Here is a 56,137-nt window from a genome sequence, read left to right on the forward strand (position 1 = left end):
ACGGAGGCACAGAAAGCGCTTGCTCGGGCACATGATGTACTCAAAGGCATTGCCGACTTTGATGCTCCATCGGTACGCACTGCACTTGAAAGTGTCGCGAGTGAATTTGGTGGCCGCGGACCGATTTTCTGGCCAGTGCGCGTTGCGCTATCGGGCGCGGAGCGATCGCCTGACCCTGCGGATATCGCGGGCGTGATTGGTCGTGAAGCAACGTTGCGACGCATTGATCACGCACTGTCCCTATGCACGCTATGATGTTTATCCGCCTTACGATTGCACATATGCTCGTCGCTAGCTCCATCGTTCTTTTGATGGCGCCCGCGGCATTTGCTGCAGAAGATCCCCGTGTTACTGAGCTGCGTCAGCAGATCCAGCAGCTTGAGCAACAAGCGAGCCAGTTTAAATCAAACATTGCTGAGGAACGCGCGAAAGCCGATTCATTGCGTAAAGAAATAAACTTACTTAACACGCAGATTCAGAGCATAGAAAATCAGTTAGCGCTGACCAGTAAAAAAATAGAGCGCACCACTTTTGAGATTAGGGGTGTAGAGGGCACTATCGGAGAGAAGGAGACTTCAATTTCGCGAAAGAAAGAATCAATTGGGAGACTCGTGTTTGCTCTCGACCAATATGATCAAGAAAATATCCTCGAACTTCTCATGAAGAGCTCGAGCATGTCTGACTTTCTACGCCAAGAGCAGTACGCAGAAAGCGTCGCGCAGGAATTATTAGAAGTCATTGAAGACCTAAAGCATGAGAAGGCGGTGCTCGAGGGTAGCCGCCAAGAACTGAAGGCAAAAGAGCGCGAGCTTGAACAGTTGAGCACTGAACAGATGAACACGAAGCTTTCTCTGGGGTCGGCAAAATCAGGAAAGAACACGCTCCTAACCCGCACGAAGGGACAGGAGGCAGAATACCAGAAGATGCTCAAAGAGATTGAGAAGCGGCAAGCAGAATTCTTTGCCGAACTCATCGAGCTGGAGCAAAAAGTTATTGCAGGAGGATTTTATAATGTGCGCGTCCAAGCAAAGAATCTTCCACCAAAAGGAACGAAGATCTTCCAGCCGCCATATCCAAAGGGGGAGTATGTCATTACGCAGGGTTTCGGCATGACTTCGTATGCTCGCCGTGGTGCATATGGTGGAAAGCCACATAGTGGCGTTGATATGGTTGCGGGACACGGAACGCCAGTGCGATCCATTGGCGACGGCGTGATTATTGCGAGCGGCGTAAACAACCCAGGGTGGGGGAATTGGATCGCGGTAAAGCACCCCAATGATTTAGTGAGCGTATACGGGCACTTGAGCTCCATTGTTCCATTTGGGCAGGGGGCCGCTGTGCAGGTTGGTACGGTCGTTGGGTTTGAGGGTTCAACGGGTAACTCAACGGGGTCGCACCTTCACCTCAGTTTGTATAAGGAATTCTTTACATACACCAACGAGAGTAACGGCATGCTCTACTTTAACTATTTGCAGGGGACAATTAACGCGCTTGACTACATGTAATCATGAGAACAGGTACCATTCTTATTTTGGGTGGAGGATTCGCAGGGGTGCGTGCGGCGCTTGATCTCGAAAAAACACTCGGCGCTCGTGCAAATATTATTCTTGTAGATAAAAATCCATATCATTTATTTTTGCCGGCGCTTTACGAAGTCGCTGCAGCATATGGCGCACCTCGCGACCCGTACACTATTATGTTGCGTCGCACTGTTGCAATTCCATTTAAAGAAATCTTTGAAGGAAAAAGAATCACTCACATACAAGCATCAGTCTTAGACGGGGATATAGAAAAGCGCATTATTCGTACCGATACAGGAGTAGAAATCCCCTATGATTTTCTCATCGTTGGGCTCGGAAGCGAGGCTGCTGACTTCGGCGTCCCTGGTGTGACAGACTACGCGTATGGGTTCAAGACGTTGGATGATGCAATCGCTATTAACACTCGCCTCGCCGACCTATTCCAAGAAGCCGAGCGTGGCGAACGGCGACTTCCCATTCGTGTGCTCGTGTGTGGTGCCGGCTTTACGGGTATTGAGACCGCAACGGAGATAGGCTCATGTGTGAGAAAATTTGCGCGTGAGTGTAAGCTGCGTGGCCAACCGACCCATATCATGCTATTCGATGCGAACCCCGATCTTCTCCCACATGTTTCTGACGGTGAGCGCGAGCGTATTAAAGCTCGTCTTACCGCACGTGGCGTGGCGCTCGTTTCTGGTGCACGCGTTGCTTCCATCGAGCCTTCTCGAATTCATCTCGCTGATGGTCGCAGTTTTGATGGAGACATTATTATTTGGACTACCGGCGTTCGTGCGCCACGAGTTCTCGATCGCATTCACGGGCTCGATCTTACTCCTCAAGGTAAAATGATTGTTGGTGAGCAGCTCAACATGCGACGTCACCCCACCGTGTTTGGCGTTGGCGACGCAATCCACTTCATAGATCATGCGACACAGAAACCAATCCCAGCGATGGCATACCTTGCCATGGACCACGGAAAGGTTGCTGCGCAGAACATTCTCCGCATGATCGAAGGCAAGGAGCTTCGCACGCACAAGCCGTCGTACAGCATTTGGGTTGCTCCTGTTGGAGGCAAGTATGCCGTGGCACGTCTTCCGGGAGGGATTATTTTTGGAGGATTCGCTGCATGGCTCTTCCGTGAGTTCATTGATCTCAATTATTTTATTTCCATCTTGCCATTTAAGAAGGCGCTCGCGTTATTCTGGAGAGAGATAAAAGTTTTTACTACAAATGACCTCTAGGGACGCACTAGGGGAGAGGAGCCTGTTTTTTAAAGGGGGTCTCCCCCGATATCCGGTGGGGAAGGGGTGCGTGAACGATATACAAAAAGAAGTGCGCGTGAGAAAGAGAAGCGTGTGATGCACGAGCCACACTGATGAGATCGCATCCAAAAAAGACGTTAGGGGAAAGATCTGAGAAATTTCAAAAACCCATTTTTTCAAGGCTTTCAGAGTAGTGGTACGTCGCATAACCTATATTGTGCGACTTCCTCTCCTACGCGTGATATGGCGTTCTCTTATAAAAATCAAAGCGGCCCGAGTGTGGGCCGCTCTTCTCTTTTTGATCCTCAGTACATCTTTTGAGAAGCCTCCTACCTCTCTTTGACGCCCCGGCACTCCTTGGCACCGATTCTGACCTTCAGGCACCCTGCGCCCTTGTTCATGTCGTGCGGGTGCATGCGGATCAAGAACCTGCCTCCCAGAGTCTCCAGGCGCGTCACTGTGGGTGCGCCGACCTTCGTAGCGCCATCTTCGATGACGCACACGCGGTCAACGGGAACCGTCCCAAACGCTTCAGCGCCCTGTGGGTTCAGTTCGATGTACATGACTCCGGTCATCTCGTGCACATCGGCGAACTTACCGCACGTTGCGCGCTCATGTACCGGCAAAAGCGTTTTCGTTTCGCCAACGAGAAACGTTTGTGCCGCGAACGCTAGGATCAAAATCATCTCCGCCTCCAAGACATATTATACAATAATATCGTAAATAATCAAATATACGTCCTGCGATGCTCTTGATACACTCATAGCATGTCTCGCCTCATATTCGATATTGAAACCGTAGGAGCCGATTTTGAGAGCTTCGACTCCACCACGCAAGAGTACCTGCTCTCAAGCGCGAAGACGCCCGAAGAGCAGGATCTGGTTCGTGATCGCATGGGGTTCTCTCCGCTCACGGGAGAAATTGTTGCTATCTCCATCCTGAATCCCGACACCCATAAAGGAGCTACGTTCTTTCAAGCACCAGAAGCTTCGCTGGAGCCGTATACGAAAGATGAGGTGCAATATATCCCCAGCACTGAAAAAGAAATTCTCCAGCGCTTTTGGGATGCCGCCCGCTACTATGATCAGTTCATCACCTTCAACGGGCGTGCATTTGATGCGCCCTTTGTCATTGTGCGTTCTGCGGTCCACAGCATTCGTCCTACACGTGATCTCATGCCCAACCGATACAGCGGCGAAGGCCACGTCGATCTCTTTGACCGCCTCTCCTTTTTTGGCGCCGTGCGCAAAACCATGAGCCTCCACATGTGGTGCCAAGCATTTGGTATCGCTAGCTCAAAGGCTGATGGCGTAACCGGCGATGACGTAGCTCGCCTGTTTACGGAGAAGAAGTATACCGATATCGCTGAATACTGCTTCCGTGATGTGGTTGCTACCGCAGAACTCTTTAAAATTTGGGAGACCTATATGCAGCCCCCTCGAAGATAATGAACGAATACTCAAGCATTGCAGACTTTCGCGCAAAAGCGGGTTACGAGCACGGTGGTGTGTGGTATCCCCGTGTCACCTCTATCCTCTCTATTAAGGCAAAGCCCGCACTGTATGCATTCTATGGTCGCATGCCTAGCTTTGCTGCCGGCAAAGCAATGACTGAACGTTCTGCCCAAGAAGGCACTGCGGTGCATGAAGCAGTAGAGAACATCCTTCGCGGCAAGGCAGAGGAGCACTCCCCTGCCGTTTTACCAAGTGTGCGCGCCTTTCGGGCATTTCTCATGGCACACGACGTAAAGCCGCTCAGTATTGAAGAGCCCGTCATTAGCAACGAGCACCACTACATTGGCACCCTTGATGTACTCGCTGAAATTGATGGTCGCGTGGGCGTATTAGACATCAAGACCTCAAAAGGCATTTATCGTGAATATGGCATGCAAACGGCGGCGTATATTGGAGCTCTGAAAGAGCGTGGCACACTCCCCGACCTCACCAGCTGGGTCATCCGGCTTGATCAGTTTAAAGAATGTGAACTATGCAATGCGCGCATGCGTTCTAAGGGTGGCATGCCTACGGTGCGCGGTGGTGTCTACACGTGCCGTCATGAGTGGTCTCCCGAACGTGGTGAGTATGAATTTAGCGAACTCCCCGACACGCAACACAACTTCGAAGCATTCCTCGCCGCAAAGAAGCTCTGGGAATGGGAGCACGCTATCTTTCTGAAAGAGTTAGGATTATAAAAGAAACCACCCGTCTTTGCGTGACGCAACGACGGGTGTTGGGCTGTACGTTTTTTCTAGACGGCAACGCATGCAAAGCGATAGCCATCAGGGGGCCAATGGCTCCACTTGTAGAGGTGCACCTCACGCTGTGCGCCTTGAGAAAAAGAAATGAGCTCCAGCACGTTGCGAGGACTGTCGAGAGGCGAGAATGCGCTGTTACCGAGAGCAACAATTCTCAAGTGACGTTGCAAATCGGGGTAGGTTGCGCCTAGCGTAAGGATCTCGAACGGGTCTGCTGGACGCACGCTCCTGGACGCAAAGTCGCCGATCACCTCATCAGATTCTATGGCTCGGCCATAGTCGACAAGTATGATTTCGACTTCTCGTTTTCCTGAGCCAGCGATCGGAAACCATGCGCCCTGTAGCTGAACTTCGCGCCAAAACTTGGAATCTATTTCCTGATAGACCATGTCGTACCCACCGTCTGCGAGTAGCTGCTCGGGCGGTCGATCATAGTCGACAACGACGCGAAGCGTTTGGAAGGATTTCCACTCCCTTCGTTTCTTTTGCATCGAGACGAAGCGAGCCACAAGCGCCAGTAGTGCTGACGCCACACCAGCAAGCAACAATACATTCATTTGCCACCTCCTCGTAGCTTATAAAGTAAAACACCATTTTAGTAAAAGGTCAAATATCTTTATTTGCAGTTATCGGCAAGTGAATACCCTGCAGATTGGGCGGCGAGTTCGTTATCAAACCAGAGTTTGTTTTCTTCTTTAATGCGCGAAGCGCCAGAGCACCACGTGTAGTGGTACTTTTTGCTTGAAGAGCTCTTTGAGGCTACGACGCGAGCGTCTCTGGGTGCCTGTGGCGCTGAGGTTTTGTTGCCCTCAATCCCCACCTGGCTTGCGAGCTGTGCTGTGAATATCTGCGCGCCGTCTTCTACGGTAATGGGCTCTAGAGCGCCGTTTTGCTGGGCTTTTAGGCCTAATTGGTAGCTAATGAAGGCAATGGCGACCATGCAGAGCACCACAAAGATCTCGTGGAATGAGTGCTTGACGAATGTAGCTGTTTTTGCTAGGATTTCCCTCACGTTTATTAGTTTACACGATCTGCTATGGCACATACAAAAGCGATAGGCTCAACACAACTTGGACGCGACTCACAGCCAAAATATCGTGGCGTGAAGTTGCATGACGGACAGAAGGCAGCAGCTGGGAATGTTATCGTCCGCCAAACGGGCAGCACATACCTTGCTGGTGACGGTGTCCGTGTTGGGAAAGACTACACCCTCTATGCTGCACATGATGGCGTTGTCCGCTTCACCACTACTCGTAAAATGAACTATGATGGCTCGCGCCGCGTAGCAAAAGTGGTTCACGTTATCCCTGCAAAGAACTAGCGCCCTCGGAAAGAAAACACCGCCCATGGGGCGGTGTTTTTGTTACTCGTCGGTGCCGGTGACACTGACAGTGAGGGGCGCTTCTACTCCTTCAAACAACTTGAGGGTGACCGTGTGGTCGCCTACTGTTTTTATAGCATGTTCGACGATATGTACGGCCTCCGCCTCTACAGATGCCCCTAATTGCTTCAAAATGGCCTCTGCAAGCTCTTTTCGGCCCACTGCGGCAAAGAGGGTGCCTGAAGCGTTTGCCTTCTCCTGGAGCGAAATATGGGCTCCGGCAAGCTTATCGCGCAGGGCGAGGGCTGCGTCATGCTCTTCTGCCATGAGTAGGTTTCGCTTCTCCTGAAGGGCAAGAGCTTCTTTCTCAGCGTTCTCGGTTGCGAACTTCGCAATCCCACGAGGGATTAAGAAGTTGCGTGCATAGCCATCGGTTACGGTTTTAATGTCCCCGATCTTGGCTACACCGCGGACGTTGTGCAAGAAAATTACTTTCATAGAGGGGTATTATCTCAGGAGTTCGAGTGCTTTGTCAAGCTGAGGGTCTTTGCCTGGAGTACCGAATTCTACAGCGCCTGACGTGATCGCTTCTTCGGGGAGTGTCACTTTTACATCCGGCTCAATCCCCTTTTCTGAGATCGAGATCCCGTTTGGCGTGAGCCAGCGGGCAACAGTAACTTTCAGGGCAGAGCCGCCAGGGAATTCAATGACCTCTTGCACGGAACCTTTACCAAAAGTCTTTTCTCCTACAATGCGGATACTGCGGACGTCATGGAGTGCGCCAGCGAGAATTTCCGATGCTGAAGCCGAGCCGCCATTAGTGAGAATAATGACGTTATAGTCGCGAAGCTCTGGTTCGCCAGTCGTGCGGAACACGTTCTCGCTTCCATCGCCAAAGCGTTCAATAGTAACTGTGCTGCCTGGATCGAGGAACCACCCTGCGATATAGACCGAAGAATCAAGGAGGCCTCCCGGGTTACTGCGGAGATCAAGAATGATATTCTTTGCGCTGGTTTTTTGAATCTCGCGTGCGGCTTTGCGGAATTCGCCATCCACATTTTGATTAAATGTGGAGAGCTCAAGATAGGCGGTGTCCGCATTGAGGAGGGACCATTCCACCGCCGGGATGCGGATATTCTCGCGCACGATAGGAATCTCGGTGTCAGAGTTACCGTTGCGACGAATGGAGAGCGTCACTGTACTCCCACGAGGACCGCGGATGAGTGTCACCGCTTCTTCAACGGTCATGTCGGCGGTTGTTTTTTTATCAATGGCGAGAATAATATCTCCGGTGCGAATGCCGGCACGAAACGCTGGTGTGTTTTTAATAGGAGAAATGACAGTGAGAAGATCGTTACGTTTGCCGATCTCAATGCCTACACCAGAGAATGTGCCGGAGATTTCGTCACGGAATTTCTTATTGGTGACTGGCTCAAAGAAGACAGTATATTGATCCCCTGCTGCTTGGATCATGCCTGCGACAGCGCCGTAGATGAGATCTTGCGTGTTGAGTTTTTCGGAATCGACGAAGCGCTCATGGAGTGCGTCCCACGCGTTCCAGAAGAGGGTAAAATCAACATCGGCCGGTTGCCCAGCATATTCACGCACCAATGTTGTAGCGTCCTGCAATGAAGTGCCAAATGTGCCCTCATCAGCAACCGATCCTAATACAAAACCAGCAGCGAGTGCTGCAAAGATACATCCAATCAGCGTGAGTCGAGTATTACGTTCCATGTATTAGGTAGATAATCTTCGCGGGAATAATCCGTAGGCGCGCAGGTAGCGCATCCCATCAAGAATATGCCAGCGAGTTGTTTGTTTCATGAGCGCATCCCACAGCCAGAAGCGCCCTTTTGATTCGCGGCGCAAATAATGATACATGCGAGCGCGCGATGTGCGTACGACAGTGAGTCCATTGTCCCAAATACGCCGTGCCCAGTCAACGTCACTGAGGTAGTGAAAGAAGGTTGGGTTCAAAAAGCCGACGTGCTGTAGTGTCTCGCGGCGCGTCATAAGAGCGGCACCGAGCGCCCAGTCAACTTCTTGAAGCTCTTCTGCCGGTGCATCAGTGTAGAGATACGCGTTGAGCGCTTTTGCGCGTCCTGGGATCCACATGCGGCGAGCAACGATGCTCGCAAGTGTCGGCATATGGAATGTAGATTCTTGTGGCGTTCCATCAAAGTTTAGGAGCGTAGGTGCAATAAGGCCAATGCGTGGATGTGCCTGGAGTAGTGTCGCAAGGGCTTCAAGTGAGCCGCGTTCCGGCACAATGTCAGGGTTTAAAACGCATATGAAGTCGCCCGTTGCACGCTCAGCACCCATGATGTTGCCTTTTGTATATCCAGTGTTCTCTGCAGAAGGTACGAGTATGATGTTTTTAAAAAGTGCAGCACCTTCATCGCGTACGACGGCACGCGTCTCTGGTGTAGAAGCGCTGTCCACGACGATAACTTCTATATCAGTGTCTGGAAGTACGGCACGCGAAAGTGATTGCAGCGCTAAGCGAAGAAGCGCTGGGCGTTGGTAATTCACAATAATGCAGGAGATGCGCATAGAACTATTGCATGGTAGCCCCGACAAAATCGCGCACGAGCTGCCAGTCGCCGTCACGTGGCAATAACACATAGGCACCAGCGGAGCTTCGGGTCTCCTGGAGCACGTTCTCTGGCGTGAGAACAACGCGCTTTTGTGTAGTAGAGCCGCTCAGAGATTTTCCGAGAGACAAAAGACTCGTCATGTCTAAGAGATTAATGTCCGTTACTATCTGTGAACGGATCGTTTGCATGAGCGCAATAATACGCTCCGGCTCTGAGAGAATCTGGAGAGAGAGCGCCTTGTCTTTAATGGCACTAATCACCTGCTGCTGGCGACGTGCGCGATCAAAATCGCTGGAGGAATAGCGTGACCGTACATAGTAGAGCGCTTGCTCGCCATTCAGGTGATTCTCTCCTGCAGGCAGAGAGAACGAGTACCCCCACTGCTGTTTTTCTTCAAACGGTGTCGCAAGCGTAATGGTAATGCCGCCGAGATCATCAACGATCTTTTGGAATGCCGTAAAGTTGAAAATTACTGCGTGATCTATGTATACTCCGGTGATTTGTGAAACCAGTTTTTTTGTACCGCTCAAGCCAAGGTATTCATACGCAGCGTTGAGCTTATCTGCACGAGTGTCCGTGATGCGCGTATATAAGTCTCGTGGCAACGAGATGAACGCGGACTTCTTGGTGGCTTTGTCATAGCGTAACAGAAGGATGGTATCCGTAAGGAGGCCACCATCTGGATCATCTTTTCCTCGCATACCAAGTACTAAAATATCCAGTGTTGCATCTTTGTCCGGCATGACATACGCATCCTCTTCAATTGCATGGACGAGCTCCGGAGGGAGTACGTGATCGGCAATAACTGCCGTTCCAGCGTTGCCAAGGGTAATATCAAAACTGGTATTGCGCAGAGATTGTGCCCACGCAACCAATGCTATGCCACAAAAAGTGAGGCCAAAAATACCCAACACAACCCTACGATAGGTGCGTGCCCCTGATATGTTTTGATTATCTAGTTGATACATTGCCGAAGTTCGTCCCCCCTCACGCGTACACGACTCTGCACAAAGCGGCGCTTGCGAAGCATGTGAGGCAAGAGTAAAAGCGCCTCATTCATGCCCCGGAGCACACTCCAATCAAAGAGTAGTGCATAGCATAGTGTGCCAATATCGCGCGCCAGAATAAAAGGAGCATCCTGTATGAGATGCGCGGCGAGCTCATTCTTTACCATTGTACACCGATTATTCCGCCAATCCAATTGTCGCTTCAGCGGTAAAATGGCACGACGTGCGCGGATGCGTGAAGGAAGAAGCGAGTGCCACCAGTGCGCCGCAACTGATTTTGTGGTGGTACGATCATGATATGCGTGCGCCGTAGGGCATATGACCTGCTTCCATCCACGCAATCGCATACGCCATGCGATATCCAGGTCGTCTCCATACCCTATGCGCAGATCCCCCACGCGTGCATAGTAGTCTGCATCAAGAATACCCTCTTCAAGTGCGCTATCCACCAGCGCACTTTTTTTAAAAAACGGCATCGCGCCCTCAACGCCAAAGATCTTTCTCTCATCATATTGCCCGTGATCCTCTTCTCCTTGCCCGATATTATAAACGCGGCGAGCACGTGTCATGCCAAATCCACACGTATCGATAATGCGTGACCGGCTCCACGCACCCGACGCAATGTCGGAGAATGCATACTGGTATACCTTCGCCTGTACTGCGCCTATGTGTTCGTCGGCAGTGGCGCATGCGACAAGTTTCGCGATACAATCAGGCGCTAAAAGCACGTCCACTGAGAGTGAAAGAATATACGTGCCTCGTGCCTGAGAGAGCGCTTCAATTTGCCCAGGCCACATGCCAATGTTGTGATGGTGCGCAATGATTTTTGCGCGAGGGAGAACTTCTTGCGCAACGGTGCGCGAATCGTCTTGAGACGCGTTATCAAATATAATGACCTCTATATCTTGATACGTTTGCCGTGCGAGCGCTTCAGCGCAAGCCCGCATATAACGTGCGCCATTAGAGACCACTAGAATAACTGAAACAAGCGGACTAAGTGCTGTGTTCATGCTTGTAGTACCCTATAATGACAGCGCATACCGAACCGATAAGCAACAGTGCGCGCTCATCAAATAGCGCGGCGTCGGTAATAAGATAAGCCCACACCCACGGAAGCATGAGTAGTGAAGCGCTCAAAAATGCTTGATCGCGTGGCTCTGTTGCGGTACGGAGCGCGCGTATGCCCGCAAACAATATACTGGCAAGGAATGATGTGAATGCGAGGAGGCCTACAATGCCAACCTCTCCTGCAACGTGTAGATATACGTTATGCGCAGAAGAGCCAGCATCAGCAAGGCGCAGTTCCTGATCTAAAATAATTGGATATTGGCCAATACCAACCCCGAGCAATGGTCGCTCTCGCATAGAATCAAGTGTTGCACTCCAAATGGCGATGCGCTGGCTATTGGAAGTCTCCCCAAAATCAATAATGGAACGCAGTCGTTTGGTGAATAAAAGATCATCTCCTTTACTCAAAAGAAACTGCGGGGATGTCACAATCGGCCATGCAACGAAAAAGAGGGCAAAGAAAAGGAGTGACGACGCTGTAACGTATGCCATGAGCGTCTTCGCGCGGCTCTGCAACGTGTGACGCAGTGCGATAAGTAGCGCAATGCCTAGTGGGACAACTCCCACGCTTGCTACCCACATGCCGCGTGTTCCAGATAAAATAACGAAGAGAAAAATGACGGGGATAAATGCGACCCACATGCTCACACGCGTGCGCGCAAGCCGCAGAAATGTTTCATATGCATGCGCGGGAATGCGCTGATGCACGAGCGCAGCTGCCATAACCGCCGGTACAAGCGCTATGAGAATCATCGGAAACGTGTGTGAATCTGGGAGTAGGGAGAATATGCGAAGGGAGAGCTGTTCTCCATAGTATGCAAACCACGTGTTTCCAACGCTCGTTACAATGTCGCTCCACTGTGCGCCGAACTGTCGAAACTGTACGCCCTCGCCCCATATGCGCATGAAAGCATATATATCCATCAGGTACGTGGAGAGGAGCTGTACTAGGGCCACAAGCACAAGAAGGACGGCAACCCACCGCATCACTGCAAAGAGTTGTGCGCGCACGTCCTCTCGCGATGCGATAAGTGCAACCACTCCCAACGGAAGAAGCGCGTTAGCAAAATAGATAAGGCGCATGATAGCCGTCGTCATATCCCCCGCTACGCCTACTGAAAGTGTTGCGATACCAAAGAGTGCAAGTATGTACAACACCGCCGGTGTGCGCATGAGAGCGACAACCTCTGCCCCGCGATTGCGATAAGCATACATTGCGCGCAGGACGAGCATCACTGCAAAGAGTCGCCACATGTTGAAGTTATCGAACGTTTCAGTGATTGGAAGCGCCAATGCGCATGGCACCATGCCAATAAAATATGTCGCAGAATCCTCAAGCGACATGTGCGCCATTGCGAAAAGTCCGAAAAAGAGCACGACAAAGCTCATGTCTCGAGATACGAGCCCAGCCATGATGGCAAGCGCGAGCGCCCAGCTTACCGTGAGTGAGGGGCGCCAAGATGAAAAAAATCGTGAAAATGTCATGGAGATATTGTGGCTATAGCTTCAATCCACCTCTCTGCGTGAGCGCGCCACGTATAGGTTGCCGCACGAGCGCGGATACGATCACGAAAAGCACCGTCAGCACGATATGCAAGCGATGCCTCTAGCACCTTGTGAATGCCCGCTACCGTAACGGGCAACGGTACATACAGCGCCGTATCGCCAAATATCTCATGAGACAGTGGCGTATCAGCAACTATGGGTATGGCACCACGTGCCGCACCTTCTAGCGGAGGAAGGCCAAAAGATTCGGCGTCTGACACATACACTATAGCATGCGTCTTCGCATAGAGCGCATTTAAATCTGGTTCAGAAATGTGAGGGGTATATGTTACGCGCACGCCTTGTTGTGCAAGCTTGTCTACCATTGACGCAAGACGAGGCGGTGTATATTTATCAGCCCCCGCAAACACTCCGGCGATGTCAGGGTTCGTTTTCTGCATATCTCGGAACGCTTCTAAAAGTTCTTGGACATGTCGCCGTTCGAATGCCTGGCCAACCCATGCGAAGAGCGGCTCTCGTGGAGCGTTATCAGTATCTCCGCTGTAGCGCACAGCAAGGTGATTCACCATAACACTACGAATAGGTTGGCGGAATGCCGTCGCAAGAAGGTGTGCGGAATCATGTGAAAGCGTCATGACGCTTGCGGCACGTCGGTAAGCCCACCCCGCAAATAAGCGATATGCCAAACGATATTTTAAGGGTAACGATGTGCCGAACATTTCATACCCCACATCAGGCGTGAGCATCACAAGTGCAGCGCGCATCCACGTAAAAGGGAGCATGTAATTGGGGAAGTAGAGAACGCGAACACCGTGCCAATAGGCCAAAAGTGGCATCCACACGTGGTAGTGGATATTAAAAGACGCTGGCGTGTATGGTGGCTTTGTGACGTGACACTGCATATACGGCGCATGTTTCCAAGGCCCATCCACAATGGTCGATTTAAAATAGAGGTGGAATACGAAGCGTCGTGCAAGGCGCGGTTGCTCTGCAAGTTCACGTACAAGCTCCCGCGTCATGCGCGCCACGCCACCCACGGGATCTTCCAGTGATTCTGCCTCGATGCCAACATGTATGCGATGCGCGTCAGGGTCCCCCTGCATATCTCGCGCCGCTATCCATATACCACGCCACACGCCGCGCCAATATGCACGGCCAAACAGCATTCCTAGTGCGGCTCTCACCAAAGCGAAGGTTGCCCAACATAAGGCGCGCGCTTTACTGCCAAGGCGCCATTCAACAAAGAGATAGTTACGAGCATGCAGTGTTGCGAGGGATTTGTTCGCAAGCGTTTTTGTTGCCACAGAACCTTCATGCATCACACTTGTCTCTCCAACGCGTATCGGAATCCCCCGTTGGCGTGCAGCCCACGTAAGAGCAACATCCTCCCAATAGAGAAAGAAGCGTTCATCCCACCACCCTATTGTATCTCCGCTTTCGCGATCTATAGCGCATGCGGCGCCATGCACATATGTGCGCGCATCGCCGAGATCATATGTTCCGCGCATGCCCATAGGCATCCCTTGTGCATATGACACGCGCCCAGACGTTATCTGTACACCACCTTCTTCTACGCGCAATGCAACAAGCCCTGTCTTTCCGGCGAGATCTTTCGTCAGCGTATCGCGGAACGTGGGCGTAACATGGGTATCACTATTTAAGAACACAAACCACGTTGCGCCGTCAGCACGGGCATGAGTGACGCCGATGTTATTTCCAGAGCCAAAACCACCGTTATATGGTGCGTGGATGTGGCGGGCATGAGGGATCTGCTCTGCAAAGCGCGCATGCTTCGCATCGGTGTACTCGTTATTATCAACGATGTACCATCGAATATCTGAGCCAAGGTGTGGCGCCAGCGACTGAGCGAGGCGCATGATGGCAGTATCTTTTCCAAAATGGACGGTAATAATTGCAATCATGATATCAATGACCGCCACGCGTCACGGAAGCGAGCTTCCGAAAACAAATTGCCGCGGGCACGAATGCTATCTCGAGTATATGTTTTCTGCTCAAAGCGCATAAGGCAAGCTCCCATAGCCTCCGGAATAGGGTCGTCAAAAAATTCCCCGGTTATTCCTTCTTGAATGATCTCTGCGGCACCACCCGCACGCAAAGCAAGCACTGGCGTTCCGTGGGCGTGCGCCTCAACAATGGTGAGTCCAAAGTCTTCTTCATTAGGTACAATAAGCGCCGTTGCGTGCTCCATGTATGCGCTCAGTAAGCGATCATCAACTCGCCCCACGACGTGTACGTTTGGTGGCGCAAGGCGCTTGAGGGTGCGAAAGAGCGGCCCCGTTCCCACGATGACTAGATCACGCTGTAAGCGTGAAAAGAGCTCAAGGAGCAATGTGACGTTTTTATACGCATAGAGCCGCCCTACAAAGAGATAGAATGGTTTTGGATGCGGTGATAGAGCACCGGTATGCGCTACGCCAGTAGGAGGATAGATCACCGCTTGCGCCGCTTTGTGATAGTAGGTCTGAATGCGTGTTGCCGCAGTTTGTGAGATAGCAACCCATTCTGTAATGCGTTGTGCTGCCGCAGAATCCCATACGCGCATCACATGGCGCCAGAGAGAAAATCCCTGCTGTGCGTGTGAGAGATCCCAGAGCTGGCGTGGCGGGCTCATGCAGTATGAAATATGTCGCGTCGTACGAGGCACGATAATTCCTTTACTGATAAGCCCGCTTACAGAGATAACCACGTCATACCCCGTAAAATCGAACGACTCCATAGCGAGCGGCAATAGCGGTGCAATGAGTGGGCGTATGCGCAGGAAAGAAGGGATAGCACCAATAAAACTTTCGCGGATAGTTGCGCGCGGAAAAGCTTCGCGCACGCGAGATGTATCTGCATACGCAGTGTATATAGGAGCGTCGGGCCAGATGCGATGTAACGCACGCACTAATTCTTCTGATCCCGATACCGATGTGATCCAGTCGGTTACGAGTGCTATCTTCATGAACGTTTCGCGATAACGTTTTTCTTATAGACGTCGAGATTTTCGAGCACGATGCCCGTACCACGTGCCACGCAAAAGAGTGGGTCATCTGCAATGTGCGCTGGCACGCCAGTCACTTTGGTAATGAGTTGGTCAATGTTACGCAGCAGTGCACCGCCACCAGAAATAGTGATGCCACGGTCCATAATATCGGAGCAGAGTTCAGGCGGCGTCACCTCAAGTACTTCTTTAATGATCTGGATGACTTCGCGCAGGCTTTCGCTCAGCGCATCAGTCAGCTCATTGGCTCCAATCTCAATCGTTTTAGGAAGACCGGATGTAAGATCGCGCCCCTTAATCGTGATCTTCTCTTCATTCGCCTGTTTGATGGCGCTGCCGATCGCGATTTTCATGAGTTCAGCGGTGCGTTCTCCGATCGCAAGTGCGTGGCGCTTTTTGATGTACTCAACAATTGCGAGATCAAACTTATTTCCACCAATGCGCACCGAAGACGCGCTCACGATGCCGCCGAGTGAAATCACTGCGAGCTCTGTGGTGCCGCCCCCGATATTCAAAATCATGTTTCCAATCGGGCTGTTAATAGGAATACGTGCACCAATTGCCGCAAGTACCGGTTCTTTCACAAGATAGACGGCTTTAGCGCCCGCATCGAGCGTTGACTCAATCACCGCACGCTTTTCTGTAGATGTAATGCCCGCGGGAACAGAAATAAGCACTTCGGGCTTGAGGAAAGAAAACAATCCTCCGGCACGCTTAATGAAGTAGCGGAGCATGGCACCAGTGATACGGTAATCGGCGATAGCGCCATCAATGAGTGGCCGAGAAATAATGATGCTATCCGGCGTGCGTCCGATCATTTCTTTCGCCTTATTGCCAACGGCGAGAATAGTGTTATCAAGCACCGAGACAGCAACAACCGAAGGCTCGTTAATGACGATCCCCTTACCGGGGACGAAAACAACTGTGTTTGTTGTACCGAGGTCTATGCCTATTTTCCGTGCCATAAAAGCAGAGAAAGTGTAGCGTGTTATGCGGGGGTGTGCAACCTGACATTTCTGGCATTTAGTCAAGTTTTCCTGTATACTGGATTGGCTATGGAAAGACGAAAGCGCCGCATATTACTTGCTATTGCAGTCCTGATTTTTATCGTCGGGACCTATTGGGCAATCATGGACGCCCAAGGATACACCTACAGCTTCACAGAGGGGCGTTTTATTCGTACCGGAACTATTGTCGTACGCCTCAATGAAACAGCCAATGTTCTCCTTAATGGCGAGCGAAAGGGCAGCACGTCATTTCTCTCACGCTCTTTCGGCATTGAAGAGCTTCTCCCCGGATCTTACACTGTGAGCACCTATCGCGATGGCTTCTCAACGTGGAGCAAAGTAGCTTCTGTTTCAGAGGGTCTTATCACAGAATTTCCTCATGTCCTCATGCTTCCTACCGATGAAGCACGGGTTGAAGTACTACGCTCTCGCCTCGAAAGTGACATGGTACAACCCGCGCTCACACCACTCCCCTCTCCTCGTCCACGCCAAATACCAGTCGTAAGCCCAATTCCAGATTCCGCACTTGCGTGGCGCGGTGACACACTCATGCTCATCCAAAAAGATGGCACGCGTACTGACATCGTAAAACGCCCGACCGGCGCACGCCTTTCAGCGCGCCAAGATCGTGTATTGTGGTGGAGCGGCCGCGATCTCTGGGTCATGTGGCTTACGCCAAATGGTGTGCAACCTTACTATCCTCAAGGTTATATGGAGCGTATTTTCCGCGCATCACGCCCCATTACTAACGCGGTGTGGTTTGATGAAAATGCTACACACATCGCATTCAACGAAGGCGCTGGAATCCGCATCATCGAAATAGACACTCGCGGCGGCGTGAACATTATACGCCTGTAAAAAGAAAGAACCCCCACAAAGAGTGAGGATCCTTTTGTGGGGGCTAGGGCTGATCGTCGAGGCGACCATTGAGCACGCGCATGACGTCGGGCGAAATGCGATCTCTGACTTCTCTACGGAGCAGTATGTCTTCTTCTTCCCGCGTCAGAGCTCGTACCCTCTCGAATCTGCCATCAGTCCAGGTGATGACATCGTGAGTATGCCCTCCCTTGGCGAGCCTCCCCATGAATGGCCTAAAGCAAAACACCGGCGAATACGTCGTGCCCAACATCTTGGTAAGCGAGCGGGCGGCATCTTCTCGTTCGAAGAGAAATACACGAGGAGGCGCAACCTCTTGTTCCTCCCCAGCTCGCACCAAGAACGCGATACCTACCGTGAACCCATCGAATGGGGCAAACAGTTCCCGTAATGCTTCTATGGACTGATAATTGTGGCTCAAGCGTAACTCTCCCCTCTTCTCATGTGACGAACTGGCACATACGGTACATGAAATAGCTTATGAAGTCAATAAAACCAAAACGCCCCGTGAAGGGCGTTTTGTCTATCGTCTAGCGCTTTGACCACTGTGGTGACTTGCGCGCTTTCTTCAAGCCATACTTGCGGCGTTCCTTCATGCGAGGATCGCGAGTGAGGTAGCCTGCCTTCTTGAGCTTCTTGCGGAAGTTTGTATCAAACTGCTCAAGCGCACGAGAGATACCGTGACGAATCGCCTCTGCCTGTCCAGCGATGCCACCACCATTCACCAGTGCAGTAACCTTGAACCGTGCAAGAGACTTCAATTTGCGAAGCGGAGCTTCAACGTGGAGCCAGAGAGACTTGTCGGAAAAGTATTCCGTGTAGTCTTTGCCGTTGACGACCACAAGAGCACGATCTTCTTTGAGTGCGTCTGTAGATTTGCGCGTAAAGAGGCGCACGCGAGCAACCGCGTTCTTGCGGCGTCCTACAGATTCAAAGTATTTCTCTTTGGTACCAAGCTCCTTATCGCTCTCTTCGAGAGAAGGAAGCGTGGGTTCGTCAGTGTCTTCGTCAGGCACTGCGATTCCGAGAACATCTAATGGTTGTGTGTCGTTCTGTTGCATACGATAAAATTAGGCAAACACTAAGCGCAGGATCATGCGATCGCGGAGCTTGTTATCAGGGAGCATGCCACGGACCATACGACGCAAGACTTCTTTTGGTTTCTTCTCCCACAGTGACCCGAGCGTGCGCGAGTTGAGACCACCTGGATAGCCAGAGAAGCGATAGATCTGCTTCTGTTCAAGCTTACTGCCCGTGAAGACAGCTTTGTCCAAGTTTAAGATACGAACAGAAATTTCTGGATCAACCGCAGGGTTATAGGTAGCCAAATGTTTACCACGAAGAACGGTTGCAATGCGTGTTGCAGCGCGGCCAATAGATTGGCCTGCCATGTCGATCTCAACGATGTTTTTAGGTGTGGCTGTCATATTATGCGACAAATTCAATGCGAACCATTGGCGAACCATCGGAAGGACGCTTGCCGAGTGGTACCAAACGAGTGTAGCCACCTGGGCGTGAGGCAAATCGGACCGAGATATCTTTGACGAGCTTCTCGGATGCCTTCTTACCAACACGAGTCATGAGCTCACGTCGAGCAGCAACGGTACCCTTTTTACCAAGGGTGATCATCTTTGCCACCGCAGAAGTGAGCGTTTTGGCGCGTGCCGTTGTCGTTGTGATGGCACCGTGCTCAATTAAAGCCGTCGCAAGAGAGCGCACAAAGGCAATGCGTTGGTTTCGTTCCCGTCCGAATTTTCGTACGTTGCCTCGTTTCATGGGTAGTAATTATGCCTCTTTCTCCTTCTTCTTGCTGCTCTTTGGCGCCGGAGCGTCTTGGGATGTTACATCAGGAACCTCAATCTTGGCAAGAGAACCGAAGTGGTCCGCAAGGATTTCCGAAGCGTTACGGAGTGCCGCTTCTGGCGTGATAGTGCCATCAGTTACGATCTCCATAGTCACTTTGTTGAAGTCAATGCGGTCGCCGACACGGATGTCGTCGATGCGGAAGTTCACCAGCTTTACTGGAGAAAAGATTGCATCCACAGCAATAACGCCGATAGGAAGCTTTTCCTTCTGGCGCTGCTCTGTAGGCACATATCCAACACCGCGCTCTACGGTAAGTTCCATGCTTACAGAAGCCTTTTTGTCAGTGATGGTGAGGATCGGCTGCTCTGGGTTCACTACTTCCACATCGGCAGGAAGCTTCATGTCCCCTGCAGTCACAACGCCCTCTCCTTTCGCTTCAAGCACGAGTGTTACTGGGCCATCAGCAAAAGAGCGCAAGCGGATCTTCTTAACGTTGAGAATAATCTGAATAGCGTCCTCGAGTACGTGATCAATCGCGGAAAACTCGTGATCGACGCCCTGGATTTTAATAGAAGTTACTGCGGCACCTTGCAACGATGAAAGCAAAACGCGGCGCAGAGGATTTGCAACTGTGGCGCCATAACCAGGCATCAAAGGACCAATTTCAAAAACACCGCGAGTATTGCTGCGTTCGATCGTGGTGATTGTGTGGGGTGTTTGAATCATACGGGTGTGCGTTGTGATGTTAGGGTGAGCGGTCAGGAGGATTCATGTCGGGAGCGCTCGTATAACTCCACAATGCAACAGAAATTATCGTGAATAATATTCAATAATCGCCTGCAAATCATCAACCTTCAAACCACTGGCATCCATCTTTGGGATCGTGTTTACCGTCGCAGTCATTGTCTGCTTATCAAGCGTCATCCATGCTGGCGCTTCATAATTTGCCAACCACTGTGGCATGAGACTACTCATGAACACATTCTTCTTACTGCCCTCGCGGATCCCCAAAACGTCGCCCTGCGAAACGCGGAACGAAGGGATGCTCACCTTGCGGCCATTCACGGTGACGTGGCCATGGTTTACAAGCTGACGCGCTTGATCGCGAGATTGAGCAAGACCCATGCGGAACACCGCGTTATCTAAGCGAGTTTCAAGCGCGGCGATCATCGCATCGTACGGATCCATTTTCTCAGTAAGAGCGCGCTGAATGATGCTCTTAAACTGCTTCTCCATAAGGCGATAGGTCTTGCGGACCTTTTGCTTTGAACGGAGCTGAAGGCCGAATTCAGAGACCTTTCCAAAGTTACCCGTCTTTCCATGTACACCGGGTGGATACGGGCGGCGCACTAATGCTGACTTCTGCGAGTGAGAACGCTCACCTTTTAAGGCAAGCTTTTCTCCTAAGCGACGCTCAATTTTCTCTCGTGGTCCAAGATATCGTGCCATATGTAATAAATATTAGATGCGACGCGGCTTACGAGCGCGAACTCCGTTGTGTGCCACAGGAGTTCGATCTACGAGTGAAAGAATGTGCAACCCACTCGATGCGATGCCACGGATAGCTGACTCGCGAGCTGGGCCGACGCCGCGAACGACGATCTTGAGGTTCGCCACGCCATACTTCTTTGACTTCTCGAGACAGTCTTTTGCCACAAGGTTTGCGGCATACGGAGTTGATTTCTTCGTTCCCTTGAACCCAAGGAGGCCAGAGGATGACCACGAGAGCACGTTCCCCTTCATATCAGCGATTGAGATGATCGTGTTGTTGTATGAAATGGAGATATTCGCAATGCCATTCAACACCTGGCGCTTTGCGCCACGGCGCACCGGAGCAGCGCCACCTGCTGTTGCGGAAACCTCGGTATCAACTTTTGTGACAATTTTCTTCTTTCCCATATGAATTAGGTCTTTTGGTTTGCATCCTTACGGCCGGAACCCATGGTCTTACGAACATTACCACGCGTTGTGCGAGAATTGCGACGCGTGTTGCCCTTTAACGGCAAGCGGCGTGCAAGGCGACTCCCGTGGAGGGTGCCGATTTCTTTATAGCGTTTAATGTTCTGTCCGATTTCCTTACGAAGATCTCCTTCGAGCTTATGATCGCGCTCGAGAATCTTCTGAATGCGGTTGAGTTCATCTGCGCTCAGCTCTTGAGCACGCTTATCACCGTCTACCTTTGCCTCGGTGAGCACCTTCTTGCTTGTTGCCAAACCTACGCCATACAAATACTGCAGAGCGTAGAGCACTTTTTTATTATCTGGAATTTGAACACCAAAAATACGAGGCATAGTCTTAACCTTGACGCTGCTTATGTTTAGGGTTTGAGCAAATGCAATAGATGCGCTTCTTGCGGCGCACAAGCTTACACTTATTACACATGGGGCGGACAGAAGCTCGTACCTTCATAACAATCGTCTTAAAAAATAATGAATTAGTTGCGATACACGATCCGGCCACGAGAACCATCCGGGGCCATCTCCACTGCTACTGTATCTCCGAGCATGACCTTAATCCGATGAAGGCGCATCTTGCCTGCCAAGTAGGCAAGGATGATGCGGCCGTCGGGCAATTGGACGCGAAAATTCGTGTCGGGCAATGCCTCGACTATCACACCGGTTATTTTTTGCTTCTGGTCAGCCACTCGTGAAAAGGAGCCGCGTCCGTCATACAAACGGCGCGAGCTTGCATATGGTAGCAAAGCTGCGTTCCGCTGTCAACGACTACTCCTCTGTGGGGCTTGGTTGAGGCGTCGCATAGATAAGTTCGACCGAAATATTGTTCACGTTATCAGGAGCTTTTGTTGCCCATCGGGGTGACAGGGTTACGCGAGCTGAGCCAATATTTGTCTCCTGAGACCGAATGAAGCTTTCGAGCTGTTCCTTTGTTTTACCCCGCACACCATCGCGGATCATGTCGGTGGAAATAGCAGCGAATGCGGTCCCGCCAACCTGTACCGTGCCTCGCAACGTGCCCGCCTTTTCATCAAATACAGGGTTCGAAATGCTATACGTAATATATTCTGGCAACACGGTGATAGGGTGCTTTTCTTCAAGAATCTTCTTGATAAAAGCGTGTATATCCTCCTCACGGAAGCCAACGGTTGTAAGCGTCTGTTTTGCACTCGCGGTGAATGTGTCTGCGGCCTCGTCTTGCTGTGCTGACGTTGTAATTTGTACTTCAGAGATCTTACTCGCTTCGTCCAAGATGACATCTCTGGTGCGCGCATCCGTGAGAGCGTCTGCCATGAGTTGCTTCAGCTCGTTTTCAACTGCAGCGCGCGCCTTGACGATATCCGCTTCGGTGACAACCTTTGCCCTACCCTGAACACCCCCGGCCATGGGCGCCGATGACGTTGCAGTAAATTTTGCATAGCGCTCAGCATCGTTTCGCTCTTTAAACGCAGAGAAAACAAATGACGAAGGGGCAATGTTGTATGTAGTACCTGGCTTATCAGCAATGACCTCTACCGTTGCTTTTCCAGGCTCTGATCCACGCATGCCCGGCACCGTAATGGTCCGGAGCGTGCGGAATACTAAGCCCTCTTTTGTCTCAAGGCGTGTAGTGGCAATAAAGGTTTGGGGCGTAGCACTAAAGGCATTCAGGATAGTAACCGTGCCGCGAGCCTTTTGAGCCACGTCACGTTCTCCGCTCGCTGGGAATGTTTGCGATGCTGTTTTTTCAATCGTAATAAATTGCCCGGGCATAACGCCTGTAGCGCTACTCATTTCCTTTATGTTGCGGTCAGCGAGCATTGGCAAGCTGTATTCAAGTTTTGATGGGGCGGGTGAAATGGCAAGGTGCGCAGATTGAGGGGTAAACAAATAGATAGCCAGCGCGGAGATAGCCAGCACAGTAAGCCCAATGCCTACTTTGCCAATCGTAGAAATGCCGCCGCCGCGCGATGCAACAACACGCTGTGGCGATGCGCCTTTTCGGAAAAAACGAGAAAACCAAGATCCCTGCTTTCCAGCAGAAACCGGCGGTCCCCAAATACCACCCTCTTTACTTGGCTCACCCCATACTGTGGCGAGATCTTCTACGCGCGCTTCTCTTTGAAGTGGTACCGCGGAACGCTTACCCTGTGTGCCGCGTACAGGAACAGCGCGCCCACGACCTATCGCCGAAGGGACCGCACTGTCGAGTCGACGCCCCGATGCCGCAAGTGTTGCGTGAGGCACGTTGCGAGAAACGGCGACCTCTTCCGCTTCCAAATCTTCAAGCTCTTCAGAGGAGGGCTCGAGATCATCTTCGAGTACGTCTTTGTCTACTTCATCTGCATCTAAATCATCACCCTCTTCTGCTTTAGTGCCGTCGGCATCGGAATCGAGCTCTAGTTCTTCTTCGTGGAATCCTTCGTCTTCTTTGTGGCGACTTGTTCCCGGCTCCTGGTCATCATAAAACCCGTCTCCATCCACATCAACGCCACGGTATGGGGCGTGATCAGGGATTTCGCCATCGTCTTCATCTGGCTCACCCATGACTTCATCTGACGGGAGCACAACATCTCGCCCAGAAACAGCTAGGCGCGCCGCGGGCTTCTTCCGCGCACCACCTTTTGGCGTGTTCAACACTACTTCAAATGCATGATCGCGCGCTAGCGCAGCGATATCTGGGTTCGGCGTCATGAAGGTGACGCGCTTTTCATTGGCGAGCGCTTCGCTTGCAAGCGTCGCAAAATCGTCCGTTTGAGAAAACGCCTTTGAGCGCTTGGGAAGAATAAAAACAACCTCCGAGGCGGGCGTCCCTTGCACAATGCTAAGAAGCTCGTCGAAGGTATCGTCCTTGAGGACGTGTATGATCTTGGTGCCTGCCATCGCATAAAAGTATAGCACAGGGCCTGCAAAATACGTGTGGAATAGTGGGTAAAAGGGGCCTTGCTTTTTCCCCTATTTTGTGCTATAATGAGGGCTGGAGGTTGAAGCCATGCCCTTTCTCAACGCGGTGCTGTTTCTGGCCCTCGTGGCCGGAGGCGGGCTCGTTCTTTACGGGATCGTCTGGGCAAGCAATCTGCCCAGCGAGCCCGCCCACACCCCCGACAACAAGTAGTCGGGGGTCATTCTATTTTATACGCCAAAGCGCATCGTACAGTAGGCGCACTCGCGGTCATCGCACTTTCGTTCCCAGAATGAGAGCGCCAGCACTTCAGAAATAACTTTTTTAATTGCCGCTTCTGTTTCTTCAATGGGAAGCTCTTCAAGTGCAAAAGCTTCGCCGCGGTACTTTTCTCGCGGATCAGGCTGTATATATTCTATTTGGCCAGACACCATACGCAGCGCACCCCCTTGGTAGCCACGAAGCAGAATAGAGTAAAATGCGAGCTGGCGCACCTCGTCGCCAGTTGCATCTTTTGTTTTTCCCAGAAGGGCGTTACGGGTTTTAAAAGCTCCTGTCTTATAATCAATGACGTGTACCTCTGTTGGCGATAGTTTTTCAAGCTTATCGAGCGCACCATGAAGAACAATCCCCTCGTGCGCGGGCACATCTGAAATGCGCAGTTCATAGAGCGCATCACGGCGCCACAGTGAAGCACGCTCTGCGAGATATCCTTCTACCATTTCTAAACCTCGTTCCGCGAGATGCTGGCGATCTCGCGCCGTAAGAGGTTCGTGTTCTAGCGCCTTTGTAAACGCCGCGTGCGCAAGAGCGGGTATATGCTCCCCTGTTTGTGTGAACGCTTCGCCATAGGCGCGAAGTGCTGCGTGAATTGCGGTGCCAAGTTGTGCGTGCGCATGAGGCGCCTCTGGCATACGTACCAAGTTGCGGAAGAAAAACTTCCACGGACACGAGAGGTAGTTGTTCAACGCCGTTACCGAGAGCCCAGAGGAAAGGAAAAGGTCTCGTACATATGCATGCACGTCAGCTGGAGGCTGCGGTGCTGCAGCGTGCGCAGTATAGGTGGTGAGATATTCCGCTTCTAAGGCATCCGTCGCAAATGTTTCGATATGAGCTGGATGTAATTCTGTGAGAAAACGTGAGGGGAGGCGCTCTCTGTCTTCAAGATCACGAACCGCATAGGTAATGTATGCGACATCTTTCGCGCGAGTAAGCGCAACATAAAAGACATTCCGTTCATCTCCCTCAGGGTCTTGAGTGGTTGCATCGGTAATCCGGTATACCTTCTCTGGAAGTGAGAGGAGTTCGCGACGCTGTTTGCCACCCCACGTTCCGTCAACGGCGTGCGCAATAATAACTACTTTAAATTCGAGACCTTTTGCACGATGCGCAGTCATCACACGCACATATCCAGGCGGCAGCGCGTGCACGGGAAGCGCAAGTGCACCGTGATCATGGGCGCGCATGAGCGCACGCCACACCGTTTCAAGTGATGCATCGGGTGATCGCGCAACTATACCGCGTATCGCGGTATAGAGCGTGCGAAGCGCGCGCATGTCGGTCATATCTTCAGGAGCGTCAAAGAGGCGCACGAGTGGAATGAGAAGATCAAGCGCTGTAAGCGGTCCATGGCGCCGCCCCTCTTCATGGGCTTTCGTGATATGCCGCCCCAATTCAAGGAATGGTCGAGGGTGCACAATCCCCACATCACGCATCGCCGCTTCAGAACGGATGAGGTCCCATGCTTCTTTCCCAGAGCGCAGTGAGCGGATAAATCGGAATACATCGATCGCATCACATTTCCCCGCACCGGCCTGGAGTGCTTCCGAAAGAGCAATCGGGTCGCCGATCATGCACGTTGCGCGAAAGAGCAACAGAAGAGGGCGGATGTGGGGATGACGAAACAGCGACTGGTTCGCCGTATGAGCCGCGTGAATGCCCACACGACCAAGCGCTCGGACGATGGGCTCTGCATGCGCATTGTCGCGCACGAGCACCGCAATCTCTTCTGGGGCGACACCTTCAGTGATGTGCGTTTGCACAATGCGCGAGATACCAAAAAGTTCTACATCGGTGTGTGAAAATTGAGCCAGACGTACTGGCATGCCTGCAAACGCACGGTGCGCGCGAAGCGGCTCACTGTGTGGCGCAAGGCCATGTGCCGCATCAAGAACCCGCTGCGTCGAGCGATAGTTAGTATCCAGCGTCACCACGCGCATTTTTTTAAACGCGCGCTGGAGAGCATGGAAGTTTTCATACGACGCGCCTTGAAAACGATAGATCGCCTGCTTTGCGTCACCCACGACAAAAATATTAGGGCTCGAATCTTCGTGGATAATGGCATCGATCAGCCCGTGCTGCGCTGCATTCGTATCCTGGTGCTCATCAATAAGAATGTGCTGGTAGCGCTCGCGCACATCTGCAGCGACTTCATCGTCGCGCATCATGGCATCGCGCGCACGAATGATCATGTCATCGAAATCATACCAACGACGCGCAGTGCATGCGTCCTTATATGCCCTATAGAGCTTTACAAGCTCTGCACGGCGCGCATACATGCGATCCGATACCTCCTTATCATCATCTCCTGGCACATCGTCACGAACGATCTGTTCAAAATCTTCGGGCGACACGCCTTCACGCTTTAACTCACTAATAGCTCGAACACAGTGCTGAATATAATATTCAGGGTCACCGCTAGGTCGCAGTGCTTCATATTCGCCTGTCTGTAGCAGCTCGGAGAGTAGGTCTACGCCTTCAACGTCGGTCATAGCGCGACCTCCAATAATATCTGGAAACGCATCAGCGTGTGTCTGGATGATATTGTTGGCAAATCCGTGAAACGTGGTGATGGTAACGCGATACGCATCGGGTCCAATGATATCAGAAAGGCGCTTACGCATAGCGAGCGCACCGGATTCAGTGAAGGTGAGCGCGAGAATTGCCTCTGGTGGATAGTCTGTTTTTGAAAGAATCGTAGCGATGCGCAATGTGAGCATCTGCGTTTTTCCTGTACCTGGTCCCGCAATCACCATAACTGGACCATCGAGCGCAGCGACCGCCTCACGCTGTCGCTCATTCAGAGTGGCGAATGCTTTTTCATACTGAGTCTCTGTCTTTTTGCGAGAAACAGGAGTGGGCATCCCTTATTAGTACCATGGAGTATCCACTGTGCATATTTTGACTAAAATCAGAAAAAGGTAGATAATATGTAAAGGAGGCATACCCATGGCGAAACGTCGGCCCTTGAAGCCCACCACCCCGCGGATCCACGTCTTGAGACGCCGCGGCGAAGCGATCCCCGCGCCCGTTTTCACTGAAGATCTCGAGGCCACGCAGATCGACCAGGCCATTTACGAGATCTTCCTTCAGGAATCGGGCACTCCTGTGCCCGATCTCTACCCCACGTGCGGTTGCCTGCCGTCGTCGTGCGTCCTGGAAGAAGTCAGCGGCATCCGCCAGCAACGACTCGCCGACCCGCGCAGGGCACGAAAGTTCGTGCTCTCAGGCGACAACTAGTCCCTCCCCTCCCCGCCACAACACACCGTGGCGTGGGAATTTTTTATAAAGAGAACTTCTGAAGCGCTTCTGTGGTAATAGCGCGAACGTCGGCAAATGTTTTTGCTTCCATGTAGTGCGTGCGGAGATCTTTCGCACCATCCCATCCTGAAATATAGATTTTGAAAAAACGTTTCAACGTATCAAAATTTCTCCCACGCGATCCCCACACTTCTTCAAACGCATCAGTATGGCGCTGAAGAAGGGTGATGCGCTCGCGCGGCGTTCGCTGACGATCTGCGTCGGGTGCGAAAAGCCATGGATTGTGAAAAATACCACGGCCAACCATGAGCCCATGAACACCGCTTTCTTGCGCACGCCTTTCACCGTCAGCACGAGAGAGTATATCTCCGTTTCCAACCACAAGCGTTCCGTAATCACGAGCCATACTTGCCACTTCAGTAATGCGATCCCAGTGCGCTGGAACAAGTGAAAGCTCCTTTGCGGTGCGTCCGTGGATGATAAGCACGGGAATGCGCTCATCGAGCAATGGACGGACCCACCCTTCAAGATCGATGTGCGAAAAACCCAGTCGCGTTTTTACCGAGACGGGAAGATCGCCTGCTCCTTCTTTTGCGGCCGCGATAATAGCTCGCGCACGACTAGGATCTTTACATAATCCAATGCCGGCCCCCTGTTTCACCACTTTGCGATCAGGACATCCCATATTGATATCAACACCAGCAAAGCCAAGCTCACGTGCAAGCTTCGCCGCTTGGAACATCTGTTCTGGATCTGCTCCAAAAAATTGAGCAACGATTGGCTGTTCACTTGGTTCAAAGCGGAGAAGTGGCAAGAGTTTTTCACGTCCACGTGATGCGAGCCCCGCTGCCGCAACGAATTCCGTATACCACACATCGGGACGCCCACACTGAGCAATGATGCGCCGAAACGGCAGATCGGTAACATCTGCCATTGGTGCGAGCACAAAAAATGGTTGCGGTAGTTCTTTCCAGAATCCGTAGTTCATAAAGTAACGGCCGCTGGGGTGAGCAGCGGCCATGGGACGGGTTTAGGGTATTGCGACTGCGCTGTAGAGTCCCCACGCCACACCAGCACCCCAAGCGACAAGCCAAAGGATACCGACGTAATCATGAAGATGCTGCAGCGCACCTCTTTCACGCCACACCTTCACTGCAAGCATCAGCGTCAGGGCCAGTAATGCAACCCCCAGGATGGCATGGAGCACTGCAAGCTCATAGCCAACTCGCCACAAGAGATAGCCGCACCCTGCCCAAATCAGCAGTTCCATACTGGCCTCCTTAGCAAGGCACTCTACAAGAAAACAGTTCTCTAGTCTACCAGCACTGCTCGAATGCGGCGCACGCCGGCAGAGACCGCTTCCTCTTTTGCGATCTTGATGCCCTTAATCTCACTGGTGCGTTGCACGTGAGGACCACCGCAAAACTCTTTTGAGAACCACCCTGCCCCGCCAGAAGCGTCGGGGGCATCCCCCTCGCCGACTGTATACACATCGACATGTGCTGGGTATTTCATTTTAAAGAAGTGAAGCGCGCCTGTTTTTTCTGCGTCTTCACGAGAGAGGGTTACTTTTGATACGGGTAGGTCGTCTGCGATCGCCTTATTCACCAGCGATTCAACATCTCGAATTTCCGCGTCGGTCATTTTACGTGGGAATGTAAAATCAAAACGCGTGCGCTCGACGGTAATATCAGATCCCGCCTGGTGCACCTCTGGACCAAGTACTTTACGAAGCGCTGCCTGAAGCAGGTGCGTTGCGGTGTGAAGGCGAACAACAATACCGAGCTCGCGTTCGTCGGCGGCCTTAAGCTCGCCCGTATCGAGAAGGAGTCCGTGACCACCGAACTTCTTCTCCGCACCTGCGCGAGATTTTTCTTGATGTGCTTTGAATTGCGCATCGAATGCTTCGCGCGTGAGATGCTGTGCTCGTTCACCACCAGCTTCTTTCATGACTTCATACGGAAGTCCGAAGCTTTCATATAGTTTAAATGCTCCTTCTGGTGTAAGGTCAGAAATTTTTTCAAGCTCACGAAGGCCCTGCGCAAGGGTACGCAGAAATTTTTCACGTTCTTGTGAGCACACTTCAATGATTTCAGCCTCCTGCATGCGTGGATAGAGCGACACATATTGAGAAATAACCGCGCGAATGGTTGCGAGCACACTCACATCGGAGCGCTGGAGTTGGTGTTCGCGCGCGATCATGCGGCGCAAGAGACGGCGCAAGACGTAGCCCTGATCTTTGTTCGATGGACGCACGCCGTCCATGATGAGAAACGCGCTCGTACGTGCATGATCTGCGATGACACGTCGTACACGCTCATCAATATCTGAAGGAATCGTTGCCATGATCTCCGTGAACAGATCCGTTTCAAAAACGGTAGGCACCTTTTGGCTCACGAGCGCCAAACGCTCAAGCCCCATGCCTGTATCAATGCCTGGTGTTGCGAGTGGTTCGAGTGTTTTGTCTTTCTTCTGAAAGTATTGATTAAAAACCACGTTCCAGATTTCAATGCCGCCGACATAGATTTCAGTAGTCGGTCCACATGGCCCCTCGTCGCCCGTTGGTCCCCAGAAGTTGTCGGCACGGCCACATTCACGGATTTCAATAGATGGATCGAGGGATTTCCAAATCTCTGCGCTCTCTGTATCGCGCGGTACGCTTGGCTCACCCGCAAACACGGTTACGTAATCGATCGTGAGCCCCATTTCTTTTGTGACGAATTCGTGCGCCCATGTAATCGCTTCTTTTTTAAAGTACCCGCCAAACGAAAAGTTACCGAGCATTTCAAAGAACGTGAGGTGGCGTTCGTCACCTACTTCATCAATGTCTGACGTGCGCACGCATGTTTGCACCGATGCGGTATTCAGTGATTGAAAATCTTTTTGCGCATCAGCTTCGCCAGTGTAATAGGGTTTGAACTGCTGCATGCCCGCCGTGGTAAAGAGCACAGACGGGTCATTAGGAAGCAACGAAGACGAAGGAACGGGGGTGTGGCCCCGTGCTTTAAAAAAGGAGAGAAACTTCTCTCGAATAGCTAGTTGCTGCATATAAGAGCCATACTATTGCAAAAACTACATTTTTTCAATATACTAGTAACTTCACCAAGGAGGCTGTTGATGAGTTTGTTGAGGACGGACCCCAGCGCGATGCGCATTCGGCCGGACGATTCGGGCATTGCCGAACAGATCGCCATCCAAGATGCGGCGGCGGCAACGGCCCGCGCGCTCGCCAACGCGACGCCCAACATCCAGGGCACCTGTCAGGAGTGCCAGAATCCGATTGGGGAGAAGCGTCTGGCGGCGCTCCCCACGGCAAAGCGTTGCATCGCATGCGAGGAAGCGCGCGAGAAGACGCTCAAGGGTGGCGCTCCGGTACGTCGCAAGCATCCGGCGTACCGCCTCCTGTAGAATCGCTCTACAAGGATCCCTCAACACCAGCGGACGACCACAGGTCGTCCGCTTTTACTTTTCTATGGGGTGAACGACGGGACTCGAACCCGCAACCACCGGGACCACAACCCGATGCTCTACCAATTGAGCTACGTCCACCATGCTACCGGAGCGCAGTATAGCACGAAAAAAGCACATCGTCGAGTAAGAACAAGGGGGCCGTAATGGCCCCCTTTCCAGATGTCATGCGTACGGTTCACAGATGCACTGTCGCGCCTGAAACTCTTGTAAACGGCGCGCCCCAAGCGTTGTGATGCGCAGACCGCACGGGATCGTGCGCGACAACATGGGCGTGCCGTGACGGCGCACGCACGAAGCCCATCCACCACTCACACATACCCACCCTCGCGTTCGGGCATATTGAATGCCCGGACCCAAGAGTGAGATGACCTCTTTCGTGAGAACGAGAATGCCTCCTTTTGCCTCTTGTGCACGGAATAAGACTTCGTGCCCCAGCGCACACGCACAACGATCCGGTGCCGTCATGCAGCCTCCTGTGTCACATGGTATAGCACAGAGAGGTTTAGATTGTCACGCTCCTATGGTTGGAGAATGTTTTCTGTGCCACCAAACACAGAGAAGACTGTTTGTTTTACGGTTGGAAATTGCTTCAACGTTTTTTCCAGCTGCGCACGCCGTGCAGTCACTGCACACGAGCCGCCGCCCATGTCATTGCTGAAATCAACAGACGCAATGCCGTTGGAAATGGCAATGCGATTTACGCCGACATGTTTCGGAATGGTGGACGAAAATCCTTGAGCCGCCTCGGCTGGCCTCACGCCGGAAAGGAGTTCTTGAAGCGCCAGATATGCGACTTCACTTGTCTTAAATACCGTACGACTCACCGGAAATACAATGTCACAGGAAAGGAGCTGCGGATCAGATGCTTTTTGCTTTTGTTCATGCTGAAAAAACACTTGGAACGTGGTTGTGGTTGTGTCTTTCACGCGCACAGGTACAGATACAAGGTTCACAATAGAACCATCCTTTGCCGAATACTCAAATACTTGTAGTGTGAGATCCGCTGGTGCCCCTGAAGGGATCGGAACCTTTACTTCAAAGTCCCCGAACTGACCAATGTCAGGCGCGTCAGCAGTGCCGAAATACTCAAAGAGCACTTCGTTGTTTGCTCCCAAGAGTCGGTAACTAAATGTGTTCTCAAACACCCTTGCGCGCCCAGTCACGGTGAAAGGATTACTCACGAGATCACCGGCACGCGGAGACGTCACCACGATATTCGGCTCGGGCGTAGGTGAAAGCGATGCTTCAGGAGCAGAAGCACGATCCCGCGCCATAAACAGAACGCTCGCGATCACAAGAAGCGCAATAACGATAGCAGAAATACGCGTATTCATATCCCCTATACTACTCTTCTCCAAAAAGCGCGCAAGCTGGTAAAATAAGGCCAATCTATGCTACAATGCGCTTCGAATCCGCCTGTAGCTCAATGGATTAGAGCAGCTCCGTTCTAAGGAGTTGGTTGGGGGTTCGAGTCCCTCCGGGCGGACTGATTTTAAAGAAGTCTTCGGAGGAATTAACAATCGGGCTGGCGTATGCCGGTAGTACACGTGCTTTGGGAGCACGTAGACTGGGTTCGACTCCCAGCAGCCCGACTGAACGAAGTGAAGGAGGGGTGCGGCAGTGACCGAGCGTGAGCGAGGAAATACCAAAGCCAGCAGGCGTGGTGCCCGACTTTATCGAATACAGAGTGCCCTGCGGCACTCTGTATTCGTATATGGTATGGCGCAGCTGGGAGTCGAAGGACGGAGCGATGTGGTGAGTAGCAACGAGCCACCGCGAGTCCTGGTCAATATCGCATGGCGAGCGGCGGCGAGGCATGACGATATTGAGACGACCAGCAGCCTCCACAGTTTCATCACTAACACACAGCCCCTTCTTGCATTTTGTAACATGAAGCGTACGGTATTTTTAGTTCTCTAGATTGGAGGAACGCATGCTCGTGAAGAAGCATGACATTTGGGTACAGCACATCAGAGCGATGCAAGCCTTAGAGGTTTGCTCGCGGAGGCATCCGAACGCGGACGAGCGTCCGTGTCCCGAATGTATCAAGGAATGCGAAGTGCAGCACCCAGCTCACCGCACCACCGCGCATTACCCGGATTTCTTTCGCACCGCTACGCCGAACGTCGAGACCCAGTGACCTTCCACGCCCCAGACGCCGCGACACCCCTCGCGGCGTATTCTTTTGTGCACACTCTGCATACGAGAGAAGTGTTATACTTCTCAGTATATGCGTACCGATCAACACCGTTTTCTCTTTTGGTTTCTCATGGCTCTCTTTGCAGTTGCAGTTTTAATCTTGTGGCCGTTCTTTGGATCACTCGTGCTCGCCGGCGCTGTTGCCATTGCCCTTGCGCCAGTCACAGCATGGACACATCGCCTCATCCCCATTAAGGGATTCGCAGCGCTCCTGAATGTTCTCGGTGTGGTGGTGTTGATTCTTGCACCAATTCTGACGCTCGGCGCACTCGCACTAGAACAGGCAACGGGGCTATATCTTGCGCTTGCAAACCAGACTGACGATATTCCGCGCATCACCCTAGCACTCCAAAATATGATCGGCGCGTTTCTGCCCGATTCATTTGCCTTCGCAGAAGTTGATGTAAGTGCATGGGCGACCACCGCCGTTCGCTGGGCCATTACACACATCGGCGCGCTGCTCTCCGGCATCCTCCAAGGGATTGCTACATTCGCACTTATGCTCTTGGTGCTTTACTACTTCTTCAAAGATGGACAGGATCTTCGAGCATTCATCATTCGTCACAGTCCTCTTGCCGACACTTACGATGAACGCGTTCTTCATCGTGTAGGAGTTGCCGTGAATGCGGTAATGCGCGGCTCGCTTCTCATCGCACTTGTGCAGGGAGCGATTACAGGATTTGGGTTTTATCTCTTTAGCGTTCCCAATCCGGCTTTATGGGGCAGTGTCGCCGCCGTCGCCGCGCTTGTACCCACGTTTGGGACAACGCTGGTGAATATCCCTGCAATTGCTTTTCTCGTCATTACTGGTGAAACAAGCGCGGCATTTGCGCTCGCAATTTGGGCAGCGATCGCAGTTGGCATGATTGATAACCTCCTAGGGCCAAAACTTATGGGACAAGGCACACATCTCCATCCCCTTATTGTGCTCCTCAGCGTTCTCGGAGGCGTGAGCTTCTTTGGCCCTCTCGGGATCTTACTCGGCCCCCTCACGTTCAGCACGCTCTTTGCAGTATGGGATATCTATATGGAAACCCGCGAAGGCGGGACCATAGAATCGGCCTAGCGCGTTCTCGCCATCACTGCTATACTCTTCCCGTTAGCGGGATTAGTATAGTGGCAATACGATTGCTTCCCAAGCAATAGACACGGGTTCGATTCCCGTATCCCGCTCCAATATAAAACATGCCTCTACGGCGTGTTTTATATTGTGGACGGATAAGGGAGGGAATCGAACGGCCGGAACGATGCCCCGCAAGCTTGCGGGGCCGAGAGGCCGGGTCCTGAGGCGTATGTCTGCGACGGCAGACATACGACCGAAGGCGATTCCCGTATCCCAGCAGAACTATACAATCCCATATTTCTGTGGTATGGTGTCAGCTCTTGCTCATTGATAAGGGGTGCATTCAGCATCCCGGGGAGGCAAACAGATGTTCATGGTTCTCGGACTCGCGATCAAGAACCAGCCGATGCGCGTCTGCATGGATGTGGAGTGCAGAGGTTGCAAGCGCGCCGCGAAGAGACATGCATACCTTTCGGATAAGATGTGGTGTGATCACTGTGGCGTTCTCGCCCAGAATGTGGAAGAGGTCCAGCGCCTCTTCCAGCCCCGCATCAGCAGCAACTAGCCCCTCCCGGCGTGGGCACTTTCAGCCCACGCCACCCCTTATCAGCGAGCAAAATCAAAACACCCCTTATCGGGGTGTTTTGATTAGAGCTCTCGAGAACTCTCTTACTGAACTGCTTCTTTGAGGACTTTAGCTGGCGTGAAGCGCATCTTCTTCGATGCCTTAATGTGGATTGTTTCGCCAGTGCGAGGGTTGCGGCCTTCGCGGGCTTTGCGGTCAGCAACCTTAAAAATGCCGAAACCGCTCAAGTTGATTTTGTCACCCTTGCGGAGATGGTTGGTCAACAACTCGATAAACGATTCGAGCCACATGACGCCGTCTTTCTTCGAGACGCCCATCTTTTCTGCGAGCATCTGTGCTACTTGGTTCTTTTTGATTGTATTCATCATCGCACCCCCTTTCCATGTGCAAGAATCGATCGCACGCTGGCACGAATGCCTGCTTACGCCGGCTCATTGCTCGTTCCTGGCCATTTTCAAGGGTTTTCGCGGAAAAAGCAAGGGTTGTGTGGATAGCGTACCTTAGCGCGCGTACTCAATAGCCCTTGTTTCACGGATCACCGTCACCTTAATTTCTCCAGGATATTTCACTTCTTGCTCCACCTTTTTAGCAATTTCACGGGCCAAAAACACCGCGGCACTGTCTGATATCTCCTTAGGGTGCACGAACATGCGCAATTCGCGCCCTGCCTGCACTGCATATGCCTTCTCAACGCCCTGGAAGGTCATTGCAACGCGTTCGAGGTCCTCCATGCGCTTAATATACGCCTCAGCGGTATCGCGGCGTGCTCCAGGACGCGCGGCCGAAATAGCGTCGGCAGCCTGCACAATGCGTGATTCAAGCGTCACATAGGGGTACTCCTCATGATGCGACTCCATCGCATGAATAACACGCGGATCTATGTTGAATTTCTGCAGAATCTTTCTTCCAATGTCTACGTGCGTTCCAGGCACTTCGTGATCAACCGCCTTGCCAATATCATGGAGAAGCGCGCCGCGCTTTGCGATCAATACATCACCGCCAAGCTCTGCTGCAAGCATGCCGGCGATATGTGCCATTTCAATAGAATGGAGAAGCACGTTCTGTCCAAAGCTCGTACGAAATGCGAGACGCCCCAACAACATAACCAGCTTCGGGTCCATCATGCCAACGCCTGTTTCCAGAATCGCTGCCTGACCAGCTTCTCTAATTTTTTCATGCACTTCTTCCCGAGCAAGTTTCACCGACTCCTCGATGCGCACAGGATTAATACGGCCATCGATGACAAGTTTTTCAAGAGCAATGCGCGCCACCTGACGGCGATATGGATCAAATCCAGAAATCACCACTGTTTGCGGCGTATCGTCCACAATTAAATCAACGCCGGCAACGCGTTCGAATGTTTTAATATTACGCCCCTCTTTCCCAATGAGTCTCCCTTTTACTTCATCAGATGGGAGCTGCACGGTTGTGGTGGTCAATTCCGCAACGTGAGATTTTGCATAACGCTGGATAGTGCTTGTGAGAATCTGTTGGGCTCTTTTCTCAAGCGACTCACGTGCGCTTTGCTCAAGGGCGTGCATACGCTTCACCAGATCTTCATCAGCTTGCTCTTGCACATGTTCTAAGAGCATCTTGCGCGCGTCTGCAATGCTCATATCGCCCACTTGCCCAAGGGCATGTACATACGCGTGGCGCTCTTGCGTCAAAGCTTCGCGCTCTTTGCGCAATGTGTCACGAAGCGTTTCGGCTTCATGGGCAGCTTCGTGGGCTTCGCGCTCGCGCTCTAGTGCTGCGGTTTCAAGGCGCGTAATACGAGAACGTGCCTCCTGATCCTCAGATTTTGTTGCCTCAATAATACGTATAGATTCCTTCTGCGCTCGCAAAATAATCTCTTGGGCTCGGCTTTCTGCCTGTAGGGTGCGCCGTGAAGCAATAATGTGGCGCGTTATATAGCCAATGCCCATCCCTACAAGGATGCCCAGAATACCTATAGTGGTCAGCTGAAATGTAATAACCATAACGTGTTGTATCGCGAGCAGTCTAGCAAAGTCCCAGAAAAGGAAAAGGCCCGCCCACGACGTGATGTGGACGAGCCAGGAAGAGCTAGGGAGGCAGGGCCTCCTACCGCTTGGGGAGCGGCTTGGTCAGCAGCACGCGCGGCTTGAGATGGTGGGGAGTTCGCAACAGCCCTCCGGTCCGACTGATCCTGAGCCGCGTGGCCTCGTGCATGTGTTCCCCCCTGACCAACGTAGTGACTACCCAATGTAGTCCAGACGCTGCACGCTAATGAAAGAGCTGAAGTGCCCAGTATACACAAAAGAGGCCCAATGGTCAAAAAAGACGTGTATACTAGAAGCGTATGCCATATCGTCCTGTTGTGCTCGCAATTTGTGATGGGTGGGGTTTCTCTCGGCAAAGCGTTGGCAACGCTATTTTTGCTGCAGGAACCACAAACTTTGATGCTATTGGGAAAACATACCCATCAACGCTCCTTCAGGCGTCGGGAAAATCAGTGGGACTTGATTGGGGTGAGTTAGGAAATAGTGAGGTAGGCCACTTGAGCCTTGGAGCTGGGCGCATTGTACTGCAATACTCGGCACGCATTGCGCGAGCTATTGAAACAAAAACTTTTTTTGCAAACGAGACGCTCGAGCGAGCAACGGCGCATCTCCAAAAAACAAGTGGCTCGCTACACCTCATCGGCCTTTTAACCTCCGGCACCGTACACGCCAGCTTCCCGCTCCTTATCGCGCTCATTGATTACGCAAAACAGAAGAATATTACGAAGCTGTATTTACATCTTTTTGGTGATGGAAAAGATTCGGGACTGAAAGAGGCTCCTGAGCTACTCGCAAAAGTGCGTAAACATATTGCAGAGAGTGGGGTAGGTGTTATTGCAACATTCGTAGGACGCAACTTTTCAATGGATCGCGACAACAACTGGGACCTTACTGCGCAAGCGTATGCCCTTTTCACGCAAGGCACCGGAGAAAAAATCACAGATCTTGAAGCAACACTGCAGAGCTACTATGCCAAAGGCACGAATGATAATGCCATCCCCCCACTCGTATTGGATGAAAAAGGTATTGTAAAAGACGGCGACGCCATTGTGCTCTTTAACTTCCGCGAAGATAGCATTCGCCAGTTGGGCCAAATGTTTGCACAAGAGCCGTTTGATCGCGTCCCCGTGAAGCGCCCACAGAACACATTCTGCGCACTCATGACTCCGTATTTCGACCAAGAAGGTCTCCCCGTTGTTTTCCCCGCACCGAGTATAAAAAACAACCTCGCGGAATTTCTTAGTTCACAGGGCCTGCGCCAGCTTCATGTCGCAGAAACGCAAAAGTATGCGCATGTCACCTATTTCTTTAATGGCCTCAACAATACACCCTTCCCCGGAGAAGATGACGTGCTTATTGAATCTCATAAGAAAGCAAAAGAACATCCGGAAATGCGCGCAAAAGAAATCGCCGACACGGTGGTAGAAGCGCTTCAGACGGATGAGTATGATTTTATTGTCCTCAATTTTGCCAATGCCGACATCCTCGCTCATGCGGGAGATCTCGAAGGCGCTACCAAGGGCGCCAAACTGATAGATGAAAGCATTGGGCGTATTCGAGATGCTGTGTTGGCACGTAATGGCATTATGATCATTACATCAGATCATGGGAATGCCGAGTCACTTGTATATAAGAGTACTGGTGATATAGAAACGAAACATAATGCGAATCCGGTTCCCTTTTATCTCATCGCGCAAGAATATGCGGGCCAACGCACCATTGATCACCTGAGCGAAACGAAAGGAGACTCAATGGGAGTACTCGGGGATGTCGCGCCAACTATTGTGGCTCTTATGGGCCTTCAAAAGCCACCGGAAATGAGTGGCGACAGCCTCCTTCCCCGCCTTTTCTAAGCCCCAACCGCAGTGATGATACCGCCGCCAAGCACGCGAGAATCACGATACAATACCGCAGATTGGCCCACCGCAACTCCCTGTTGTGGCTGTGTGAATATACACGTTCCATCTGCATACACAGAACATGTTGTCACGGGCGCACGATAGCGAATGCGAACCTCACACGACACAGGAAAGGACGGCGCTGTGTCCATCCAGTGGATGTCGGTCATAGTAATGCGCGATGCCTGTGCATGCTCGCGCGGACCTACGGTGATGGTGTTGTGCGCAACATCTTTAGAAACAACGTAGAGCGGTGTTTTTTGACCCCCGAGCGCAAGACCGTGACGCTGACCAATAGTATAGAGCTGCACACCGTCGTGCATCCCTATCTGCGCTCCGCTTTCATCAAGGATGGGGCCGCGTTGCGTTGGAATGTGGCGTTGTAAAAAATCGTGCATATCAAACGCTCCTATAAAACACACCCCCTGGCTATCTTTTTTGTCGTGCGTACCGAGGCCTCGTTCTTTTGCAAAAACACGAACATCTCTCTTTTGCATGTCACCAATTGGGAAAATGACGTGAGGAAGCTGATCTTGGCGCAGCGTCCAGAGGAAATATGACTGATCTTTTTGAGCGTCACGGCCGGTGTGCAGTGAAAAAATACCGCTCTTCTCTTCAATGCGCGCGTAATGTCCAGTCGCTATCGCATCGGCGCCACGAGCGCGTGCCTGATCATAAAAAATACCAAATTTAATCTCCTGGTTACACAGCACGTCAGGATTTGGGGTTTCTCCTCGTGCATATGCATCTAACATGACCTTGCCGACACGCTTGCCATACTCTTCAGCGACGTCCCATGTTTCAAATGGGATGCCAAGACGCGTTGCGACACGAAGCGCATCTGCTCGATCTTCTTCCCATAGACACCGCACACCTTCCGGTTGCCATGGTTTGAGAAAAACACCGGTAACAGCAAAACCACGCTCTTGTAAAAGCGCGGCTGCGACAGACGAATCAACGCCACCTGACATGCCCACAAACACCTTTTTCACACGCACATTTTGCAATAAAAATGTGTCTTTGGCAATGTGCAGAAAAGTACTTCCTGCGGTAGCATGCTACACATGCGCCACAAGGCTATTCGTTCTGTCTCCATCCTCCAACGCCCATCAAGTGCTCGCGCGATGACATGGACAAAAAAGATCCGCGCACATATTGCGCGACACCATCCTCGCGTCAACGTTCTTGAGCCGCATACGTGCCCCGATGCCGTTATCGCGCTTGGAGGAGACGCGACGATCATGCATGCGGCAAAGCTCTGTCGCAGTAAACATACTCGCGTTTTAGGTCTTCATGTAGGAACACTTGGGTTTCTTGCGGCGGAGCGCGATCCACGAAACTTCTTGACCGCTGTCGACGCGCTCCTTGCAGGAGATGTACGCATTGAAAAGCGACACGCACTTACTGCCCGCATTATTCGGTCCAAAAAGATTATCGCAAAGTGGGATATTATGAATGACGTTGTCATACACAATCCTCTAGGCATTGTCTCGCTTGATGTCTCGATTGATCATCAACGCATTCAGACGATTCGTGGTAGTGGCGTACTCGTAAGTACAGCAAGCGGTTCTACTGCATATAACTTATCAGCACACGGCCCAATCGTATCTCCAGAAATGCCGTGCATGATTATCACCGAACTCCTTGATCACAATACACCAACGCCAAGCGTCGTGATCGACACCAAGCACACAACATCTATTCGTATCACCGACTTTCGCATCCGACATGCTCTCACTTTGGCTGGTACACAAGAGCTCGCGAACGTTGTTGCAATAGGCGATGGATCTGAGCTTGTATCTTTACAGAAAGAAGATACGATAGAGGTGACTCGTGGCACATTCCCTACGTTATTTGCCCATACGCACGAACATCATTTTTTCCAGACACTGCATGATGCATTCTCTTTCCGATAATGTTTGACGACCTCCCATCACTTATCAGAGCTGCGGGATACCTCGGAATCGCAGGCATCCTCTTTGCCGAATCGGGCATCCTCATCGGGCTTTTTTTGCCGGGAGATAGCCTCCTCTTTACGGCTGGGATTTTGGCCTCGCAAGGATATTTAAATATTTGGGTTCTCTGTATTGTTGGGTGGATTGCGGCAATTGCGGGAGATTCGGTAGGCTATGCTTTTGGACAACACGTGGGGCCGCGTATTTTTACCCGAGACGACTCGCGTTTTTGGAACAAGCAACACATCGAACACGCTCGAGCCTTTTACACAAAGTATGGAGCGAAAACCATTCTCTTAGCACGCTTTGTTCCCATTGTACGCACTTTCGCTCCTATACTCGCTGGCGTGGGTCACATGCGATACCGCACCTTTCTAGCATACAACATCATCGGAGGCGCTCTCTGGGCCGTTGGTCTTCCCTTGCTAGGATACTTCCTCGGGAATGTCATCCCTGACGTCGATCGCTACCTCCTTCCAATCATTGCCGCTATCGTGCTCATCTCCGTTATGCCCGCCGTCGTTCCTATTATTCGATCATGGATTCGTAATCGCACACACACATTATGAAAAAAATACTATTTATTATTATCAGCATAGGAGCGCTTGTGATATGGAACGGGTCACGTCAAGGAGAGCCAAGTGACGCGCAATCCCCAACCGCACCTCCAGGTGCGAGCGCAACTCTTACCGCGTTGACGCAACCAGTATCGTATGCAGCCAGCGCGCAGAGCACTCTCGAAAAACTTTCGGGAACGATTTCTATTGCAGAGGGCGCGATTATTGAAACGGGACAAAGCGGACGAGCTCGAATTGCGTATCCGAATGGCACTATCACCGTTGTCGATGAAAGTACGCGCATTGTCATAACAACCCTTTCACAAGATGGCGGCACCTCATTGATCGATCTTGTTTCAGGAGGCATGTGGTCTAAGGTGCGCGCAGCACTTTCGAAAGATGAAGCCTACGATGTACGCACTGAAACAACCGTTGCATCCGTCCGCGGCACCATCTTTGGTACTGAATATAGAAACAAGAAAGCGCATATCACCGGCATTGAAGGCAAGGTGAAAGCGAAAGCGCGCAATCCAAACACTCAGCAAGAGATCGAAGGCACCGATACTGATGTCGAGCCGGGTGAAATAGTAGCTGTCGACAGCACTACCCTACCAATGCCGAAACAAAAACTCCAAAAGCGAACGCTCGCCGCTGATGACTTTAAGAAGCCGTTTGTACAAAATCTCTTGTTGGACATTGAGCTCGAAGATATTAAAAATCCAGAGAATGCACAGCTGAGAACATTTATCCGGGACGCTATTGAAAAGCGCATTGATGATCCGGCGTTCAAGAAAAAGATTGAGAACAGACCTATTATTCAGCGCATCATCCAGCAACTACAGAGCCCCGCTCCTTCACGGCTCCCCTCTCCATCACCGCGCCCCAGCCAACTTACTTCCCCTTCACCACTTGCGAAGCCCAGCTCTCTTGTAGCACCGCTGGGCACTCCACTTCCATCGAGTACGCCGCTCAGCTCTCCGACAGTCTCTGCGTCAAGCACACCGGAACCACTTCCTCCGGTGCTCCGCTCTGTCTTGCCTAAAATAGTTCGCCCCGGTGAACAGTTCGCACTCAATGGTGAGCGCTTCACGGAGGGGAGAAACTTACCTGCGATTGCCGAAGTGATGGTCGGATCCGCGGGAACACCCTTTAGCACCATTGACTCATTTACGCTCTTTGTGACCACGCCGGAACTTGCTCCAGGCACCTATAGCATCTTTGTGCGCGCGAAGAATGGCTTAAAAGCAGAGCTGCCCGCTGCGCTCACTATCTCGCCGCTTAATTAATTATGCATGCACGTTTTAGCTTTGGTCTTGGAGTCCTTATCGTCACAATCCTTGGCGCATGGTTTATAGGTCTTGGAGAGATCCTCGACGCACGTCTTCAAGATGGCTTCCTGCAACCGCGCCTAGTGCGAGACCAAATCATCATTGTTGATATTGATGATGCGAGCCTTCGCGCACACGGACAGTGGCCATGGCCACGCGCTTCGTTCGCTCAATTGATTCAGCGCCTCGGCAACGCGCGTATCATTGGTATCGATGTAAATTTTAAAGAACCGTCACGACTCGGCCCCCATGATGACGCGACGCTCGCGCAAGCAATAGCAAGATCGTCTGCTTCAATTGTGGTCACGAGTGATATCGCGCCCGATGGCACTTTTGCCCCGCTCATTCCTGCCGTTACGAACGCGGATATAGGATTTGCAAACATCGCTGTTGACGCTGACGGTGTTGCACGACACGTGCGCACCCAACGAGGAGATGTGATGAGTTTTAGTGCGAAGATCGCCAACATTGCTGGCGCTCAACTCCTAGGTGATACGCAGCGCCTAGAGCGCATCTTTTTTGCTGGAGGCGAACAATCCTTCCCTCACGTGCGGGCGATCGATGTATTAAATGGCGTAACCGACCCCACCCTTTTTGCAAATAATATTGTGCTCATCGGGGCAACGGCCGCCGATCTGCAGGACACACACCCAACACCGTTTGGCGTCATGAGTGGCGTCACGATTCAAGCGCACACCGTTGAACAACTTCTCAATGGTGTGCGCGAGCGTCATTTCAATAATTGGACACCGCTCTTCATCGTTCTCGCATCTTGCGTGGGCGCATTCGTGATGCGCTATGCCCCCATGCGCATCAGTATTCCGAGCGTTATCGGCGCCTCATTTGCATACATAGGTATAGCATCGTTTCTTATGTCTCGCGCCGCAACATTACCCATCCTCTATCCAATTGTTGCTCTTGTTGGAGGCGCAAGTTATGGGCTTATCGCACGATATCGTGCAACACATCAAGAGAAAAAATTCATTCAGGAGAGCTTCTCTCGATACCTTGCCCCAGCGGTCATTCAGCAAATCGTACGCAACCCGAGCATGCTACGACTTGGCGGCTCACGCGCAACGCTTTCCATTCTTTTTTCTGACGTACGCGGATTCACCACGCTCTCAGAAACACTCACCCCAGAGCAGCTCACTGCATTTCTTAATCGCTATCTGACGCGCATGACAACTATTATCTTAGAGCGACGTGGCGTCATTGATAAATATATCGGCGATGCAATTATGGCATTCTGGGGCGCACCGCTTCCGTCCGAAACCCACGCTTATGACGCGGTGACCTCTGCGCTTGCGATGACCACCGCGCTCGACGCTTTTAATGCTGAGAGCGCCGAGCGCGGCGATCCACACATTGATATTGGCATTGGCATTAATACGGGAGACGTCACCGTGGGCAACATGGGCTCAGAACAACGCTTTGATTACACCGTCATGGGCGATGCCGTGAACCTTGCCTCTCGCCTTGAGAGTCTCACAAAAATGTATGGGGTACGCATTCTTATCACCGAGAAAACAAAACTCGCACTCGGAGATGACGCGGCGCAGATACCAATGCGTGACATTGATTGTGTACAGGTAAAAGGAAAAACCGAAGGTGTTACTATTTATGAAGTCATCCCCTCAGAACGTGTCTCCGTATGGGAATCTATCGCAACAGATTTCTCCGAACTACGTAGAGCATACGCACAAGGAGCATGGGACCTTGCGTGCACGCATGCAGAACGATTCTTTCCGCACACCAAACGATGGCCCAACAAAACTTCTCGCGGAACGGAGTGCTTACTTTAGAGAACATCCGCCGGATGTCATGGAACGGCGTCTATGAAATGAAGCATAAATAATATGCGTATCACCGTTCGCGTACAAACCGGTGCATCACGCACACAGATTACCATTCTTGAAGATGGGGACCTATCGCGTTGCCGTTCACGAGCACCCTGAAAAAGGAAAAGCAAATGAGGCGATCCGTAAAGCCCTCGCGGATCATTTCCATGTAGCGCCTTCGCGCATTTCTATTGTCGCAGGCACGCCGCCCGTACAAAGATTATAGAAGTTGCATGAAGAAGCGCCCCGCATGATTGCGAGGGCGCTTGAGCAAGAACCTCTACGCAGCATACCCAGCTTCAGGGTGAGCGTTGAGATAGCCCTTCGCAACGCGCGATGATCTCGTGCTGTTCTTGCGATGAGAGATCGCGCTTGTCTTTCTCGTGTGATATGACTGTCTTCTCTCTTTCCCAGCTGCGTCATAAAACACTTGCACAAGACGCAGATCTCCTTCAGAGCTTCGTACGCCCACCACGAGCTTGTACGCATTGTCTCCAAGAGTGAAACGATGCACACCTCCCGCATGCCATGTTTCTTTTTTTACTTCAAACTTTTTTCTGATTCCTGCATGCGCGCATCGTACAAAATAAATATTTTTTGTCGAATATTTTTTCTGTGAAGTTATCCACTATTTTTTTATCACGAATGCGCGCGACGCGTATAATTATACATAAGAGTACGTTGCAACGTAGAACGCGTGACATGTACGGTGCAGAAATTGTACGGTCGGTGTCATGCATTAGTACTCTAGAAGGAGGGATGAGATGAAGTGTTGTGAATCTTACATCCACACATTTGATCTCTGACTACTAAACGATTCATATGGCAGCAAAAAAGAAAAAAGCAGCAAAGAAGAAAGTCGCAAAGAAAAAGGGCGGCGCCAAGAAGAAGCGCCTCTAATGGCCTTGCGAAAAATCCCCCATTTCGGGGGATTTTTCGTTTTACAAGACTAGAGATATTTGTCAGGAATTCGATACTGTTTCCAAATACGCAGCTTAGTGATAAAGCCCTGTGTTTCCGATGCTAATTCAGCAATCCAATCTTCTCCCTGCTTTGCCTCGCGTATAGCGCTCAATGCTCGCGCGGGCGGACCATTATATGCCGCTGCGAGATACTCCTCAAGGCGCGGGTCGGAAAGAATACTCTCTCCAAGATTCCGAATAAAGTACGCGAGATTCTCATCGTGTAAAAGTATTGCTGCTTTCATGCTGTTAAGATGATCTGAAGCACCTTTCTCAAAATCAGGTTCCAAGAGTGCCTTCGGATACAATCGGCGAAGTTGCGTGTACGTTCCTGGTTGTGTGCGAATTTTATTATCAGTAAATTGGAGCCACCCGCGAGCCCCAGCAGAACTTTCTGTATGCGCAAATGCACGCGCCCCGTTATATCCAAGTGTGCCCAGAATACGACGCGCTACATACTCTGCATCCACGAGCACCTCCAATAGATCTCCTTGCTCTAGAAATGGAATGCGTTGAAACACATCGACGGGAAGCACATCAACTACAAGCTTGCCTGGAACTGCGCGTGACTGCACGCCTTGCGCGCGCAAATCTTCCCGCGCTTTTGCAACAGTGTCTGCGATGTAGCGCGCGCCCGCTTCGAAAAACGCGCGGTCGCTCAACTCTTCCGTGTATGCGGTATAGAGCACTGGTTCAATGCGGACATCAGTAGCACGTCCAACGCGCACCGTCTCTGAGAGGGGGAATTTTGTCATGATCACGACGCGGTGCTTCGGTTCTTCAACCACGAACTGCGTTGCCCAATAATTCCAAGCTATTCCATTTGCGCGCGGTGCAATGCTTATACGATATCCGTCTGGCGCCACTACATCAGCGCCGCGCTTTATCACTGGGATCACAGAAATTTCTCCGCTTTTTTTATCCAACACCGCGAGCGCCAACTGGCGCTCGACATCGGTAAACTCTCTGTTTACTACAACAGGGCCACTGCCGTTATTTACAATGCGTTGCTCAGCATAGGTAAGAGGAAGCTCGCCAATAGAGATTGGAGCTTCTTTGAGCAGCTCCTCGGCGCGCATGAGGAGCGCACGCATATTGTCCGCATCTAAAGGGTATGTCGGGGAGAACACTCGATCAAAAGCGAGCGCACTCTGTATATCAAAGGAGCGCACTCCAAGTGCATCCGGTTTTTGTAGAAACCAAACGACAGCGAAGAGACCAAACACCGTGCTTGCGGTGGCAATATTAAAAAATCGTCGCATACATTATTCTCCTAAGTTTTCTTCAATCGTAGCAGCTTTCTTTTGAATAGCATTTGCGTATGAGTTACATGAACTAGAGGAGCATTTAGAATTTCCACTATAGTATGCTTTTGAAGCCGCAACTTCACTTGCCCGGGTCTGTGCCGTCGCCCCACCTCGCGCAAGTTTGACTGCCGCCGCCATAAACGCATCTTCAATGTTCCATGGATTTGCAGGCGAGCGCCCCACAAGACGCGCCACCTCTTCTGCATACGCCACCCACGTGGAAGGAATGAACTGCGCCGGCCCCATAGCGCCACCCCAGCCTAATTGCCGACCATTAACAATCTGTGGGCATGATACGGGCGTGTTATTCGGATCAAGACCCAGCTGCGCCGTTACCGCAAGAAATGGCTTATGATCTCGTGTATGCATGATCGCTTCCCACTTCTTTGATGCGGGGTCATCAGCACGATTGCAGCGTCCGACATTTCGCCCAAGGCCAGATTCAACTTCTAGCACGGCAATGAGATATGCCGGACGAATGCCAGCGCGCCGTGCCGCAAGTTGCCCAAACTTTACCGCATCTTCAGCGGTCACACCATTCTGTTGCAAATAGGTAATCTGATCACGGATACGCTCAAGATCAAGTTTTTTCTGGCGTACCAATTCTTGGTACTTAGATTCTTGTCCTTTCGTCTCGCGCAACACGCGATCTTTTTGCGCCTTGGTCGTGTCAATCATGCGCTTCTCTATCTCTTGAATACTCTTGAGACGCTCAAGCTCCTCTTTCTTTTCCTCAAGAGACATCTTCTTTTCCTCAAGGCCAGTTTTTAGTTCTCGAATACTCGCAATAGCCGACCGTAGACTATCTTGCGTTGTCTGCACATTATTGAGATCACTAAAGAAATCCGAGAGCGTGTCATTATTAAGCAGCACTTCAGTAAGTGAGAGCTTATCAAGCTCATAGGCATATTGCACATATTTACCGAGTGCACCCTTGTGTTTCTGTAATTCTGTTTCGGCTTCTGAAATATTGTCTGACGTGCCACGAATATCAATAGTAGTCCGCTCGATAGAAAGATTGAGGCTCCGGATTTCTAGATTAAGTTGGTTGATCTGACCATTCAGGCGATTTATTTCTCCTTGAAGCGTTGAGGCCTTTCCCCTGTTTGCATCAACTTGTGCCTGCAACTCATTAATCTGTCGCTGGATCTCTTCAATCTGACGCGTGCGCTCCGCAATTTCATCAGCAACCGCAGCAGACGCCGATTGAATAGCAAAAACACCCCCACAGAGAGAAAAGAGGAGTACGAATACGCCGATGGATAAACGATAAAATGATTTCACCATGTAAGAACGCTACTGCACACGGATAACTCCCTTAAACGCACTGCTGGGGTTCGTGTGGTTGTGGAAAGAGCATGTTTGCGCTCTCGGGAATGTCACTGAGTATGTTTCGCCAATTGCCATGCGCTTATCGGCATCAAAAAATGGACACAGCGTATGAGACGGATGCGGATCTGATGCTGGCCATGCGCCTTCGGCGCTCTCATTCACGAATGTTACGGAATCACCCGGACGAATCGTGAGCTCCTGTGGCGAGACTCCGGATGAGCGGATGGTAATAGTATAATTCTTACTCGCCTCTGGCGTGGCGCTCTGAGCTGGCGACGTTGACGTAGGAGAAGCGCTCGTTGGGGAAGGAGTAACACTCACCGAGGGCGACACTTCGGGTGGTGTAGGCGTTGGAGAAATAATGGAGCTTAGTTGCTGATCCTCAGGCCATAGCCACGCACCAACGATAACGCCTAAGAGAACAAAGAATAAGATGCCCAGTGATTTCATAGCACCATGATACAAGATGACCTCAGAATCGCAACGGAGCTTATAGACATTCCTTAAAAAAACAAAGCAAAAAAAGGGATATAATAGAGTATATGCGCACACTGCACGTCTTTTTATCAGTTTTTGCAAGCTCTCTTGCCTTCCTGCTACTACCACAGAACGCTTATGCCGCGTGTACGCTTACAAGCGCGTCGTGGAGCCAAACAAACGTAGTGCCCGGCAATGGACAACAGGTTAATATGCAGGTGTTTGGCAATGACTGTACAAACACCGTTGTACATATAGAAGTTTATAGCGGCTCTCAAAAGGTTAATACGACCTATACGGCCATATTCCCAAGCGATGGCCGAGCATCGACAGAAGCTCCCTTTGCTTTAAGTGATGCAATATGGAACCAGCTTGGTGGTGGGGAGAATCCGTCGATCGCATTATCCTTTAAAGTAAGAGTTGGCAATCAGACGCCATCTGTGCAATCCTCGCCACTCTCGTTCCAAAAACCGTTTTTGGCAATAACTCCAGCCCCTTCGTCCACAGCATCGCCAGCACCTATCACCACCGATAAAACGCTCGGGGGCATGATCGCACAGGTCTATGAGTGGGCCATATTACTTCTTGGCGCCATTATGTTCTTTATGATTGTAAAGAGTGGCTTTACGATCCTTATGAATGCCGACAACCCAAGCGCAGTCACAAAAGCACGCAGCGACATTCAAGATGTCTTCGTCGGTGCACTGTTCCTTCTCGCCGCATACGCAATTCTCAAAACTATTAATCCTGATCTGGTTAATTTCCAGCAGAACCTTCCTCCCCTTCCGACGCCTACGCCAAGATCATGATGTACCTGATTCTCCTTGTGGGGGCGCTCGTGGGCATTTTCTCTCTTTCATTAGGGCAGCTTCCTTTTCCTGATCAAATTTCTTCGCTCCGAAGCCAGCTTATAGATGCCGTTATTCCTAAAACGCAAAATGAGATTCTGATTGAGAATCTTGCGCCGCACCAAGAAGCCCTCCGCACTTTTTTTGCAGAGCAAGCCCCCTTACTCCTTCAGTCAAAGAATTTAAGTGCCGTGGAGCGTACAACGCTTCAAAAAGCGGTAGAGCAGTTTCAAAATTCTGACGCCGTCATTCAATCGCTTCAAGAATCAATTTCTGAACGATCGCCAACACAAATACTTTTAGACCGCATAGGCACGACAAGCTCTCAGCAATCCACGCCGGCCGCGAGCGCGCTCCCAAGTAGCACGCCACAACTCACCCCGTCTCCCAATTGTGAAGTAATCTGCAAATAACAACCGGCATAAGCCGGTTGTTCTATCGCTATACATGAGAAGCACGGACCTTATTTATCAGCCAGTATCTGCTCAATAGCCGCTTGAAACGTCTCGTATGGTTGTGCTCCCACCAATAGATTGCCGTTGATGAAGAAGCTTGGAGTTCCCGAGACGCCGGATGCGACTCCATCTTTGAGATCCTTCGCAATCTCTTCGTTATATTTCCCGCTATCTAAACAGGCGTTAAATTCATTCTGCTTAAGCCCAATTTTACCAGCCCAGCGCTTAAGGTCGTCGCTAGAGAATGAGACCGTCCCCACGCCTTTAGCATCCTGCTCGGCAAAGATAATATCGTGCATCTCCCAGAACTTGCCCTGCTCTTCCGCACACTCACTTGCGTGAGCTGCTGGAATTGCCGCGGGATGACTCGAGAGAGGAAAATCGCGGAACACAAGACGTACCTTGCCTGTTTCTATGAAATCCTTTTTGAGACGTGGGTAGGTTTCACGCCAAAACGCACGACAGAATGGACACTGATAATCACTAAATTCGATGATGGTCACGGGCGCCTTGGTGTCTCCTAAAATTGCATCGTCATCAACCGATACCTTTGCAGTACGCGGAGAGCCGTCTGCAGGCTGGCGCATATTAGTCCAAATCACCGCACCCGCCACGAGAACACCGGCAAATACAATGGCTCCGGCGAGAATAAGCTTGTTCACGTCCAAAGGAGGGCGCCCACCCGTAGCATCATGAAAAAAGGGCGCTGGCGCATGCGGTTCGCTGTGCGATTGGGCTTCGTGGGATTGTGGGTCAATGTGATTCATAGTCAATGTAGTTATTTCTTTTTAGCGATATACTGCGTAAAAAGACTTTTTGTTTTATGCTCCGGCTCAAAATCGTAGAATGTATGCTCGATAGTGAAATATTCACTCAGCAATGATGCCATTTCTTCCGGGAACAGTGGGAAGATATCGAGCTTGCTCCATATCTTCTTTTCTGTGTCATAGAAATGCATGACAACAAGGCTGTCGCTCACATACGCGGGAAAGGTCACCACGTGACTCTGGAACCCATGGTAGTAGGTCGAAGGGTCAATGACCACTTCTCCGGCACGTTCCGGCTCATGCATGAGAAGCGCAAGGTGGCTATAGTTACGAAGATCAATGAAGATGTGCCCACCCGGTTTTATGAGAGATGTGAGTCGACGAATAACACTTTTCTGGAGAGCTCGCGTATGCGCGAGCGTCCCACCACCCACATAGGACAAAGAAGTGCCAGTCAGAATGCCGAACTCAAAAGATTCCGGCGCATACGGAGGAATCCCTTCTGGTAGATCAAGCCAATTCGCTTGATGTAGCTCAACTTTCTGTCCCCTTTCTTCAAAGAGTCCGCGGGCGCGACTCAAAAAGGAATCTTGCACGTCGTTTCCAGCGACACGCTCAAGCGTATGCCCGTTCTCGGCAAGTTTTGTAAGAAGCGCAGAGAGTGTCACTCCACTCCCCACGCCGAAGTCGATGACCGAACGAATACCGTGCTCTCGTATGAAGGTGGCGAAGAAATGAGTCTCTACGTCACTGACGCCCGCTTTGAACTGAGGGTGCATGTCTCGCTCCCAACTCACAAACGTGAAGTCAGCAAACTCTTGGATTGGTCGTGCAACGCTGGGAATGCTCGTGAGCTTTTCCATGAGTGGTTATTGCTGCTCGATGACAGCGCGAATACTGTTCAGGAAGCCTTCGCTGGAAGAAGGAGTAAGTTTTTTGCCATTCAGGAAAAAAGATGGCGTACCCGTTACTCCCGATGCGACTCCGGAAGCAAGGTCCCGATCAATGCGGGCTTTTGTTGCATCGGCATCCATATCGCGGACGAATTGCTGCGCATTAAGACCAAGTTGGCGGGCATAGCCTATCATGAGGTCGCGGGCATTCTGTGCATTGGCCCATGCCTGTTGCTGGTCAAAGATAATGCGATGCATCTCCCAAAACTTGCCCTGGGCACCAGCGGCTTCTGCCGCCTGTGCGGCAAGATTCGCGTTGGCATGAATAGTGCGGAGAGGGAAATGGCGATATACCAATGTAAGCTTGTCTCCAAATTCATCTTGTGCCTGCTTAATCAACGGCTCAAACTGTGCGCATGCAGGGCACTGGAAGTCACTGTACTCGACAAGCACCGCGGGAGCGGTGAGCGATCCCTGGATACGGTCCTCCCCTTCTACAGGAGCACTTGAAAGTGTGCCCGATCCATTTTGAGAAGGTCGATACGTGAGCAAGACGAGCGCGGCAACACTCGCCACCATAAGCAGAACCACCCACAGGGTGCCGCTTCCCCGTTGTGAAAAAGGAAATTGCATATCAGTGAGTATACCCTGTCTCGCCACGAAATCAACGTGTAGCCGACGATATAACAATCATGGATTTTTGCACCGCCGGTATAGGCTCATGGTTACCCGTGGGATAATCACGAATGCCGTTATAGAGAGTGGCATAAGGATACTCAAACGATGCACCGTGTCGGGTTCCTGGGTCGTTCGTGATAAAAACACCACGCGCATCGTCGTACCCGATAATCAGCAACATGTGATATGCAGATCCTGGGAGCGTATAATACGGATTCCCAATGACTTGTCCGTTCGTCGGCACCGCAACAACGGCGCCATCGGCCAGCGCACGCCGAATATCATCAATACTTATATTGTGGCGCACGGACACGTGGGGATAATTGAAAAACTCTGTAGCAAATAATGCTGTGTCTTGCGCTGACGTATCACGGATAGTACCAAAGCGCGCTTTTCCAAAATCAGAAAGAGCAAAGATGTCCTCAAGCGCTGACTGTGGGTGGATGGCCTCTCCGCGTGCCCACCGCACCGCCATGAGCATCGTGGCTTCTTCACATGCGCCTTGCTGACGCGGATCAGCCCAATCACCAAATGGCGCTTGGGCGATAAACGGCACAGCGTGCGAAACGCGCTCTGGGGTCGCGCGCACTGAAGGATATGGAGTTGGTGTGGCAGCAGGAAGTGTGGGCGATGGTAGCTGAGAAGGGACAGCGGCTTGTTGCGGCTCTCCTTGAAAAAGACCGAGCGCGTACGCGGCAACCACGAGAATCGCGCCAATGCCGAAAAATAGTGAGGTAAATACGTTACGCATCACGTTTTGCCATATAGGCTGCTATAAGCGTCGTGGCTGGAACGGCGAGCGCTAAACCTGTCGAAGAAATGAGTGTGCGCACAATTTCTTCGGCGACAATCTCTCCATTCACCACAAATGAAAGTGGAAACTTACGAACGCTCACCAAGAGTACCAGCGGCAACGACGCGCCCGCATACGCGAGTACTAATGTGTTAATCACCGCAGAAACATGATCTCGACCCACATCCATCGCTCGTATGAATAGTTGCATACGCGTAAGGCGCGGATCGGTCCGCGCGAGACTAAATACCGTTGCCGCCTGTGTGATAGCAATATCATCAAGCACGCCGATAGCGGCGATGATGATACCCGCCACTACGAGGGCTACTAAATTCACCGTATACTCCGACTCCATATTTAAATACACGGCTTCTTCCGCGGAAAACCCGGAGAAATGGAGTGCGCCTACCGCCACGCGAGAAAGGGCAGCGACCACGAGTAAGGCGATCATGATGCCAAGAAGCGCTGAAATAGATTTACGATTAACGCCATATGAAACCGCAAGTGTCACGATGAGAATAAGCAGAGAGCCCACGAGGCCGACAATCACCGGATCATCTCCAGCCAAAATGCGCGGCACAATCCAAGTGATAATAAGAGCAAAACTAAAAATGAGACCCGACAGCGCATAGAGCCCCTTTCTCCCCGCCATAGCAACAACTACACCAAAAAACAGGGCCGCAAGCGCCAGCAAACCCCGTCCACGCTGCACGTCAACGATAAAAAACTGCTCACTTTCACTTCCCCCTGTCTGTTGTACGTATACTCGATCTCCAGTCGCCAATGGTACAAAATCATTCATAACAGAAACGGTACGCACGCCATCGGGAAGCGATGCCTGTACGGCAAGTTTTTGCTCGCGAATAGTGCGATCGGGCACAATACTTGGAACCGTGCGCTCTTCGAGCACTTCTAATACAGATCCGGAGAAAATGCGTTCATCAGCCAAATCAGTGCTACGCGCAGCAGAGAAAAAACCTCCAAACCAAAGCATCGCGAGGGAAATACAAAAAATGCCTACCGCAAGAAGGCCGTGTGGCTTATGATTATGAAATTCATGATGGTGCTCACTCATTGTCTTTTGTATGAGTGCGGGCATATTCTTCGCGTGACATGACGGCCCGCTCAAATGCTTCAGCTCGTCTTGCGCGTCGCAGTGCACGCGCTGGAGCGATTGGCTCATGAGGCGACGCATCCAGGGCATCACCAATATACCAAAGCGGCTCGTCAGAAGCCACCCACTGCACTCCAAACCGCTCAAGAGAAAATGGGCGCGAGTAGGCGCGCAATGTTTTTTCTCCTGAATCAAGAAAATACTCATGAAAATAGGAGAGGGCAAGCTCGCGAACTGTTCTATAGATAGGATCTCGCCACCGCAATACCGCATGGTTAGTTTTACTAATTGCGCCCCACAGGCCATCGCGTTGGAATAGAGCGACTACGTGATCAAAATCATGCGGAGCCGTTTGAAGATCGAGCAGTAGTGGTTTATGTCCGTGATACCATAACGTCGTTGCCGCAAAGAGGGCACCCTCAAAACAATGTGCGTTTCTTTCGCGCATCACAATTCGTGGTGAATGGCATGAATCGCCGCCAATCTCGTGATTTGCGGGAAGCGCAGAAAGGAAGTCTTGGATACGCTCTGGGGTGCGTAACGAGCGCATCAGGGAACGCTCCTTCTGGGTAAGGATTGTTTTGAGCTCACGTCTCAACGCATCACGAGACTTCATAGGCATGGCACATCTTCGCATATTTTCGTGGGTTGCCACAATAACAATAAACCGGCTTCCGCCGGCTTATTGTTATACATGCACTTTCTAGAGGCCCTGAGCCGCGCTATCGATTTCTCGTAATTCCTGATCGAGATTTACATCTTCAATAGCATTCACTTCAAGCACGTCAGGCGTTGGAGATGCCGCAACTGAAGGCGCTGGCATTTTCTTGAGATCAGCTTCTTCTGACGCACCTTGTTGCATAAGCACCCATCCTATAACGACGGCGAGTGCGATGAGCACAATTGCCCACAGCCAGCTAAACGAACCATTCGAATCATTCATAGAATTATTATTGCGTTACTGCGGGAGATGCACTTGGCATCGGAGATGGAGAGACATCATCATCCGCTTCTGGCCCACGGATGATATTGCGCACGATCTCGGAAAGCGATTTTACAGCACTATGCGCATCGCGCACAGCCTCCTGCGCCTCTTTCAAATCCTCATGGAGATTTTTACGGACAGTAGACACCGCTGAACCAAGTTTATCCTCAGTCGTGATGGTGATAACGTATGCCTCACCTGCCTGCGCTTCAACGCGCGCCCGCGCTTCTGCAATTGCCTCTTTCGCAGCAACAACAGCAGCCTCAGCTTTTGTTACATCCTTCCCTTCGCTCTTAAGCCCTGCAACACGAGCTTCAATGCGCGAGAGAGCATTTTCGATCTTCTCAAGCACATTAGCAAAGTGGTTTGTAATCCGTGCATTGAGAGCATCAATTTGACCATCAATGCGCTCTACGATTTGCTTCTTTTTCTCATCTTTCAGCGCTTCGAGCTTCTTTTTAAAAGCTTCGCGCTCTTTTTCACGCTGATCTTTTAGCGCCTCGCGCTCTTTTTCCATTTTCTGTTTGAGCGCTTCGCGATCCTCTTCACGCTTTGTTTTTTCAACCTCTTGCCTCTTTTTTACGGCTTCTTTTTCAGCTTCGAGCTTCTTTTTTAGCTCCTCGCGCTCTCGCTCACGCAACTCGATCTTTGGCGATGGAGATGCTGATTTTACATCATTCTCTGCGCGCGCTGCAGGCACATATGCACCCACTAACGCTACAGCGACTGCAACAAACACGATTGAATGTCGTTTCATGAAATAAGTATATAACGCTGCCCCCTAAGCGCAAGAACGCTTATGCACACCACTAGAAACGAATATCCCACGAATCTCGCGCAGAATCGAGCGTATGGAAAAGCGCCGCGATAGGGTTCTTCCACACATCAGCAATTGGTTTGTCGAGCAGTGGATCAAACCGCCCATCTCCGTCATCAGCATAGAGCACCGCGACATATCCCTCTCCGTGCTTACTCGGGCTCGAGAGTACAATTTCTATGCCCTGAT

The 56,137-nt window shown here is 51.4% G+C and carries 61 protein-coding genes and 4 tRNA genes (2 of these 65 only partly in view); 21 read left to right on the forward strand and 44 right to left on the reverse strand.

What is annotated here, in order from left to right:
- The 3 genes in view from gltX to QY311_00250 are tightly spaced (at most 2 nt apart) and all read left to right on the forward strand, a layout consistent with a single transcriptional unit that may run on beyond the window.
- Positions 1-255, forward strand: the 3' portion of a protein-coding gene (gene gltX, locus QY311_00240; protein WKZ27176.1) for a glutamate--tRNA ligase. Its footprint begins 1,101 nt before the window's first position; only the last 255 of its 1,356 coding nucleotides appear in the window; the start codon falls outside the window, past its left edge; its stop codon occupies positions 253-255.
- Positions 252-1,505, forward strand: a complete 1,254-nt coding sequence (locus tag QY311_00245) for a peptidoglycan DD-metalloendopeptidase family protein (protein ID WKZ27177.1) — start codon at positions 252-254, stop codon at positions 1,503-1,505. The genes gltX and QY311_00245 overlap by 4 nt, the downstream gene beginning before the upstream one ends.
- Positions 1,506-1,507: 2 nt before the next feature.
- Positions 1,508-2,761: an NAD(P)/FAD-dependent oxidoreductase gene (locus QY311_00250; GenBank protein ID WKZ27178.1), complete on the forward strand. Its 1,254-nt coding sequence runs from the start codon at positions 1,508-1,510 to the stop codon at positions 2,759-2,761.
- Positions 2,762-3,111: 350 nt separating this feature from the next.
- Here the strand turns inward: QY311_00250 and QY311_00255 are convergent, their stop codons facing one another.
- Positions 3,112-3,468, reverse strand: coding sequence for a hypothetical protein (locus QY311_00255; protein ID WKZ27179.1), 357 nt, complete (start codon positions 3,466-3,468; stop codon positions 3,112-3,114).
- A gap of 81 nt (positions 3,469-3,549) precedes the next feature.
- Here QY311_00255 and QY311_00260 point away from each other — a divergent pair, with 81 nt between their 5' ends.
- Together QY311_00260 and QY311_00265 are read left to right on the forward strand one after the other, a co-directional pair.
- A complete protein-coding gene (locus QY311_00260; GenBank protein ID WKZ27180.1) occupies positions 3,550-4,230 on the forward strand; it encodes a ribonuclease H-like domain-containing protein in 681 nt (226 codons plus the stop codon).
- A complete protein-coding gene (locus QY311_00265) occupies positions 4,230-4,973 on the forward strand; it encodes a hypothetical protein (protein WKZ27181.1) in 744 nt (247 codons plus the stop codon). Before QY311_00260 ends, QY311_00265 begins: the two co-directional genes overlap by 1 nt.
- Positions 4,974-5,029: 56 nt before the next feature.
- Here QY311_00265 and QY311_00270 read toward each other — a convergent pair whose 3' ends face one another.
- Together QY311_00270 and QY311_00275 are read right to left on the reverse strand one after the other, a co-directional pair.
- Positions 5,030-5,593 (reverse strand): hypothetical protein, encoded by a 564-nt coding sequence (locus QY311_00270; protein ID WKZ27182.1) that lies wholly within the window; start codon positions 5,591-5,593, stop codon positions 5,030-5,032.
- 59 nt (positions 5,594-5,652) lie between these two features.
- A complete protein-coding gene (locus tag QY311_00275) occupies positions 5,653-6,048 on the reverse strand; it encodes a hypothetical protein (GenBank protein WKZ27183.1) in 396 nt (131 codons plus the stop codon).
- 24 nt (positions 6,049-6,072) lie between these two features.
- On the opposite strand from QY311_00275, the gene QY311_00280 reads away from it, so the two are divergent.
- The gene (locus QY311_00280) at positions 6,073-6,357 is read left to right on the forward strand and encodes a 50S ribosomal protein L27 (GenBank protein ID WKZ27184.1); all 285 of its coding nucleotides are present in this window, start codon (positions 6,073-6,075) and stop codon (positions 6,355-6,357) included.
- Between the two features lie 42 nt (positions 6,358-6,399).
- Here QY311_00280 and rplI read toward each other — a convergent pair whose 3' ends face one another.
- The 9 genes from rplI to QY311_00325 are packed head-to-tail and all read right to left on the reverse strand — an operon-like array spanning position 6,400 to position 16,504.
- Positions 6,400-6,855, reverse strand: a complete 456-nt coding sequence (gene rplI / locus QY311_00285; protein ID WKZ27185.1) for a 50S ribosomal protein L9 — start codon at positions 6,853-6,855, stop codon at positions 6,400-6,402.
- A 9-nt stretch (positions 6,856-6,864) separates the two neighbouring features.
- Positions 6,865-8,091: a S41 family peptidase gene (locus QY311_00290; GenBank protein WKZ27186.1), complete on the reverse strand. Its 1,227-nt coding sequence runs from the start codon at positions 8,089-8,091 to the stop codon at positions 6,865-6,867.
- A gap of 3 nt (positions 8,092-8,094) precedes the next feature.
- Positions 8,095-8,910 (reverse strand): glycosyltransferase family 2 protein, encoded by an 816-nt coding sequence (locus tag QY311_00295; protein ID WKZ27187.1) that lies wholly within the window; start codon positions 8,908-8,910, stop codon positions 8,095-8,097.
- A 4-nt stretch (positions 8,911-8,914) separates the two neighbouring features.
- Positions 8,915-9,922, reverse strand: a complete 1,008-nt coding sequence (locus tag QY311_00300; GenBank protein WKZ27188.1) for an LCP family protein — start codon at positions 9,920-9,922, stop codon at positions 8,915-8,917.
- A complete protein-coding gene (locus tag QY311_00305; protein ID WKZ27189.1) occupies positions 9,910-10,971 on the reverse strand; it encodes a glycosyltransferase family 2 protein in 1,062 nt (353 codons plus the stop codon). Before QY311_00305 ends, QY311_00300 begins: the two co-directional genes overlap by 13 nt.
- On the reverse strand, positions 10,955-12,514 hold the full coding sequence (locus tag QY311_00310; protein ID WKZ27190.1) for an O-antigen ligase family protein: 1,560 nt from the start codon (positions 12,512-12,514) through the stop codon (positions 10,955-10,957). Before QY311_00310 ends, QY311_00305 begins: the two co-directional genes overlap by 17 nt.
- Complete coding sequence (locus QY311_00315) at positions 12,511-14,475, reverse strand: glycosyltransferase (protein WKZ27191.1); 1,965 nt, start codon at positions 14,473-14,475, stop codon at positions 12,511-12,513. Before QY311_00315 ends, QY311_00310 begins: the two co-directional genes overlap by 4 nt.
- Positions 14,454-15,500, reverse strand: a complete 1,047-nt coding sequence (locus tag QY311_00320) for a glycosyltransferase (GenBank protein ID WKZ27192.1) — start codon at positions 15,498-15,500, stop codon at positions 14,454-14,456. Before QY311_00320 ends, QY311_00315 begins: the two co-directional genes overlap by 22 nt.
- A complete protein-coding gene (locus QY311_00325; protein ID WKZ27193.1) occupies positions 15,497-16,504 on the reverse strand; it encodes a rod shape-determining protein in 1,008 nt (335 codons plus the stop codon). The genes QY311_00320 and QY311_00325 overlap by 4 nt, the downstream gene beginning before the upstream one ends.
- Positions 16,505-16,594: 90 nt before the next feature.
- Here QY311_00325 and QY311_00330 point away from each other — a divergent pair, with 90 nt between their 5' ends.
- Entirely contained in the window at positions 16,595-17,404 is an 810-nt protein-coding gene (locus QY311_00330) for a hypothetical protein (GenBank protein ID WKZ27194.1), read from the forward strand.
- Between the two features lie 548 nt (positions 17,405-17,952).
- Here the strand turns inward: QY311_00330 and rpsI are convergent.
- The 11 genes from rpsI to QY311_00385 form a co-directional block, all read right to left on the reverse strand.
- The gene (rpsI, locus tag QY311_00335; GenBank protein WKZ27195.1) at positions 17,953-18,483 is read right to left on the reverse strand and encodes a 30S ribosomal protein S9; all 531 of its coding nucleotides are present in this window, start codon (positions 18,481-18,483) and stop codon (positions 17,953-17,955) included.
- Between the two features lie 9 nt (positions 18,484-18,492).
- Positions 18,493-18,849 carry a 50S ribosomal protein L13 gene (rplM, locus tag QY311_00340; protein ID WKZ27196.1) on the reverse strand — a complete coding sequence of 119 codons (357 nt, stop codon included), beginning with the start codon at positions 18,847-18,849 and terminating at the stop codon, positions 18,493-18,495.
- Position 18,850: 1 nt separating this feature from the next.
- Positions 18,851-19,198 (reverse strand): 50S ribosomal protein L17, encoded by a 348-nt coding sequence (gene rplQ / locus QY311_00345; protein WKZ27197.1) that lies wholly within the window; start codon positions 19,196-19,198, stop codon positions 18,851-18,853.
- Between the two features lie 9 nt (positions 19,199-19,207).
- The gene (locus QY311_00350) at positions 19,208-19,954 is read right to left on the reverse strand and encodes a DNA-directed RNA polymerase subunit alpha (GenBank protein ID WKZ27198.1); all 747 of its coding nucleotides are present in this window, start codon (positions 19,952-19,954) and stop codon (positions 19,208-19,210) included.
- A gap of 84 nt (positions 19,955-20,038) precedes the next feature.
- Entirely contained in the window at positions 20,039-20,677 is a 639-nt protein-coding gene (rpsD, locus tag QY311_00355; protein ID WKZ27199.1) for a 30S ribosomal protein S4, read from the reverse strand.
- 12 nt (positions 20,678-20,689) lie between these two features.
- Positions 20,690-21,127, reverse strand: a complete 438-nt coding sequence (gene rpsK, locus QY311_00360) for a 30S ribosomal protein S11 (GenBank protein WKZ27200.1) — start codon at positions 21,125-21,127, stop codon at positions 20,690-20,692.
- Positions 21,128-21,132: 5 nt separating this feature from the next.
- Positions 21,133-21,519 carry a 30S ribosomal protein S13 gene (rpsM, locus tag QY311_00365; protein ID WKZ27201.1) on the reverse strand — a complete coding sequence of 129 codons (387 nt, stop codon included), beginning with the start codon at positions 21,517-21,519 and terminating at the stop codon, positions 21,133-21,135.
- A gap of 4 nt (positions 21,520-21,523) precedes the next feature.
- Positions 21,524-21,637, reverse strand: a complete 114-nt coding sequence (gene rpmJ / locus QY311_00370; protein ID WKZ27202.1) for a 50S ribosomal protein L36 — start codon at positions 21,635-21,637, stop codon at positions 21,524-21,526.
- Between the two features lie 25 nt (positions 21,638-21,662).
- A complete protein-coding gene (gene infA, locus QY311_00375; protein ID WKZ27203.1) occupies positions 21,663-21,902 on the reverse strand; it encodes a translation initiation factor IF-1 in 240 nt (79 codons plus the stop codon).
- 49 nt (positions 21,903-21,951) lie between these two features.
- Positions 21,952-24,045 carry a hypothetical protein gene (locus QY311_00380; GenBank protein WKZ27204.1) on the reverse strand — a complete coding sequence of 698 codons (2,094 nt, stop codon included), beginning with the start codon at positions 24,043-24,045 and terminating at the stop codon, positions 21,952-21,954.
- A gap of 249 nt (positions 24,046-24,294) precedes the next feature.
- Complete coding sequence (locus QY311_00385; protein ID WKZ27205.1) at positions 24,295-27,207, reverse strand: ATP-dependent DNA helicase; 2,913 nt, start codon at positions 27,205-27,207, stop codon at positions 24,295-24,297.
- Positions 27,208-27,292: 85 nt separating this feature from the next.
- Between QY311_00385 and QY311_00390 the strand changes: the two genes are divergently transcribed.
- Positions 27,293-27,583, forward strand: a complete 291-nt coding sequence (locus tag QY311_00390; GenBank protein ID WKZ27206.1) for a hypothetical protein — start codon at positions 27,293-27,295, stop codon at positions 27,581-27,583.
- A gap of 43 nt (positions 27,584-27,626) precedes the next feature.
- On the opposite strand, the gene QY311_00395 is transcribed toward QY311_00390, so the two are convergent.
- From QY311_00395 to QY311_00405, 3 genes are read right to left on the reverse strand one after another with little or no spacing between them, the layout of a single operon-like run.
- Positions 27,627-28,592 carry a tRNA-dihydrouridine synthase gene (locus tag QY311_00395; GenBank protein ID WKZ27207.1) on the reverse strand — a complete coding sequence of 322 codons (966 nt, stop codon included), beginning with the start codon at positions 28,590-28,592 and terminating at the stop codon, positions 27,627-27,629.
- 42 nt (positions 28,593-28,634) lie between these two features.
- The gene (locus tag QY311_00400) at positions 28,635-28,874 is read right to left on the reverse strand and encodes a hypothetical protein (protein WKZ27208.1); all 240 of its coding nucleotides are present in this window, start codon (positions 28,872-28,874) and stop codon (positions 28,635-28,637) included.
- A 41-nt stretch (positions 28,875-28,915) separates the two neighbouring features.
- The gene (locus QY311_00405; GenBank protein WKZ27209.1) at positions 28,916-30,652 is read right to left on the reverse strand and encodes an alanine--tRNA ligase-related protein; all 1,737 of its coding nucleotides are present in this window, start codon (positions 30,650-30,652) and stop codon (positions 28,916-28,918) included.
- Positions 30,653-30,721: 69 nt separating this feature from the next.
- On the opposite strand from QY311_00405, the gene QY311_00410 reads away from it, so the two are divergent.
- Positions 30,722-31,012 carry a TraR/DksA C4-type zinc finger protein gene (locus QY311_00410; protein WKZ27210.1) on the forward strand — a complete coding sequence of 97 codons (291 nt, stop codon included), beginning with the start codon at positions 30,722-30,724 and terminating at the stop codon, positions 31,010-31,012.
- Between the two features lie 65 nt (positions 31,013-31,077).
- Here the strand turns inward: QY311_00410 and QY311_00415 are convergent.
- The 3 genes from QY311_00415 to QY311_00425 all read right to left on the reverse strand — a co-directional run bounded on the left by QY311_00415 (position 31,078) and on the right by QY311_00425 (position 32,409).
- Positions 31,078-31,153: transfer RNA gene (locus tag QY311_00415), tRNA-His, on the reverse strand.
- Between the two features lie 84 nt (positions 31,154-31,237).
- Positions 31,238-31,540 carry a hypothetical protein gene (locus QY311_00420; protein WKZ27211.1) on the reverse strand — a complete coding sequence of 101 codons (303 nt, stop codon included), beginning with the start codon at positions 31,538-31,540 and terminating at the stop codon, positions 31,238-31,240.
- A 53-nt stretch (positions 31,541-31,593) separates the two neighbouring features.
- Positions 31,594-32,409, reverse strand: a complete 816-nt coding sequence (locus tag QY311_00425) for a Gmad2 immunoglobulin-like domain-containing protein (GenBank protein WKZ27212.1) — start codon at positions 32,407-32,409, stop codon at positions 31,594-31,596.
- 78 nt (positions 32,410-32,487) lie between these two features.
- Between QY311_00425 and QY311_00430 the strand changes: the two genes are divergently transcribed.
- From QY311_00430 to QY311_00445, 4 genes are all read left to right on the forward strand, one after another.
- A tRNA-Arg gene (locus tag QY311_00430) sits at positions 32,488-32,561 on the forward strand.
- Between the two features lie 35 nt (positions 32,562-32,596).
- Positions 32,597-32,667 (forward strand) — tRNA-Pro (locus QY311_00435).
- A 638-nt stretch (positions 32,668-33,305) separates the two neighbouring features.
- Positions 33,306-34,340, forward strand: coding sequence for an AI-2E family transporter (locus tag QY311_00440; protein ID WKZ27213.1), 1,035 nt, complete (start codon positions 33,306-33,308; stop codon positions 34,338-34,340).
- Between the two features lie 36 nt (positions 34,341-34,376).
- A tRNA-Gly gene (locus tag QY311_00445) sits at positions 34,377-34,450 on the forward strand.
- A 556-nt stretch (positions 34,451-35,006) separates the two neighbouring features.
- Here QY311_00445 and QY311_00450 read toward each other — a convergent pair.
- Entirely contained in the window at positions 35,007-35,291 is a 285-nt protein-coding gene (locus QY311_00450) for an HU family DNA-binding protein (GenBank protein ID WKZ27214.1), read from the reverse strand.
- 132 nt (positions 35,292-35,423) lie between these two features.
- On the reverse strand, positions 35,424-36,902 hold the full coding sequence (gene rny, locus QY311_00455) for a ribonuclease Y (GenBank protein ID WKZ27215.1): 1,479 nt from the start codon (positions 36,900-36,902) through the stop codon (positions 35,424-35,426).
- Positions 36,903-37,243: 341 nt separating this feature from the next.
- On the opposite strand from rny, the gene gpmI reads away from it, so the two are divergent.
- Positions 37,244-38,797 (forward strand): 2,3-bisphosphoglycerate-independent phosphoglycerate mutase, encoded by a 1,554-nt coding sequence (gpmI, locus tag QY311_00460; protein ID WKZ27216.1) that lies wholly within the window; start codon positions 37,244-37,246, stop codon positions 38,795-38,797.
- Here the strand turns inward: gpmI and mnmA are convergent.
- Positions 38,794-39,840 carry a tRNA 2-thiouridine(34) synthase MnmA gene (gene mnmA / locus QY311_00465; GenBank protein ID WKZ27217.1) on the reverse strand — a complete coding sequence of 349 codons (1,047 nt, stop codon included), beginning with the start codon at positions 39,838-39,840 and terminating at the stop codon, positions 38,794-38,796. The genes gpmI and mnmA overlap by 4 nt on opposite strands.
- 66 nt (positions 39,841-39,906) lie before the next feature.
- Here mnmA and QY311_00470 point away from each other — a divergent pair, with 66 nt between their 5' ends.
- From QY311_00470 to QY311_00490, 5 genes are all read left to right on the forward strand, one after another.
- On the forward strand, positions 39,907-40,758 hold the full coding sequence (locus QY311_00470; protein WKZ27218.1) for an NAD(+)/NADH kinase: 852 nt from the start codon (positions 39,907-39,909) through the stop codon (positions 40,756-40,758).
- On the forward strand, positions 40,758-41,366 hold the full coding sequence (locus tag QY311_00475; GenBank protein WKZ27219.1) for a VTT domain-containing protein: 609 nt from the start codon (positions 40,758-40,760) through the stop codon (positions 41,364-41,366). Before QY311_00470 ends, QY311_00475 begins: the two co-directional genes overlap by 1 nt.
- Positions 41,363-42,640: a FecR domain-containing protein gene (locus tag QY311_00480; protein ID WKZ27220.1), complete on the forward strand. Its 1,278-nt coding sequence runs from the start codon at positions 41,363-41,365 to the stop codon at positions 42,638-42,640. The genes QY311_00475 and QY311_00480 overlap by 4 nt, the downstream gene beginning before the upstream one ends.
- 2 nt (positions 42,641-42,642) lie before the next feature.
- Complete coding sequence (locus tag QY311_00485) at positions 42,643-44,484, forward strand: adenylate/guanylate cyclase domain-containing protein (protein WKZ27221.1); 1,842 nt, start codon at positions 42,643-42,645, stop codon at positions 44,482-44,484.
- Positions 44,485-44,599: 115 nt separating this feature from the next.
- A complete protein-coding gene (locus tag QY311_00490) occupies positions 44,600-44,746 on the forward strand; it encodes a DUF167 domain-containing protein (GenBank protein ID WKZ27222.1) in 147 nt (48 codons plus the stop codon).
- 723 nt (positions 44,747-45,469) lie between these two features.
- On the opposite strand, the gene QY311_00495 is transcribed toward QY311_00490, so the two are convergent.
- Genes QY311_00495 through QY311_00505 form a run of 3 tightly spaced genes read right to left on the reverse strand, consistent with a single transcriptional unit; the run spans position 45,470 to position 48,571 of the window.
- Positions 45,470-46,744 carry a hypothetical protein gene (locus QY311_00495; GenBank protein ID WKZ27223.1) on the reverse strand — a complete coding sequence of 425 codons (1,275 nt, stop codon included), beginning with the start codon at positions 46,742-46,744 and terminating at the stop codon, positions 45,470-45,472.
- Positions 46,745-46,747: 3 nt separating this feature from the next.
- Positions 46,748-48,076: a lytic murein transglycosylase gene (locus QY311_00500; protein WKZ27224.1), complete on the reverse strand. Its 1,329-nt coding sequence runs from the start codon at positions 48,074-48,076 to the stop codon at positions 46,748-46,750.
- A gap of 9 nt (positions 48,077-48,085) precedes the next feature.
- Entirely contained in the window at positions 48,086-48,571 is a 486-nt protein-coding gene (locus tag QY311_00505; GenBank protein ID WKZ27225.1) for a hypothetical protein, read from the reverse strand.
- Between the two features lie 92 nt (positions 48,572-48,663).
- Here QY311_00505 and QY311_00510 point away from each other — a divergent pair, with 92 nt between their 5' ends.
- Positions 48,664-49,407 carry a hypothetical protein gene (locus QY311_00510; GenBank protein WKZ27226.1) on the forward strand — a complete coding sequence of 248 codons (744 nt, stop codon included), beginning with the start codon at positions 48,664-48,666 and terminating at the stop codon, positions 49,405-49,407.
- The gene (locus tag QY311_00515) at positions 49,404-49,859 is read left to right on the forward strand and encodes a hypothetical protein (protein WKZ27227.1); all 456 of its coding nucleotides are present in this window, start codon (positions 49,404-49,406) and stop codon (positions 49,857-49,859) included. The genes QY311_00510 and QY311_00515 overlap by 4 nt, the downstream gene beginning before the upstream one ends.
- Before the next feature lie 50 nt (positions 49,860-49,909).
- On the opposite strand, the gene QY311_00520 is transcribed toward QY311_00515, so the two are convergent.
- From QY311_00520 to QY311_00560, 9 genes are all read right to left on the reverse strand, one after another.
- Positions 49,910-50,668, reverse strand: a complete 759-nt coding sequence (locus QY311_00520; protein ID WKZ27228.1) for a DsbA family protein — start codon at positions 50,666-50,668, stop codon at positions 49,910-49,912.
- 11 nt (positions 50,669-50,679) lie between these two features.
- The gene (locus QY311_00525) at positions 50,680-51,531 is read right to left on the reverse strand and encodes a class I SAM-dependent methyltransferase (GenBank protein WKZ27229.1); all 852 of its coding nucleotides are present in this window, start codon (positions 51,529-51,531) and stop codon (positions 50,680-50,682) included.
- A gap of 6 nt (positions 51,532-51,537) precedes the next feature.
- Complete coding sequence (locus tag QY311_00530) at positions 51,538-52,194, reverse strand: thioredoxin domain-containing protein (protein ID WKZ27230.1); 657 nt, start codon at positions 52,192-52,194, stop codon at positions 51,538-51,540.
- A 31-nt stretch (positions 52,195-52,225) separates the two neighbouring features.
- Positions 52,226-52,990, reverse strand: a complete 765-nt coding sequence (locus QY311_00535) for a C39 family peptidase (protein WKZ27231.1) — start codon at positions 52,988-52,990, stop codon at positions 52,226-52,228.
- Positions 52,983-54,131 carry a YibE/F family protein gene (locus QY311_00540; protein WKZ27232.1) on the reverse strand — a complete coding sequence of 383 codons (1,149 nt, stop codon included), beginning with the start codon at positions 54,129-54,131 and terminating at the stop codon, positions 52,983-52,985. The genes QY311_00535 and QY311_00540 overlap by 8 nt, the downstream gene beginning before the upstream one ends.
- Positions 54,100-54,768: a hypothetical protein gene (locus QY311_00545; GenBank protein ID WKZ27233.1), complete on the reverse strand. Its 669-nt coding sequence runs from the start codon at positions 54,766-54,768 to the stop codon at positions 54,100-54,102. Before QY311_00545 ends, QY311_00540 begins: the two co-directional genes overlap by 32 nt.
- An 81-nt stretch (positions 54,769-54,849) precedes the next feature.
- Positions 54,850-55,089 (reverse strand): hypothetical protein, encoded by a 240-nt coding sequence (locus QY311_00550; protein ID WKZ27234.1) that lies wholly within the window; start codon positions 55,087-55,089, stop codon positions 54,850-54,852.
- Positions 55,090-55,096: 7 nt separating this feature from the next.
- Positions 55,097-55,888 carry a hypothetical protein gene (locus tag QY311_00555; GenBank protein ID WKZ27235.1) on the reverse strand — a complete coding sequence of 264 codons (792 nt, stop codon included), beginning with the start codon at positions 55,886-55,888 and terminating at the stop codon, positions 55,097-55,099.
- Between the two features lie 52 nt (positions 55,889-55,940).
- A protein-coding gene (locus tag QY311_00560) for a hypothetical protein (protein ID WKZ27236.1) crosses the window boundary here: on the reverse strand, positions 55,941-56,137 show its 3' portion. Its footprint extends 292 nt past the window's final position; only the last 197 of its 489 coding nucleotides appear in the window; its start codon lies off the right edge, out of view; the stop codon is at positions 55,941-55,943.

The sequence above is a fragment of the Candidatus Paceibacterota bacterium genome (assembly GCA_030583765.1).
In the GTDB taxonomy this organism is placed as follows: domain Bacteria; phylum Patescibacteriota; class Minisyncoccia; order 2-02-FULL-40-12; family GWA2-44-9.

What these genes read in the sequence shown, in the direction of transcription:
- QY311_00245 (WKZ27177.1), top strand. Translation starts at nt 252, where the DNA reads ATGATGTTTATCCGCCTTACGATTGCACATATGCTCGTCGCTAGCTCC.
- QY311_00250 (WKZ27178.1), top strand. Translation starts at nt 1,508, where the DNA reads ATGAGAACAGGTACCATTCTTATTTTGGGTGGAGGATTCGCAGGGGTG.
- QY311_00255 (WKZ27179.1), bottom strand. Translation starts at nt 3,468, where the DNA reads ATGATTTTGATCCTAGCGTTCGCGGCACAAACGTTTCTCGTTGGCGAA.
- QY311_00260 (WKZ27180.1), top strand. Translation starts at nt 3,550, where the DNA reads ATGTCTCGCCTCATATTCGATATTGAAACCGTAGGAGCCGATTTTGAG.
- QY311_00265 (WKZ27181.1), top strand. Translation starts at nt 4,230, where the DNA reads ATGAACGAATACTCAAGCATTGCAGACTTTCGCGCAAAAGCGGGTTAC.
- QY311_00270 (WKZ27182.1), bottom strand. Translation starts at nt 5,593, where the DNA reads ATGAATGTATTGTTGCTTGCTGGTGTGGCGTCAGCACTACTGGCGCTT.
- QY311_00280 (WKZ27184.1), top strand. Translation starts at nt 6,073, where the DNA reads ATGGCACATACAAAAGCGATAGGCTCAACACAACTTGGACGCGACTCA.
- rplI (WKZ27185.1), bottom strand. Translation starts at nt 6,855, where the DNA reads ATGAAAGTAATTTTCTTGCACAACGTCCGCGGTGTAGCCAAGATCGGG.
- QY311_00290 (WKZ27186.1), bottom strand. Translation starts at nt 8,091, where the DNA reads ATGGAACGTAATACTCGACTCACGCTGATTGGATGTATCTTTGCAGCA.
- QY311_00295 (WKZ27187.1), bottom strand. Translation starts at nt 8,910, where the DNA reads ATGCGCATCTCCTGCATTATTGTGAATTACCAACGCCCAGCGCTTCTT.
- QY311_00300 (WKZ27188.1), bottom strand. Translation starts at nt 9,922, where the DNA reads ATGTATCAACTAGATAATCAAAACATATCAGGGGCACGCACCTATCGT.
- QY311_00305 (WKZ27189.1), bottom strand. Translation starts at nt 10,971, where the DNA reads ATGAACACAGCACTTAGTCCGCTTGTTTCAGTTATTCTAGTGGTCTCT.
- QY311_00310 (WKZ27190.1), bottom strand. Translation starts at nt 12,514, where the DNA reads ATGACATTTTCACGATTTTTTTCATCTTGGCGCCCCTCACTCACGGTA.
- QY311_00320 (WKZ27192.1), bottom strand. Translation starts at nt 15,500, where the DNA reads ATGAAGATAGCACTCGTAACCGACTGGATCACATCGGTATCGGGATCA.
- QY311_00325 (WKZ27193.1), bottom strand. Translation starts at nt 16,504, where the DNA reads ATGGCACGGAAAATAGGCATAGACCTCGGTACAACAAACACAGTTGTT.
- QY311_00330 (WKZ27194.1), top strand. Translation starts at nt 16,595, where the DNA reads ATGGAAAGACGAAAGCGCCGCATATTACTTGCTATTGCAGTCCTGATT.
- rpsI (WKZ27195.1), bottom strand. Translation starts at nt 18,483, where the DNA reads ATGCAACAGAACGACACACAACCATTAGATGTTCTCGGAATCGCAGTG.
- rplM (WKZ27196.1), bottom strand. Translation starts at nt 18,849, where the DNA reads ATGACAGCCACACCTAAAAACATCGTTGAGATCGACATGGCAGGCCAA.
- rplQ (WKZ27197.1), bottom strand. Translation starts at nt 19,198, where the DNA reads ATGAAACGAGGCAACGTACGAAAATTCGGACGGGAACGAAACCAACGC.
- QY311_00350 (WKZ27198.1), bottom strand. Translation starts at nt 19,954, where the DNA reads ATGATTCAAACACCCCACACAATCACCACGATCGAACGCAGCAATACT.
- rpsD (WKZ27199.1), bottom strand. Translation starts at nt 20,677, where the DNA reads ATGGCACGATATCTTGGACCACGAGAGAAAATTGAGCGTCGCTTAGGA.
- rpsK (WKZ27200.1), bottom strand. Translation starts at nt 21,127, where the DNA reads ATGGGAAAGAAGAAAATTGTCACAAAAGTTGATACCGAGGTTTCCGCA.
- rpsM (WKZ27201.1), bottom strand. Translation starts at nt 21,519, where the DNA reads ATGCCTCGTATTTTTGGTGTTCAAATTCCAGATAATAAAAAAGTGCTC.
- rpmJ (WKZ27202.1), bottom strand. Translation starts at nt 21,637, where the DNA reads ATGAAGGTACGAGCTTCTGTCCGCCCCATGTGTAATAAGTGTAAGCTT.
- QY311_00380 (WKZ27204.1), bottom strand. Translation starts at nt 24,045, where the DNA reads ATGGCAGGCACCAAGATCATACACGTCCTCAAGGACGATACCTTCGAC.
- QY311_00385 (WKZ27205.1), bottom strand. Translation starts at nt 27,207, where the DNA reads ATGCCCACTCCTGTTTCTCGCAAAAAGACAGAGACTCAGTATGAAAAA.
- QY311_00390 (WKZ27206.1), top strand. Translation starts at nt 27,293, where the DNA reads ATGGCGAAACGTCGGCCCTTGAAGCCCACCACCCCGCGGATCCACGTC.
- QY311_00395 (WKZ27207.1), bottom strand. Translation starts at nt 28,592, where the DNA reads ATGAACTACGGATTCTGGAAAGAACTACCGCAACCATTTTTTGTGCTC.
- QY311_00400 (WKZ27208.1), bottom strand. Translation starts at nt 28,874, where the DNA reads ATGGAACTGCTGATTTGGGCAGGGTGCGGCTATCTCTTGTGGCGAGTT.
- QY311_00405 (WKZ27209.1), bottom strand. Translation starts at nt 30,652, where the DNA reads ATGCAGCAACTAGCTATTCGAGAGAAGTTTCTCTCCTTTTTTAAAGCA.
- QY311_00410 (WKZ27210.1), top strand. Translation starts at nt 30,722, where the DNA reads ATGAGTTTGTTGAGGACGGACCCCAGCGCGATGCGCATTCGGCCGGAC.
- QY311_00420 (WKZ27211.1), bottom strand. Translation starts at nt 31,540, where the DNA reads ATGACGGCACCGGATCGTTGTGCGTGTGCGCTGGGGCACGAAGTCTTA.
- QY311_00425 (WKZ27212.1), bottom strand. Translation starts at nt 32,409, where the DNA reads ATGAATACGCGTATTTCTGCTATCGTTATTGCGCTTCTTGTGATCGCG.
- QY311_00440 (WKZ27213.1), top strand. Translation starts at nt 33,306, where the DNA reads ATGCGTACCGATCAACACCGTTTTCTCTTTTGGTTTCTCATGGCTCTC.
- QY311_00450 (WKZ27214.1), bottom strand. Translation starts at nt 35,291, where the DNA reads ATGATGAATACAATCAAAAAGAACCAAGTAGCACAGATGCTCGCAGAA.
- rny (WKZ27215.1), bottom strand. Translation starts at nt 36,902, where the DNA reads ATGGTTATTACATTTCAGCTGACCACTATAGGTATTCTGGGCATCCTT.
- gpmI (WKZ27216.1), top strand. Translation starts at nt 37,244, where the DNA reads ATGCCATATCGTCCTGTTGTGCTCGCAATTTGTGATGGGTGGGGTTTC.
- QY311_00470 (WKZ27218.1), top strand. Translation starts at nt 39,907, where the DNA reads ATGCGCCACAAGGCTATTCGTTCTGTCTCCATCCTCCAACGCCCATCA.
- QY311_00475 (WKZ27219.1), top strand. Translation starts at nt 40,758, where the DNA reads ATGTTTGACGACCTCCCATCACTTATCAGAGCTGCGGGATACCTCGGA.
- QY311_00480 (WKZ27220.1), top strand. Translation starts at nt 41,363, where the DNA reads ATGAAAAAAATACTATTTATTATTATCAGCATAGGAGCGCTTGTGATA.
- QY311_00485 (WKZ27221.1), top strand. Translation starts at nt 42,643, where the DNA reads ATGCATGCACGTTTTAGCTTTGGTCTTGGAGTCCTTATCGTCACAATC.
- QY311_00490 (WKZ27222.1), top strand. Translation starts at nt 44,600, where the DNA reads ATGGGGACCTATCGCGTTGCCGTTCACGAGCACCCTGAAAAAGGAAAA.
- QY311_00495 (WKZ27223.1), bottom strand. Translation starts at nt 46,744, where the DNA reads ATGCGACGATTTTTTAATATTGCCACCGCAAGCACGGTGTTTGGTCTC.
- QY311_00500 (WKZ27224.1), bottom strand. Translation starts at nt 48,076, where the DNA reads ATGGTGAAATCATTTTATCGTTTATCCATCGGCGTATTCGTACTCCTC.
- QY311_00505 (WKZ27225.1), bottom strand. Translation starts at nt 48,571, where the DNA reads ATGAAATCACTGGGCATCTTATTCTTTGTTCTCTTAGGCGTTATCGTT.
- QY311_00510 (WKZ27226.1), top strand. Translation starts at nt 48,664, where the DNA reads ATGCGCACACTGCACGTCTTTTTATCAGTTTTTGCAAGCTCTCTTGCC.
- QY311_00515 (WKZ27227.1), top strand. Translation starts at nt 49,404, where the DNA reads ATGATGTACCTGATTCTCCTTGTGGGGGCGCTCGTGGGCATTTTCTCT.
- QY311_00520 (WKZ27228.1), bottom strand. Translation starts at nt 50,668, where the DNA reads ATGAATCACATTGACCCACAATCCCACGAAGCCCAATCGCACAGCGAA.
- QY311_00525 (WKZ27229.1), bottom strand. Translation starts at nt 51,531, where the DNA reads ATGGAAAAGCTCACGAGCATTCCCAGCGTTGCACGACCAATCCAAGAG.
- QY311_00530 (WKZ27230.1), bottom strand. Translation starts at nt 52,194, where the DNA reads ATGCAATTTCCTTTTTCACAACGGGGAAGCGGCACCCTGTGGGTGGTT.
- QY311_00535 (WKZ27231.1), bottom strand. Translation starts at nt 52,990, where the DNA reads ATGCGTAACGTATTTACCTCACTATTTTTCGGCATTGGCGCGATTCTC.
- QY311_00540 (WKZ27232.1), bottom strand. Translation starts at nt 54,131, where the DNA reads ATGCCCGCACTCATACAAAAGACAATGAGTGAGCACCATCATGAATTT.
- QY311_00545 (WKZ27233.1), bottom strand. Translation starts at nt 54,768, where the DNA reads ATGCCTATGAAGTCTCGTGATGCGTTGAGACGTGAGCTCAAAACAATC.
- QY311_00550 (WKZ27234.1), bottom strand. Translation starts at nt 55,089, where the DNA reads ATGAATGATTCGAATGGTTCGTTTAGCTGGCTGTGGGCAATTGTGCTC.
- QY311_00555 (WKZ27235.1), bottom strand. Translation starts at nt 55,888, where the DNA reads ATGAAACGACATTCAATCGTGTTTGTTGCAGTCGCTGTAGCGTTAGTG.